This is a genomic window from Ruegeria sp. AB7 (genome assembly GCF_056542625.1).
The window spans coordinates 1009046-1066716 of the sequence record NZ_JBQGAC010000001.1 but is presented as its reverse complement, the minus strand read 5'-3'; the positions used below and the strand labels follow the sequence as shown (position 1 = coordinate 1066716).

The following is a 57671-nucleotide window of genomic DNA, read 5'->3' as shown; positions in this document are numbered from 1 at the left end:
CAATGCCGGCACGATCAAACGCAAACCCGCCGCCGAACACCCGGACGACTGGTGGGACGAAGTGATGGAGGTGAACCTGTCCTCGCAGTTCGTTCTGTCACGCGAGATCGGCAAGGATATGCTGGCGCGCGGCTCGGGGAAGATCATCTTCACTGCATCGCTGCTTACTTTTCAGGGCGGCATCACCGTTCCGGGCTATGCGGCCTCGAAAGGCGGGATTGGACAGCTGACCAAAGCCTTGGCCAACGAATGGGCCGGGCAGGGCGTAAACGTGAATGCGATCGCGCCTGGCTACATCGCGACCGACAACACCCAAGCCCTGCGGGATGATCCGGTCCGGTCGAAGTCGATCCTGGAACGAACACCCCAAGGCCGTTGGGGTACGCCTGTTGATTTTGCCGGACCGGTGGTCTTTCTGGCCTCTGCTGCGTCGGACTTCGTCAACGGTGAAATCCTTGTAGTCGACGGGGGCTGGATGGGGCGTTAGCACTGCCAACGCTCCATGTGATCCAAGGCATCACGTCCCGATGTAGTGCACCTTCAATCGGCGTGCCTTGGGTGCTTCCCGATGTTCGAACAGGTACAGGCTTTGTACGCGACCCAGCGGAAGCTGCCCCTGTTCGACCGGGATCGATACCTGAGTTTGCGTCAACAGCGCCCGCAGATGCGATGGAGCGTTGTCGTCCTCGGTCGGGCGGTGGTGATACTTGCCTGGTGACTTGGGCACGAGTTTCTCGAAGAACGTCTCGATATCCTTGAGCACTTCGGGATCGGCATTGGCCTGCACCAACAGCGCGGCACCGGTGTGGACGCACCAAAGGGTCAGCAGGCCCGAGACAAATTCGTGTTCGGACACCGCACGCTGAACGATCCTGCTGATGTCGATGAGGGATTTGCCCGGCGTTTCAATCGACAGCTCGAAAAACTCTTGCTTCATCCAGCAGGCCCTTTCCTTGATTTCACGCGAGCGCGCCCAGCTTTCTACATCTCACTTGGCATTCAGCAATGGGGGTCAAGCTTTTGATTTTGAACGCATATTGACAATATTTTTATGCAAACAGGCTTTTGAACTGGTCCACACACAGACGAAAACCATCTTCGAAATTCCCGTTGCCGGGGTGATAAACACTCTCGAAGGAAATGACGCCATCATAGGCGTCGGATCTGAGCGCGTCCGCGATGGGTTGGAACAAAGGCGCAAGCTGACCTTCCCCCATGCGGCGCACTTCCAGCGTTGCCCGTGGCGTGTCGACCTTCACGTCCTTGATGTGAATGTGACCCAGATAGCCGCCGCGCAGTTCTTCATAACCGTCCGGATATGCCAGTTCATGGCACCAGCAGTTGTTTCCGGGGTCCCACAGCACTTTCAAAGAGTCTTTCGCGTCCAACTCGTCAATCAGCTTGCGGGCTGTATAGTTGGAATTGACCAGCGTGCCGTTTCCGGTTTCCACGACAAGCGTCACGCCCTCAGCTCTTGCCAGTTCAACCGCCGGCGCGATCAGCGGCGGCATCGAGTCCCATACCCCATGCGCTACGTTCCACTTCTCGGCGCCGTTTTTTCCCCACAGTATCTGCTCTTTTCGTTGCGTCATGATCCGAACCAGCGGAGACCCAACAACATGCGCCATGTCGATTACGCGTTTCAAGGCGTCCATATGCCGAGTGTGGAGGTCGTCGCCGGGCCTATTGGCAGCTGTCATCCCCGCAAAGATATGGCGCGACAGACATGACACAGGCTTGCCCCGGTCGCGCAAAAGCGCGTCGATCTCGGCAATTTGCTGCGGGGAATGATCCCCGACCTCCGCATCGCCAACGAATTGAAGCTCTGCATAGTCCAGGCCGAACTCGTCCATCACGTCCACGGCATGCCGCAGATCGCGGGAAATGCCGTCGCAAATCACACCTAATTTCATGTCCAGTCCCCTCAGCGATGCAATTCTGCGCCAACGATCTCTTCGATGACGCGAGTACACACCCAGTTGTCGCCATTCGGGTATTTAGTTTTTCCTGCGTGAAAGATCTGCATTGCGGATGATGCTGTGTGCATTGGAACGCCCAACGCACCGGCCAGTGCCAGCGAGATCGTCAGGTCCTTGTGCATGGTTGCGATATGGCTGCCGGTGGCCTCGAACTTGCGATCAATGATGTTTTCAAGGGCGGAATTCACGACGCCGCACCCCGCGCTGGATGAGGAGAACACATCAAGCAATGCCTGACCGCTGACACCGGCTTTGGCCGCCAGGGCCGCAGCCTCGAATGTGGCGGAAAAGATCGATCCGATCAGGGATTGCAGACAGGCTTTCACGGTTTGCCCGTCGCCAGCGTTTTCTCCGACTCGATGAATTGTTGCAGACACTGCCTGCATGACTTCGGCGTTTCGGTCCAGCACATCCGCAGCACCGGCAGCCATCATCGTCAATGTGCCGTTCTGCGCGCCGGGAAACCCACCTGAGACCGGCGTGTCGATCAGATGTATGCCTGAGCCTTCCATATCCTGCCCGATGGCGCGGGCTTCGGCCGGGGTAATGGTCGCCGACAGGATGACCGTCCCGCCTTTGGCCATGTTCGCAACCAGCCCGTTTTCACCCAGAATGACATCGCGGGCCTGATCTCCGTTCATTACCATGACAAACACACTGGCGGCGTGTCGACCGACCTGTCCCACGCTGTCCTTGGGCTGGCCGCCCATGTCAGCAAATGCCGTCATGCGCGTCTCGCTCAGGTCGAAACCTGATGTTTCAAAGCCATTCTTGATCAGGTTCTTGGCAAGGCCGCTGCCCATGTCGCCAAGACCTATTACGCCTGCAGTTTTCATTTAGACTCCTCCCGATATTTCGCCATTGCCGTATGGCAGACGTTTCGAAAAATGATGCCCAATCGCATCGGTTTTCGCGGGAGTTTCACGCGTCTTGAACAGACGTCGGGCGAGTCCGGAAGACACCCCGCTGCCCGTTTACGTATAGCAATTAAACGAAGAATGCGGCGCTCAGGCAAGCATAGAAGTGTTGCGGGCGAAAAGAAACCGCCTGATCCGACGCGTTAGGAGAACGCCGCCATGATGCCGCGCAGTTCCGCAAGCCCGCGCATACGCCCGATCAACGGATAGCCGGGAGTACTGTGTCCACCCAGATCGCTCAGCAGTTCTTGTCCGTGGTCGGGTCGCATCGGAATTTGCCAGTCGCAACGCCCTTGGGATTTGCGGCGGCGCTGTTCGTTCATTAGTTCGCGAATGGTGCCGACCATGTCGGTGTCGCCCTCCAGATGCGGGGCCTCAAAGAAGTCCGGCTTCTGGCTGTCTGACCCGGCGATGCGTTGGGTATTCCGCAGATGGACAAAGTGAATTCGGTCGCCATGCCTGCGCACGAAGTCCGGCCCATCAAATTCGGGAGACACTCCCAGCGATCCGGTACACAACGTTGCGCCGTTCGCCAACAAATCAACCGCATCCAGAACGGCGCCGTAGTCATCGGTGCTGGACATGATCCGCGGCAGACCAAGCAACGAGAACGGCGGATCATCTGGATGACAGCACAAGCGTAGATCCAGTTCTTGGGCGACTGGTGCGACTTCTGACAGGAAGTCGATCAGGTTTGCGCGAAGCTGGTCACGGTCTATATGAGCATAGTTTCGCAACAAAGCGCGCACGTCCTGCACGCTCCACTGATCGTTGGCGCCGGGCAACCCCGCAGTGACATTATGCTGCAATTGGGCCATGGATTTATCCGACATGCGCAAGAAGCGATCCTTGGCCGTTTGCTGGACGTCGCTGGAATAGTCTTCGGACGCGCCCGGCCGCTTGAGAATATGTATGTCGAAAACAGCAAAATCGGTCAGGTCGAACAGCATGGCCGTTCCGCCGTGCGGCTGCGGGGCGCGAAGGGCGGTGCGCGTCCAATCCAGGATTGGCATGAAGTTGTAGCAAACGACTTTGATGCCACGGGCGGACAGGGCCCTGAGGCTGGACTTATACGCCTGCAGATGTTCAGCCATGTCTGCGGACTGTGTTTTGATCGCCTCGGAGACGGGCAGGCTTTCGACAACGTCCCAACTGTACCCGGCAGTAGCCAGAACTGCCTGCCGATCGGCGATGCTTGGTTCGTCCCAGGGCTGTCCCGGCGGGATGTCATGCAGCGCGGTGACGATGCCCTGAACCCCGACTTGATGGAGAGCGGCCAAGGCGATCGGATCTTCGGGTCCGAACCAACGCCAGCATTGTTTCATGGCAGCCATCCTTCATACAGCGGGTGATCGGGCCTGATGGGAAGGGCAACGCGCTGCCCCGTGCGCGCCGCGTGATAAATCGCCGTCACAAGGCCGATGGACGCTGCGCCGTCCTGCAGCGTAACGGCCGAATTTGCCTCGGACCGCAGCGCCCTGCCGACTTCGGTAAAGAACCCTTCGAAACCTATTGGCTCGTCAGTGGCGGCTGCAAGGGCCTCGTCGATAGCGGCTTGATTCACAGGGTCCCGCGCGACGAATGTCCAGGGCGTTTGACCTGGGGCATAGGGTTCGGTGCCAGAGGTGGCGGTCACCTTTTCAAAGACGAGCCGCAGGCGGGTTTCGTCCGTGGCGGCGCCCAAGGTGATATTGCTTGTGCACAAAGCGCCGGAAGTCATGCCAAAACAGATCGCGGCGCAGTCTTCGGTCTCGATCGGGTTGACCCGCGTTGTGGCCATTGCAGACACCCAGGCGATATCACCCGCAATATGAGTCAGCAGATCATGGTTGTGAATGGCATGGCCCAGCACTGCGCCGCCGCGTTCACCAGCCCATGTTCCCCGCCACGGCACTGCGTAATAGTCTGCCCCTCGGGACCAATGGGTCTCAAGCGCGGCAGTTTGGACCGCTCCGGTTAGGCCTGCGCGTTGCAGGTGGCGCAGCTGGGCCAGTGACGGCCCCCACCGGTATTGAAACACCGGAAACACCTGCTTGCCCGCGCTGCGTGTGGCTGCCGTGATCCGATCCACATCTTGCATCGAGGTCGCAAGAGGCTTTTCGCAGACAACGTGTTTTCCTGCGGCCAGTGCCGCAAGCGTGGTTGGTACATGCAGATGCGGCGGCAGGCAGATGTCGATGACATCAATCGCCGGATCATCCAGAGCGTCCTGAATGTTGGTTAGTGCTCGAAAATCCGAGTTCTGCCGTATCTGTTCGATCCGGTCCGTATTCTGGTCGACCACGGCAGCTACGCGGAAGGTGCGGTCAAGCCGTTCCAGAGCGTCCAGATGTTGAGCACCGATACCTGCGCCAAGGATCGCAACGTTGATCATCTGCGTTCCGCCACTTCCTGCGCGTGCAGTGCCAGTTCCATGACCGTAAAGCAGTGGGTCTGTGTCATCGCGGTTTCGGTCCGGTTGCGGATGTCATCGGCCAGGCGCGCGAAGTAGGGAAGGCCGGCGTCGGCTGCGTCGATCTTTTGGCAGGTTTCACCATTGACGAGGATCAGATGGTCTGTCCCTGAGGCGCCACCCACATCGACGTATTTCCGCAACTCGATATATCCTTCGGTTCCGAGGATCGTCAGACGACCATCCCCCCAGTTTGGCAAGGCATCCGGCGTGAACCAGTCAACCCGGATGTACCCGGTGCCATTCTCGCTTCGTAGATTGAGCTCTCCGAAATCCTGCAACCCGGGATCTTTGGGGTTTGCGTAGTTCGCCACATAAGCGTTCGTGATTTCTGCGGTTTTCGAACCTGTGTAATGCAAGAACTGATCGATTTGATGCGAAGCGATGTCGGTCAGAATGCCGCCATAGCGGTCACGCTGAAAAAACCAATCCGGCCGGGTTGCCCGGTTCAATCGGTGCGGGCCAAGCCCAATCGTCTGGATCACGCGCCCGATGGCACCGGACTCGACCAACTCGGTCGCCCGGGTGCTGACGGGCGTTTCAAATCGTTCGGAAAAATTCAGCGACCAGATTCGACCGGTGTCGGCGACCGCTCGCTTGATCTGGTCGAGTTGCTCGAACGTCGTGCAGCCCGGCTTGTCGCTCATGACATCCATGCCGTTTTGCATGGCGCGGATCGTCAACGCGGCCCTATCTGCCGGTATTGCCGAAATCAGCGCCAGATCCGCCCCACAGGTTAGGGCGTCTTCCAGTCGGGCCAGCCGCGGAATATCGGGAAACCTTTTGACGTAGCCCGGTAGCGTTTCCGGATCGCCTTGTGTCCAGTAGCCAACGCAGTCCACGCCGATTTTACGCATGTTTTCCGTCATGCCATAGATATGGCGGTGGTCCAGGCCAAGGGCGACGCAGGTCAGGCTCATGAGATGACTCGTGTTTTCTGGCCGGTTCGATTGGCGATCTGCATCGCGTCTATGACGGCGTGGGTCAAAAGGGCACTGCGTCCGGTGGCCATGGGCAGCGTGCCATCGGCAACAGCCTTGGCAAAATCCTCGATGACCGCCTGATGCCAAGCATGGGTGAACGCCATGGGATCGGCCCCTCCGCCTGTGGCGGACGTTTCGCCAACCGTGGATTTATGACCATCGAAAGTCGTTAAGGTCAGGACACCTGACTCCAGATGCGCTTTGGCGCGTGTGCCTTGGATGGTAATGGACTCAGCGGCCCCGGGATATTCGGCAGTAGTCGCCATCATAGTGCCCACGGCGCCTCTATCCGTTTCAAAGACTGCACCTGCCCAATCCTCAGCTTCGAGATCGTGTAACGGAGTTTTTCTCATCACGGCTTGAATGTCCGAGATCGGCCCCAGCAGCCACATCGCAAGATCAAGCGTGTGGATTGCCTGCGAGATCATGACACCGCCTCCGTCGCGCGCATAAGTGCCGCGACCCGGCTCGTCATAGTAGCTCTGATCGCGCCACCAGGGGACACGGATCTCCACCGTGGCGATCGCGCCCAGCTCACCCTGTTCAATGGCTGATTTCAGCGCCTGCGAGGCGGCGCGGGCGCGGTGCTGAAAGATTATGCCCAGCGGCACACCGGATACCTCGCACTGCTCGACGATGGCTGTCGCGGCGCCCAGCGTTCTCTCGATGGGCTTTTCCATCAGGATCGGTTTCGAAGCGCTCGAAAGAACCCGAACCAACTCTGAGCGCTGATCGGGCGGTGTTGCGATGATCGCAAAGTCGACGTTTGGGTCGTCTGCGATTTCCTCGATCGAGCCGAATGCGCGGGTGCCGTATCGCCGCGCGAACTCAGCTGCTTTTTCAGAGTTGCGCCCGAGGACGCCGGCAAGACTGAGGCCTTGATCCGATGCTTGAATGGCAGCGACATGCGTGCCCGAAACCATCCCCAAACCAATCAGCGCAATATTCATTCATTCCCCCGGATCACTCGGTCAGTCTGCGGGTTCGAACGGGAAAGATGCAACCATTAAAAACTGTGTTAACAATTGCGGGCAGCAGTATCGGAGGCAGAATTGACTGGCAATTTGAATGGCATGGCAGAAAACCTGTACTTGGGCATCAAGGACCTGCCAATCGTGTCTCCGCATGGTCACTGCGATCCGGGGTGGTTTGCAACCGATGAGCCGTTTCCCAACCCGGCAGAGCTGCTTGTGGTTCCCGACCATTACGTGTTCCGTATGCTCTATTCGCAGGGCATTCCCTTGTCCGAACTTGGCGTTGGGGAAGAGGGGCGAAAGAAGGATCCTCGCGCCGTTTTTCGCACCTTTGCCAAACACTGGCATCTGTTTCTGGGAACGCCATCCCGGATCTGGATGAGCTACGTGCTGCACGAAACGCTGGGCGTGTCTGAAGAGTTGTCTTTGCGCACGGCTGACCTGATTTATGATAAAATCTCAGAAAAGCTGGCGCGACCCGAATTTCGTCCGAGGGCTTTGTTCGACAGGTTTGGGATCGAGGTTCTGGCCACCACGGATTCCGCTCTCGATGGCCTCGTGGAGCATCAAGAGATCCGTGCAAGCGGTTGGGGCGGGCGGGTTGTTCCGACGTTCCGCCCAGACGGGGTTTTGGATGGGGCGGACCCGGAGTTCGTACAGAACCTGAACAAGTTGGCCGAGCTGACAGGCTGCGATCTGGACAGCTATGATGGCTACCTCAACGCGCTGCGAATGCGGCGGGCTTATTTCATCCAGCTGGGATGTACTGCCACCGACCACGGTATCGAACGCGTAAAGACCGAGTGGCTGGACGACCCGGAAGCGCTGTACCAGCGGCTGAGACGGCGGGAAGGTACCGAACAGGATGCTCGCCGGTTCTATGGGCATATGCTGATCGAAATGGCGCAGATGTCTGTCGATGATGGCCTGACAATGCAGATACATGCTGGCAGCAAGCGCAACACGAACCATGCGGTACTGCGGGACTTCGGACGGGACAAGGGGGCCGACATTCCAATCGCGATGGATTGGGCCACGGGCCTTGAGGCGCTATTGAACCGGGTCGGTAACTCGGCAGAACTGCGCATCATACTTTTCACATTGGACGAAAGCACCTATGCCCGTGAATTGGCCCCGATGGCGGGACATTGGCCGTGCCTTAGGATCGGGCCGCCTTGGTGGTTCCACGACAGCCCAGCCGGGATTGCGCGGTATTTCGATCAGGTCGTTGAAACGGCCGGATATTACAATCTGGCCGGATTCAATGACGACACGCGGGCTTTTCTGTCCATTCCTGCACGTCACGACCTGTGGCGACGGGGTGTGGCGTTTCATCTGGCGGAGCAGGTTGCGCGCGGCTATTTCGGTCGGGACAGTGCCGAGCATCTGGCGAGATTGCTGGCGGTCGATCTGGCGAAACAGGTTTACGGGTTGCAAAGCTAGATGGGTACAATTCTTCACTTCGGTCTTGGAAACTTCGCCCGGGCGCATTTGCTGGACTACACCGATCAAGCGGGCGGATGGGACGTTGTCGGCGTCAGCCTGCGTTCATCCTCGGTTCGGGATGGATTGGCCCGACAGGGTTTCGAGTACGATTTGTGCGTACAGGGGCAGGGAGTCCGGCGCATCAAAGCTCTGCGTGACGTTCTGGTCGCGCCCAAGGATCGCGCAGAGATATTCGATGTGATGGCGGATGCCGAGATCATTTCGGCAACCGTTACCGAGAAAGGTTATCACTTGGACGCCGCGGGCAAGCTGAACCTTCAGGATCCAGCGATTGCCGCCGATCTGGCAGGGCAAGGGCCTGCGACGCTGATCGGGTTTTTAGCTTATGGCCTTGCGGAACGGCGCAAGCCAGTAACGGTACTAAGTTGTGACAATCGCATGGAAAACGGCAAGACGCTCGAAACGGCAGTTGCCGATTTTGCGGAAGCAGCCGGTCTGGACGTGAATTGGGACTCTGTTCGCTTTCCCAACGCGATGGTCGACCGGATCACCCCGGCTACTACGGACGCCGTTCGCGCAATCAGCGGCGATCCTATGGCTGTTCCGACCGAGGCGTTCTCGGAGTGGGTGATCGAAGACAGTTTCTCCGGTCCACACCCGGATTGGCCGGGAGTGCAACTGGTCGATGACGTAGCCCCGCACGAGATGCGAAAGCTGCGCATGCTGAACGGTGCCCATTCCCTGTTGGCTTATGCCGGGTTGGAGCGGGGCCTGACCTACGTCCACGAAGCGGTTCAAGACCCGGTTTTGCGCCCGCTGGTTTCTGAGTTGATGAAGGATGCGGGCGCTACGCTGCCCGCTGCACTGCAAGCACAGGTTCCGGATTATGCCGAGGCTTTGTTGCGCCGCTTTGAAAACCCCGAGCTGGCGCATCGTCTGGACCAAATCGCGATGGATGGCAGCCAGAAGCTGCCGTATCGGTTTGTTCCCACACTCCGTGAGACCGGCTCTCAGGCGGTGATTGCAGGGATGCGGGCCTGGATCTCTTTTTGCATGTCCGAGATCGCAAAGGGCAGGGCGCTGAACGATCCTTGCGCGTCGGAAATTGCCAAGGCCGTCAAGCAGCCGGACCCGGTAGCGCTGCTTTTGGGTCTCGTTGGCGCTGAGGATCTCGCGCCACTTATCCGGGAATGATCGCGCCGCGGAACTGAACAACGGTGGAAGCCAAATTGTGTCCAGCCATCAGGGCGTCGGCCTGTGATTTCCCCATCAGCAAGGCCGCGAGGTACCCACCGTTGAAACTGTCGCCCGCCGCTGTCGTATCCAGCACGTTTTTGGCAGGTTCATAGGTTTGGTCAGTGTTCTGACCGATGGACAAAGGGCCATTCTCTCCGCGTTTCAACGCACCAACACCGTGATGATCGGCAAAGCGTGCAGCCACCTGGTCCGCGCCTTCCCCGAACAATGCCATCTCGTCGTCAATGGACGGCAGGGCAATGTCTGCACGTTGCCAAAGCCGTTGGTTAATCTGCCGAGCGTGTTGGACGCTGTCCCAAAGACGCGGACGAAAGTTGCTGTCATATACCAACCGGACGGAAGAGCCTTCGAGCCAGTCCAGAAGCGCAAGCCTGACTGCATGCGGAAGAATGGCCACGGAAATCCCTGACAAGTACAGCACGTCGTAACCGTTGAGCGGGCTGAAGTCGTGATCCGCAAAAAGCTGACGGGCGGCCGCCTCGCTGCGCCAATAGGTAAAGCTGCGTTCACCGTCCGCAGATGTCGTGATCGCGTATAGTCCCGGAGAGGCGTCCGGAATGATACGGATGCCGGATGTTCCGATGCCATGACTGGCGATGAAATCCACGATACGCCTTGAGAACGGATCGTCGCCTAGACATGTCACATACTCCACCTGCAGGTCAGGCGCGGCACGGTGCATGTAGATGGCCGTGTTCAGCGTATCCCCCGCGACGCCCACCTTTGCGCCGGTTTCCAGCATGGACAATTCGATCATTGCTTCGCCGATGCAGGCAATTCGCGTCATTTCTTTTCTCTTTTCCAGATGATGAGACCGGCAGCCATGATCAGCGCAGCCCCCGCCAACGTGAATGCGTCCGGTACTGTGTCAAAGAACAGATAACCCCAGATTGCCACGTAGATTAGGAACGAATAGGTGAATGGCATCAACTGGTTCGCCGTTCCAAACCGATGCGCGTTCGTCAGCAGCTGATGCCCGCACCAGCCAAACACACCAAGGCCGATCAGTACAATCAGGCTCCACGTGTTTTCTGGCTGGACCCAAAACCAGATGGCGAACGGCAACAGGACCACCGTACCGGTAAGCCCGAGGTAGAATTGCATAGTGTCAACGGCAACAACCCCGGACAGCCTGCGCGTCATGATCGAGTACAAGGCCAAAGCGGTGGCATTATATACGATCAGCAGCATGGTCGGATGAAAGGCCGAACCAAACGGCCGTACGACAACCAACACCCCCAGAAAGCCCAGGATGATAGCCGCCCAACGCCATGGGCCCACGCTTTCTTTCAATACAAAGACGGACAGAAAGCACACGATGACCGGGCTTGAGAACATGATTGCCGACACAACGGTCAGTGGCAAAAACCGTAGGGCATAAAAATTGAAAACGGTCGCCGAGATCAGCAGCAAGGCCCGGCTTATCACCTGCCATGGATGGTCAGTCTTGAACCGACCGGCCTCTATCCCGCCCTTGGCGATCACGCCCACTGAGATCACGAAGTGCCCCGCATAGCGCATGAACGCCAACTGAAATGCCGGCACTCCGGCCAACGCCAACCACTTGGCCCCAAGGTCAACCAACGAAAAGAACAGCCACGCCATCAACATCAGCACAATGCCAAGGCGCGGCAGGTCAGCGGTGGGGTTGGCGGAGACGGCCATCGATCAGGTGTTGAAACGCTTGACGTAGTAGTCAACCATCTGGCTTACCATGTCATCCGCCTGACCGTGGTCGCGGGCGTCATTCAGCGCCGAAAGCGCGCCCTGCGACATCACGCTGGTAACGCCTGCCTCGCGCGCCATTCGGTCATAATACCCGAGGTCTTTTGCCGCGTTCTTGATGGCAAAGGCCAGCTGATTTGGGTCGCTCTCAACGCCATAGGCTTTGACGAAATCCATCATTCCGGAATGCAGCGGCCCTGCGGCCATCACATCATACAGCTGCTTGCGGTCAACACCGGTGATGTCAGCCATGGCAAAGGCTTCGGCCATCGCGTTCGCAACGGTCATTCCGAAGAAGTTGTTGATCAGCTTGATCGTGTGCCCGGACCCAACGGGGCCAAGGTAAAAAACGTTTTCGCCCAAATCTTTCAGTGTCGGCTCGGCCTTGTCAAAGGCAGCCTTGTCGCCAGACGTCATAATGTTGAGCTTGCCTTCTAGCGCGTGTGAAGGTGTCCGGCCAAGCGGTGCATCAAGATAGCTTCCGTCGGCTGCGGCAACCTCCTCGGCCAAGGCGCGTGTGCTGCCAGGAAGCGAGGTGCCAAAGTCGATGACAATCGCGCCGGACTTCAATCCCGCAATCACTCCATCTGCACCGTGCATTCGGCTCTCGACCTGTTCGGAGGTGCCCATGCACAGCATCACGATGTCGCTGGCCTGAGCCAGTTCTTGGGCGTTTTGCATCTCGCGGGCGCCTCGGTCAATCGCGGCGTCCAGGTACGTGCGGTCGCGGTTTCCCAATACAGCGACCGAATACCCTTGGTCCAACAGTCGGCTCACCATGGCTCCGCCCATTAGTCCCAAGCCGATAAACCCGATTGATGGTTTGCTCATTGGTTTCCCTTTCCGTGAATGTGTCTGGTTCTTATTCTTGTGTTTGTTGCGGGCGGCTTTGCTTTTTTAATGCTCATATTGCCCGGTGGATAATCATTGGTTTTTGGGTGGTCCGGCATTTGACCGGGCCGCATGTCCATCAGGCCGGCGCCCGCGCTCGGGTCGTTCGCGCCTTTAGCCCCTGTTCAATCCGTGATGTGACCTCGAGCGTTCGGGCTGCTTCCTCGACGTCAATCAGTGGAGGAGCGCCATCGATCACGTCAAGGAAGTGATCCAGCTGCACCTCTAGCGGTGCGCGTTGTTGTTCCGGTCGTGTAAGTTGGTCTTTTTGGGCCGCAGTGCCCCAATCCTGTCCGCGCCACAGGGTCATGGAGGGAAAACTCACAGCGCCACTGGTTCCCGTGATCCAGATCATGTCCTGATGGGTCGTGCCGATGTTCGGGTTCTCGCCGGTTCCGGCCTCAAACCCCCAGGGGCTGGGTGCGGTATCGGCAAAGCTGATAGTGCCCGTCGCGCCGTTTTCGAATGCGATCGCGACAGCCCCGCTTTCTATCCTATCCGATCCGCGGATGGGCGCTCCGGGCAGGGCGACGACATCCGAGATTTCTCCGATCACAAAGCGCAGGACATCGATATCATGCACCAGATTGATCATGACTGGGCTGCCATCGGAAGTCCGCCAGTTCTGTTCAAAATAGCTGTCGGGTTTGCGCATGGCCCACAGCAACGAGACATTGATGACTTGTCCGATCGTACCTTGCGCGATCACCTCCTTCAGGTGTTGCAAGATTGTATGATACCGCCGATGGTGGCCTACAAGGCTGCGGACATTGGCCTGGCGAACGGCCGTCTTCAGGCGCAGGGCATCATCGACCGACGCGGCAACCGGCTTTTCGATCAGCATGTGCCAACCGCGGGATGCGGCCAGAATGCCATGTTCGGCATGCAGGCGGGTCGGAGTGGCGATGATGACGCCATCCACTGGGCCCTGCACCTCGTCCATACTAGCAAAACGCGGCGCGTCGATCTGGATCGAGCCATCTGGATCGGCCAACCCGACCAACTGGCAACCGGGATGCTCAATCACGGCGCGGACGTGGCGGATACCGATTAATCCGCCGCCGGCTACAAGGATCCGTTTCACATCACCGCTCCGATTTGCCAGGGAACAAATTCGTAGTCACCCAAGCCCTGCGCCTCGGACTTGGTCCGCGCGCCAGAGGCGACTTGGAGCAGCCGTCGGTATATTTCCTGTCCTTTTTCTTCGACGCTGGCGCCTTTGGTCAGAATGTCGCCCGCATCCACGTCCATGTCCTCGGGCATGCGTGCTGCCAATTCAGAGTTGGTAGCGATTTTCAGCGTGGGTGCCGGTTTGGACCCAAATGCAGAGCCGCGTCCCGTGGTGAAGCACACAAGGTTGCACCCAGCCGCGATCTGCCCGGTCACCGAGGCCGGGTCATATCCGGGGCTGTCCATGAAGGTGAAGCCTTTGGCGGTGATGGGTTCGGCGTATTTGAATACACCGGTCAAAGGGGTGGTGCCGCCCTTCGCCGCTGCCCCCAGCGACTTCTCTAGGATGGTCGTCAGACCCCCTTGCTTGTTGCCGGGGCTTGGGTTGTTGTCCATCGAACCGTGATTGCGAGCGGTGTAGTCCTGCCACCAATCGATCAGTCCGATCAGTTTTTCCCCAGTTGTGCGACTAAGGGCGCGGCGGGTCAAAAGGTGTTCGGCTCCGTAAATTTCGGGTGTTTCCGCAAGGACACCTGTGCCGCCTTGCGCAACCAACAGGTCGCAGGCATGTCCGAGCGCCGGGTTCGCGGTCACGCCGGACCAAGCGTCCGAGCCACCGCATTGCAGCGCAACCATCAGTTCGGACGCCGGGGCTTCGCTGCGCCTCGCCTCATTGGCAATGGGAAGCATCTGGTTGATCTTGGTGATGCCCATTTCCACGGTCCGACGCAATCCGGCGACGTTCTGGATGTTCATCGTTTGGAAGGTGGGACTTTGCTTCAGCCCATACGCGTCCAGCAGCCAGTCGATCTGGTTCATCTCGCAGCCCAGACCGACCATCAGAACGGCAGCGTGGTTGGGGTGTTTTGCAAACCCCCACATGACCCGTTGAAGGGCTTCGAAACCGTCGCCGGAATCGGCCATTCCGCAGCCTGTTCCATGGACAAAGGCCACCACGCCGTCGATGTTCGGAAACTTGGCCAGCTTGTCCGGCGTGAAGTGATTGGCGATCATGCGGGCGGCAGTCGCCGAACAGTTCACTGTGGTCAGAACCGCGATGTAATTGCGCGTGCCGACCCGACCGCTGTCCCGGTGGTAGCCCATGAATGTATCGACCGAGGTGGCAGGTTTGGTGGGCCTGTGATCCGTCGCAAACTCGTAGTCTACGCTGGTGTTCCGGAACTCGACATTGTGGGTGTGTACATGGTCGCCGGGTTCGATCGGTCGGGTGGCGTAACCGATGATCTGGGCGTACTTTCTGACCGGATCGCCGAGTGCAAGATTCCGCGTGGCGACCTTGTGCCCCGAGGGTATGCGCGCATTGGTCGTGACATCCTCGACCATACTGCCGGCCTCCAGGTGCCGAGTTGCAACCACCACGCTATCCGTTCGATCTAAACGTACAAAAGTCATAATCAGCTTTCCTGGCGGCAGCAGCTAGGCGCAGAACGGTGAGTCCGATGTCCACCGGTGAATATCTATATGCGGCTTGCCGGACAGTCTTGCTCGCGCCGCCTCCCAATTGGACTTGCAGACGCGCCAATCTCGCAGCTCGGTTTCGGGGCGCGAACTGGACCTCGCGATGAAGCTGGGGAAATGATCTCGACCGGTCGGCTGACCTGCCGCGCTAAAGCGGATGTCGAACGACCAGCGGAACCGGTCCGTTTTATTGATCAGCGAAGCGTGTGGTGTCAAAGGGTGAAACAGGATGATCCCGCCGGCCTTGACAGGAAGGGGCACGGCGCGGCCTTCATCAATGAACCCGTCGGCAATGCCTGTCTGCGTCCGGGCACAATGTGGCAGGATAGATTGGTCTTGTGCCATTGGCAGCACTTGCAGGCAGCCGTTTTCAACCGTTGCATCGTTGACGGCAATCCACACCGTGACCATGTCGGTCTGATCAGCATCCTCCAGCGCAACCGCTCGGTCCTGATGCCAGTCCGTTGCGGTGATGTGCGCGCGCACCTCGTCCTTGGACAGCTTCAGGGCAGGGGGCTTCAGCCGAACGTGCTGGATTGGATTGCTCACCAACTCTGGCCCGATCAGCTGCTCGACGATGTCAAGCATGGGACGGGCCGTCAGCAAGTCGAACACTGCGGGCCCAATATGGAACGGTGTGTCCGCCATGATCCGATCGCCGGGCAGCGAGATGTCCAGCGGCTGGAAATAGTCGCATCCGGCCTGATAGGCGGACAGAAGTTTGTCCCAGAAGGTCATTCCGGACGGCTCGTCCTTGACCAGTCCTTTTTTGTACCAACAGTCATAGAGCCGGTTCAGGACATCCGAGTATTCCGCTTGCACCCGACCCAGGACATCGCGGGGAATTACATCCTCAACCACGAGGTATCCATCGGTCTGGAACTTGCCAATCGCATCTTGTGTCAGCATGGGTGCAACCTCACAACAGCAGCGCGATGATACCCGGCCAGATCAGAAGAACGGAAAGCGCCAGCAACTGGATCCCGATGAATGGCAGGAAGCCGCGGAAGATATCCGTCAGGCTGATATGCGGCGGAGCCACTGACTTCAGGTAGAACGCGGCCGGGCCGAAAGGGGGCGAGAGGAAGCTGACCTGCATGTTCATACAGAACACGACGCCGAACCAGATGGCGACATGACTCGGCTCCAACTGGCCAAAGACTCCGATTTCCTCGATAGGAAGGCGCAGGACGATCGGCAGAAAGACCGGAATGATCAACAGTACGATGCCGACCCAATCCATGAATGCGCCCATGAACAGCAAGATCAGCATCATTACCAGAATGACCAACATGGTTGGCAGCTCCTGGCCGACGATCAGGTCGGCCACGTATTGGGGCCCTCCAGCAATGGTGTAGGCACCCGCCAGCGCGGCGGCCCCGATCGTAACCCAGATGATGGTGCCTGTGGATTTTAGTGTCCGCATCAAGCTGTCCCAAACCAGCTCGAACGATCCTTCGCCCCGCAGGATGGCGATGATCAGGACTGCGAAGGCGCCCATACCAGCAGCCTCGGTGATACCTGTGATCCCGCCATAGATCGAGCCGAGCACGACGCCGATTACAACCAGCGGCGCGACGAGACCCTTGCCCATTTCCCAACCGATTTTTGAGCGTTGTCTGCCAAAGACGAAGAAAATCAGCAGAAGGGCGACGATCGTGATGCCGGCAAACCAGGGCAGGTAGTCAGCTGTCCCCAATCGCGCTGGTTCGCCCTGGCTGGCAGCGTTTGAGCCTGAGAGCTCGAAAAACGCGGCTCGGATAAACAGAACGGTGGAAAATCCGGCGACGACGATGCTCATGAAGGCACCAAACAGTTTGCGTTTCTCGGCTGGTTCGGGGTCGTTCGGGTCCGGTTCCGGCAGCGGAGCGTGATGAGGATTCAACCGCGTGCGGATGATGATGTACAGGATGATCATCGAGGCCAGCATGAAGCCGGGAATGAAAGACGCGGTGAACAGCGACTTGATCGAGGTTTCGGTGATCAGCCCATAGATGATCAGAACGATCGAAGGAGGGATCATGGTGCCCAGAGACCCTGAGGCGCAGATGACGCCGATCGCGAGATTCTGATCGTAGCCCAGGCGCAGCATCTGGGGCAGGGCGATAAGGCCCAGCAGGACAACCTCACCGCCGATGATGCCGGACATGGCAGCCATGATCACCGCCATGATCGAGGTCACGATCGCGATGCCGCCGCGTGTTCTGGACAGCCAGACATTCAGCGACGAATACATGTCGCGCGCGATCCCGGACCTCTCTAGCAGCGACGCCATGAAGATAAACAATGGCACGGATATGAGCACGTAGTCCGTTAAGAGCCCGTATATCTTCTGCGCCAGGATATAGAGCGGCCCAGTCCCTGGCCGACCGGTGAGAATCCCGTCGCCGAATGAAAACGGGTTTAAAAGCAGTGTCGGTTCGAACTTGAGCACAAGAACCAGAACCGCAAGCGAAGCCGAGGCCAGACCCAAGGGCATCCCGATCGCCAGAAGCACAATCAGGGCGACCATCAGGATGAGTGAGATTGTTCCAATGTCCATCAGTCTTGTCCCACCGCCCGTTTGATCATTTCAATTTCGTCTTCGTCCGGTTCATCTGTGTGGATTTCCGGTTCTTTGTTCCAATCCGCGACCAAGTTCAAAATTGCTTGCATTGCGACCAGCGTAATCACGATCAGCACCATCGGCTGCAACGTCGCCGGGATCGGAGGATTGAAGGCAGAGCCATAAAGCTCCCATTTGTAGAGCTTATTGACGAACACCTGTTTGTAGCTGCCGTAGACAAGAAAGAAGGCAAATAGCACGATCAGTATAGTCGAAACCGTATCAAAAACGCGCTGAAGCCAACGTGGAACTGCATCGTACAGCAGGAATATTCGAATGTGACTGCGTTGCTGCATGGCGTAGTAGCCAGACATCAAAAACACAAAGCTGGCGAACCAGAGTGTCATTTCGTTCGCCCACTCGGTCGGCTTCTCCAGGATATAACGCATGAAGACTTCGTAGAGCATCACGACAGTCATGATTGCGATCATCATCATCGTCACTCGACCTATGAACAGGGCGAAACGGTCCATAACCGTCGAGCCTTCGAACTCCATCGTCGCCGGGCGCACGGTCTTGGTACCAATCACTGCAAGAAACGGTAGAAGGACGAGCGCGGCCATGTCGATGATGTCGACATACCCCCCGAATACGCCAGACAATTCGGGCGTAACGTCGCTGCGCAGATATATTTCAGTTACCTGACTTTTGAGGGATTCAGAGGTGTAAGGCAGCCAGTCCAATAGGAATGCGGGAAGATGCCAAACAAGCCAGCTGGCTGTTGCGACGAAGGCCAACGGTATGAGCCATTCAATTAGTCCGCCTGAGTTCTTGTGCATCGCGTAACCCTCGTCCTTATCCTTCGATCCTGTAGTGATCGATAAAGTCTCGGTCCGGCTCGACACCCAATCCGGGGCCAGTCGGTATCATGACTCGGCCGTTGTTGGCCTTGACCTGATTTTGAATTTCCAGCGGTTCGGTCAGCAGATCGTCCCGAAACTTGTTGTCCGTTGTGTCGAACTCCAGCATCGGCTCCCATGGATGCAAGCCGCCTGGAATTGCGGGCATGGCCGCTAGTAAATGCAGATTAGTTGCGACGGCGATGGCGCTACCCCAGACGTGATTTACGACCGGAGTGAAATGTGCGTGGCATAGAGACAGTACCCTGAGATACTCTGAAACACCGCCCAAAGCACAAACCTCTGGCTGCGCGATATCGATGCCACGGTTTTCAAGAAGATTGCGCCATGCCCAGCGATTGAAGACCGCCTCTCCGCCTGAGATGTTTACTTTAAGCGAAGTGCGCAGTTCGCGGTATCCGTCAATGTCTTCTGGCGCGACCGGTTCTTCGAACCAATATGCGTCCAGTTCTTCCAGCGCCCGACCGACAAAGAACGCGTCTGAAGTCGTATAGGCATGGTTTGCATCAACCATAAAAGGAAAGTCCTCACCAACTCCGCGTCTAACTGCTTCGCACAGTTTCACATCAGGCTTCGGGCCAAAGCCCGTTTTCATTTTGGTGGCGGTAAATCCCATTGCCTTGATCTTTGCGGCTTCATCCTCAAAACGGCTTGCAAGATTAGAAATCGGTTCATCCCGGAGCATCATGCCGTAGCCGTAGCAAGGAATGCTTGCGCGATGTGCCCCGCCGACAAGCTTATGGAGGGGGAGGCCAGAGATTTTGCCGGAGATGTCCCAAAGTGCGATGTCCACCCCGGACAAAGCCTGTATTGGCATTCCGCTTTGGCCATGGTCTCGCAAAAGATTGTACACCTTGTGCCAGATCACGTCTTTGTCCAAAGGGTCCATGCCAAGGACCATTGGTTGGATTACCTTTTCCACGATGGTTTTGTTCGCAATGGCTACGTTTCCGGGACCAAAGCACTCCCCCCAACCGGTTACCCCTTCATCTGTCTGAATCTCGACCAGATGGGTTGTACGCTTGTCATAATACTGTTGCGAGTAGCCCAGAACTTCCGGCATGTCGTACTGCAGTACATGACTTATTATTCTGGTGATTTTCATGAAGTTCTGGATCCCGGCGCCGATCCGGAGAGGCCGCAAGTGCGGCCTTTCCGTGTGTCGTAGTTCGATCGAAGCCTGATTATTGCATTGCGCCCAGGTCACGCAGGAAGTTGATGTGGCTTTCCAAAAGCGCCTGTGCTTCAGGTGTCGTTGCGAACTCTGTCCAACCGACCTGAACGGCCGCGCGATACGCTGCCAGGTCTTCAGGCGACCATTCGTACAACTGAACGCCTTTTGCCTTCAGGTCTTTTGCAGTCTGAGCGTTCTGCACTTCATTGATTGTGGCATTGTGCAATGCCAGGCTATCCATTGCGACTTCCATGATCTTCTTGTGATGCGCGGGCATCGCTTCCCAGACGTCTTTGCGACAAGCTAGGTGATCTGCAGGCATCGAGTGGAAACCGGGATAGTTTGTGTGACCTGCGATCTCGTACAGACCGAGGCCTACGTTGTTCGTCAGGTTCGCAGCATCCGCACCATCAATGATACCGGTTTCCAAAGCCGTGAAGATTTCGTTGAAGTCCATCACGATCGGAGAAGCGCCAAGTTCCGCGAACACCTTGGTTGCAAGGCCTGGAGGCGAGCGGAACTTCCAATCTTTGAAGTCTTCCACTTTTGCAATCGGCTTGGTCGAAGACAACGACTCTGGCCCGGGAATCCACCATCCGATGAATTCCATGTCGTAGCCGTTGTATAGATCATTTACAGCTTCTCTTCCGCCGCCATGAAGAAGCCAAGCCATTTGCTGATATGGGTTCTGATATCCGCCGAGCAGGTCGCCCGCAAACTGGAAGGCCGGGTTTTTACCGGTCTGATAGCCGCCGCCCGTCATGTCGCAATCTAGAATTCCGGTAGCTGCGGCATCGAAGGTTTCAACTGATTTGACCACCGAAGAGGAATAGAACATTTCAACTTCGATTTCGCCGTTCGACATTTCCTGAATGTCTTCAACGAATTTTGCAGCCATCTGGCCTGACAGAGTTTCGGGCGAAAAATGGGTTTGAATTCTAAGCTTCGTTGTTTCAGCCATCGCGAAACCGGCTGCCATTGTCGTGGCTACGGCCGCCAGGGCCGCTGTCTTGACTATTTTCATATTGTCCTCCCAGACGTTGAGCGTGCGCGGTGTGGAAGATCTTGCCGCCTCCTTTGCTGTCGCGCAGGTAAACGTTAAGCCGAAGAATCGAATGCAACAAGAAAAAATTGAAATTTCTAAAAATTTCGAGATTCTTGCGATAATTCGAAAATAAGGTTAGGACGCTACTTGGACAAAACTTGAAGGTGCATACTGGAATGAACGACGAAATAGATATTTATCAAGATCTTAAGATGCGCCTGATCTCTAATGGATTCGAGCATGGAGCGAAGGTGCGGGCTGAAGAACTTCGTAAAGTGTATGACTGTTCTGCGAGCGCCGTTCGTGAAGTCCTTTTTCGTTTGGCGGCTGTTGGTTTGGTGGACTTTCAGGAACAAAAAGGTTTCCGCGTGCCAATGCGTTCGCCGCAGAAGCTTATCGAATTGACGCACGTCCGTGTTCTGTTGGAGGCCGAAGGCACCGCAATGTCGATCCGTAATGGCGGGGTGGATTGGGAAGCAAGATTGACGGCCGCACATCACAAACTCAGCCATATCGAAAAACGCATTCACGCCACAGACGACCCGAGCGGCCTTATCGAGATATGGTTTGCCTCGGAAAAGGAGTTTCACCAAACACTTATTTCTGCCTGTGGCTCGGAAACTTTAAAACAAATGCATAGCCGAGTTTACGCGCAGTTCAGGCAGCAGTTGATGGTTGCAGACCGGAACTTTGAATTCATTTCTCAGAACATAAGACACCATGCCGATATACTTGAAGCAGCATTGTCAGGGGATGAGCAGTTAACACGAGAGAAAATTCACGATCATCTGGAACGCCACCTAACTGGAAAGACGATGGGCGACTAAAGCCGAAAATCGTCTTCCAAATACACGCGAATGATTTCGTCGAAGCTTGATTCCGCCTCGAACCCCAACTCCAGAGCGCGATCTGTCTGAAAGTCTCGCGGCCAATTCTTGACTATTCGTTCGATTGTCTCGTCGGGTTCTTGCCTGATTAGGCCAACCGCTTCTTGGCCGGCCACTTTGCGCAGAGCTTCGATTTGTTCGGCGACGGTGCAACTTACGCCAGGCATGTTCAATGCGCGTCTGTCATTCAAAAGCTGCGTGTCCATTGTTGCTGCGTGGGTCAAAAAAGTCGCAGCGGCGCGGGGGCTGGCGTGCCAGTGGCGAACGGTTTCGGCAACTGGCAAGACAGCCTCATCCCCATTCAATGGCTCTCGGATTATACCTGAAAAGAAGGACGAAGCGGCAGCGTTGGCTTTGCCCGGGCGCACACACAAAGTGGGCAAGCGCAAGGAAATACCGTCGATATATCCTTTCCTGCTGAAATCCGTGATCATCAATTCAGCCGCCGCTTTCTGCGCTCCGTAACTTGTCAAAGGTGCCGAGAGGAACTCATCGCTTATCTTTTCGGGGAATGGTGACCCGAAAACTGCTATGGACGAGGCAAAAACCAGACGAGGTGTGTACTCGTTTCCTGATGCCTCGTGTTCATCCTTAAGTGCATTCAGCAGTGCCCACGTTGCCATAAGGTTTACATCCCAACCCAACGCAAAGTCTGTTTCAGCTTGGCCTGAAACGATAGCTGCAAGATGAAAAATGACGTCTGGCCGTTGCGTAGCAAAAGACTTAGCTATGCCTGACGCAGTCAAGTTCCCCACAATTTGATTACCTGCCGCACTGTCGGGCTGGAACGAGAGATCAAACAGTGAGACTTGGGCATCGGCTCCAAAGGTTTCTTGGGTCGACACGCGATGGGCCAGTTTCTGGCCCAGCATTCCTCCGCCGCCTATAATCAGGATCCGCGTCACAGCATTCCGTTCCGTTTTTTGAGTTCTAGATACAAAGCCGAATGATCCAGTTCGGCCCCATCCATTTCGTCTATCAGATATTCGAAACGGTCGCGCACAGATCGGGTGCTAGGTAGCTCAACGCCAAGGCTTCCCGCTTCCTCTAGCGTGTTGTCCAAATCCTTTAGTTGAAACTTAGACAAACCCCCAGGTGTAAAATTTCCATCAGACATGCGTTCGCCATGTTGTTGCAAGATAATACTATCCGCAAAGCCCCCCTTCAGTGCGGCCCTCAACGCGGTGGGGTCCGCACCGCCTTGCTGAGCGAGTAGAGTCGCTTCGGCGACAGCCGATATTGTTACAGCGACAATTGTTTGATTGGCCAATTTGCACAATTGACCAGAACCACTTGGGCCAACATGTACAGGCCGGCCCATTGCTGTCAGAACCGGTCGCACGCGCTCCATAACGTCCTGATCGCCACCGACCATGATCGCAAGGGTGCCAGCTTCGGCACCTTTGGTGCCACCGGAAACCGGGGCGTCCAGATGCAGCACCCCCATCGAGGAAAGCTGCGCGGATTGCTCTCTTGCGTGTTCGGGTTTGGCGCTCGACATATCAATCCAGATCATCCCCGGTTTGAGTTGCTCGCGGAAAGCCTCGTCAGCAAGTAGCGCGCCGGTCGCGTATCCATCCGAGAGCATGGTTATTATTACGTCTGCACCCGAAACCGCCAGCGGGGCAGTTTCCACCAATGTCGCGCCTTCTGCTGTCAACGGTTTTGCCTTTTTCAAGCTGCGGTTCCATACAGTGAGCGGAAACTCGGCGCGCAAAATATTCCGCGCCATAGGAGCTCCCATCAGGCCGGTTCCCAACAGAGCCACTTTGAACTGCTTGCTCATCATCTACTGTCCTTCCGAAGGTGCGCCACGCATGGTTATGGCCAAACCAAAATCTCTGTCATACGCTAACGGCTCTGTGCCCACATGCCAGAAGTCGTTGCAAATCCGCCAAGGTTTCTTTGCTTCTCGGTTGATCTGTGGGACGACGTAACACTTGTCCAGTCGCCACTTTTGAGGTCGGAATATTTATATGTCAGAAAGACTTAAGGGAAAAAGCGTCCTGGTCACAGCCGCCGCACAGGGGATCGGACTTGCAAGCGCAATTGCAATGGCAAGAGAGGGTGCAAAAGTCTATGCGACGGATATTAGCCCCAAAAAACTAAATTTGATTCGCGGTCAGAATCTCGAAAATCTCGAAATTTTCGAGATGGATGTGACGAATAATGACAGCATTCATCATGGGGTCGCGCGAGCGAAGCCGGACGTTTTGTTCAACTGCGCAGGGTTCGTGCATCACGGAACTATTCTGGATGCAACCGATGAAGAGTGGGATTTTGCCATGGACCTTAATGTGCGCTCAATGGTGCGCACGACAAAGGCTGTATTGCCGGGAATGCTAGAGCGCGGAGGAGGCTCGATAATCAATATGTCTTCCGCGCTGGGTTCCATAATCGGTGCGCCAAATCGTTTTGTATATGGAACGACAAAAGCCGCTGTTGTCGGGCTGACGAAATCGGTGGCCGTGGACTTCATAACAAAAGGAATCCGGTGCAATTGCATTTGTCCGGGAACAGTCGACAGTCCCAGTTGGCGTGACCGCGTAGATGCGTTGGGCGAGCAACTGGGCAGCAGAGAAGAGGCCCTTGCACAATTTGTGGCGCGTCAGCCTATGGGGCGTGTAGCGAAAGCAGAAGAGATTGCTGCATTGGTCGTCTATCTGGCGAGCGATGAAAGTGCATTCACCACAGGACACACGCACATAATTGACGGGGGTTGGTCAGGCCAATGACAAAAGTATCAAAAAACGATTTGCGATCTCGCAAGTGGTTCATGAATTCTGAGAACCTTGAGATGACGGCATTGTATCTGGAAAGATACCTGAATTACGGATTGACCCGTGAGGAACTGCAATCAGGCAAACCGATCATTGGCATTGCTCAGACCGGCAGTGATTTGAGCCCCTGTAATCGGCATCATATCGAATTGTCCAAACGTGTTCGCGATGGAATCATCGCCGCCGGGGGAACGTGCATCGAAATACCGGTCCACCCGATACAAGAGACAGGTAAACGGCCAACGGCGTCACTCGACCGCAACCTGGCTTATCTGTCCTTGGTTGAGAGTCTATTCGGGTATCCGATTGACGGCGTTGTTCTGAACATTGGTTGCGACAAGACCACGCCCGCGCTTCTTATGGCCGCTGCGACCGTCAACATCCCAGCGATCGCCCTGTCGGTCGGTCCCATGCTCAACGGCTGGTGGAAAGGTGAGCGCGCCGGATCGGGAACGGTTATTTGGAAAGCGCGCGAAGACCTTGCGGCTGACGAAATCGACACCGATGAGTTCATGGAAATCGCAGCCGCCGCAGCACCTTCGGTGGGTTATTGCAATACGATGGGAACAGCAACGACCATGAATTCGCTTGCTGAGGCCTTGGGTATGCAATTGCCCGGATCAGCAGCCATTCCAGCCCCGTATAGAGAGCGCGGTCAAATCAGTTATGAAACGGGTAAACGCATTGTGGACATGGTCTGGGAGGATCTACGCCCCAGCGATGTGATGACACGTCAGGCTTTTGAGAATGCGATTGTTATCAACTCTGCGATTGGTGGATCGACGAATGCGCCGATCCACCTGAATGCAATCGCTCGGCATCTTGGTGTTCCGTTGACCAACGATGACTGGCAGAAACTTGGCCACGACGTTCCACTGTTGGTTAACATGCAGCCTGCGGGTGAGTATCTGGGCGAAGATTACCAACAGGCCGGAGGTGTACCCGCCGTTGTCGGAGAGCTTCTTCATGCTGGATTGCTGCCGCATCCCGATGCGATAACGGTGAACGGCAAGACAATGGGCGACAATTGCTCGGCACGCCGGTCTCAGAATAGCGACGTAATCAAGCCCGTCAGTAACCCGGTTAAGCAACAGGCGGGGTTCATCAATCTCTCAGGCAACCTGTTCGAGAGTGCGATTATGAAAACATCTGTGATCTCAAAGGCATTTCGAGAGACCTACCTGTCGAACCCGGATGATCCTGATGCATTTGAGGGCAGGGCGGTTGTGTTTGATGGGCCTGAGGACTTTCACCATCGGATCGATGATCCTGCAGAAAACATCGACGCAAACTGTATACTGATTATGCGCGGAGCGGGACCAAAAGGATACCCTGGTGCTGCAGAGGTCGTGAACATGCGGCCGCCCGCATATTTGTTGAAACAGGGCATCGAAGCCCTTCCTTGCATCGGTGATGGACGGCAATCCGGTACATCAGGAAGTCCGTCTATCCTGAATGCCTCACCCGAAGCTGCAGAGGGTGGTGGGTTGGCCTTGGTGCGAAATGGTGACCGACTGCGCATCGATCTTGGCAAAGGCACTGCAGATATGCTGGTTTCGCTTGAAGAACTGCATGAACGCGCCCGCGATCTGGAGGCAAAGGGTGGTTATTCAACCCCGCCCAACCAATCCCCCTGGCAGGAATTATTCCGCGAAAAAGTAGATCGGTTGGATCGCGGTATGACGCTAAAGGGTGCAGAAAACTACCGCGATATCGCGCGAGGCTTCATGCCACGCGATAACCACTAAAAGGAACAGAAATGAAACTTGTTCGTTACGGAGCCAAGGGCTCGGAAAAGCCAGCCCTGGTCGACTCTGAGGGTCAATTGCGGGATCTGTCCGCTCATATCAATGATATCACGGGGGATATGTTGGATGACGGAACGCTTGATAACCTGCGGTCATTGGATCCGAACAACCTGCCAATTGTAGAGGGTGACCCTCGTATCGCTCCGTGTGTCGGTGACATCGGCAAATTTCTTTGCATCGGTTTGAACTACTCGGACCATGCTGCAGAAACCGGCGCAGATATTCCCGAGCATCCGATACTTTTTTTCAAGGCGAACTCGGCTGTCATTGGTGCTTATGACGATGTTGTTATGCCGCGGGGGTCTACACATACCGACTGGGAATGCGAACTGGGGGTCGTCATTGGTAAGACAGCCAAATATGTTTCCAAGGCCGACGCACTCGAATATGTTGCGGGCTATTGCATTGTAAACGACGTGTCGGAAAGGCATTTTCAAACGCAACTGACAGGTCAATGGACCAAAGGAAAATCCTGCGACACATATGGCCCTACCGGCCCGTGGTTAGTGACCCGGGATGAGGTGCCGGATCCCCAGAATCTTGGTATGTCACTGGATGTAAACGGTCAGCGCATGCAAACCGGGAATACCGCCACGATGATCTTTTCCGTTGCCGAGATCATTGAGCATCTAAGCCAACTTTTTACACTGCACCCCGGTGACGTCATTTCAACCGGAACACCGCCCGGTGTTGGAATGGGGATCAAACCGGAACCAGTTTATCTGAAAAAGGGCGACGTCATGGAGCTTCGTATCGATGGGCTTGGTGTTCAGCGGCAAAAGGTCGGCCAAGATGACTGACTTGTTGCAAATCGGAGGGATCACTGAACGGATGCGAGAACGCCTGTCTTCAGTGTTCAATATTCATCAATTGGACGATTTCAACGCGGAAAGTATTACGCATATCGTAACGAACGGGCATGATGGCGTTCCGCATGACCTAATGATTTCACTCAGTAATCTGAAGATGATTAGCGTCTATGGAGTCGGTTACGACGCCGTCGACGCTAATGCTGCGGCTGAGCGTGGGATTGTTGTGACGCACACGCCCAATGTGTTGAACAAAGAAGTCGCAACCACCGCCGTTCTGCTGTTGCTGTCATGTTATCGAGAACTCATACGTGACGATAATTACGTTCGGTCCGGACGGTGGGAAGTTGAAGGTAATGCCCCTTTGACGCGGTCAGCGGACAATCAAAAAATAGGCATTCTTGGTCTTGGTCGCATTGGTCAGGCGATTGTTGATAAGTTGGAGCCGTGGGCACCCGAAATCTCATATCACACCCGCAATCAAAAGGATGTCCCGTACCGATATTTCGACAATTTGGTTGAAATGGCAGAGCATGTGGACGTCCTCATATGCATCACGCCCGGCGGCCCGTCGACCAATAGGCTGGTCAACGCTGAGGTGTTGCGCGCGTTGGGGGCAGACGGCACTCTGATAAACGTTAGTCGAGGTTCGGTTGTCGACGAAACTGCCTTAATTACTGCATTGCAAAATGGTGAGCTCGGGTGGGCAGGGCTTGATGTCTTCGAGGACGAACCGCGCGTTCCAGAAGCATTGCGCGAGTTGTCCAATGTCGTTCTGCTCCCTCACGCTGGTAGCGCGACTTTTGAGACGCGTGCAGCAATGGGTGACCTGACTGTCGACAATCTGCTGCAACACCATAAGGACGGATCGGTGATCACAGCTGTGCCGGAATGCAGAGATCTGTAATAGGCCAATCTGAAAAGTGTTTGAGTTTGCTGTCGCGGTTTTCTTTCTGCTGATTACGCCGGGCCCGGGTGTTCTAACAACCGCGGGTATTGGATCAGCATTTGGTTTTCGAGCTGGACTCGCCTTTGTGGCTGGTCTGATGCTGGGCGGGTTCATCAACATGATGTTAGTTGTCTCTGGAGTCGCTGCGGTTGCTTTGGCTGTACCGGTGCTTAGAACTTTGTTGCTAGTCGCCTCTGTTGGGTATTTGGTATTTCTCGCCTGGCGTATTGCCAGCGCCGGCTCAAAGGTCGGATTTTCCCCTGCGGTTTCGCCGCTTGGTTTTGCGAACGGTCTGACGCTTCAGTTCATTAATCCCAAGGCTTACGTGGTCGGCACAGCATTGTTTTCAGGGTTTGCCTTTTTGCCCGATGCGCCCGTTTGGGAGGTCGTCATAAAAATCGTAGTATTCAATATGATTTGGGTGCCAGTGCACATGATCTGGCTGGGTGCTGGCGCAAAGCTGGGTAGCCTTGATTTAAGCGAGAGATCGCATCAAAGGATCAATATTGCGATGGCCGCTTCATTAATGGTGGTTGTGGTGATTGCCTTGGGGTCGGCGCTATGAACGATATCTAAGTCGGTCTTACTTAGCAGGCGATTGGAAGCTGCAGATCAAAGTGACGCCGTTATTCCACCATCGACATAGAGAGTATGACCATTGACGAAACTGGATGCAGGGGAAGCAAGGAAAATGGCGGCGCCGACAAGTTCTTCTACACTGCCCCAGCGACCGGCCGGGGTACGTTTCTCAAGCCATGAGCTAAACTCTGGGTCGGCAACCAAGGCGGCGTTCAAAGGCGTATCGAAATATCCAGGCGCAATGGCATTGCAGTTTAGACCATACTTAGCCCAATCAGTTGCCATTCCCTTTGTAAGATTGGTCACGGCGCCTTTTGTCGCTGTGTAAGGCGCAATACCCGGTCTTGCTAATGCGGATTGAACCGACGCGATGTTAATTATCTTACCAGACTTTCTTTCAATCATGTGCCGTGCCACAGCCTGACCGACGTGAAAGACGGACGCTACATTTGTCTGTAGCAGGCGCTCGAAGGCATCAGCGGGGAAATCCTGTAACTCCGTCCTGTGTTGCATTCCGGCGTTGTTTATCAGGATGTCTATCGGGCCGACCTTTGCTTCAAAGTCGTCGACGGCAGATCGGACACCTTCATGATCGGTTGCATCGAACGAAAGTTCGTGTACCGAGGCACCTGTTTCGCTCAGCTCGGATGCTGCTGACGCTAGTTTAGTGGCATCGCGCCCGTTCAAAACGACCTGCGCACCGGCGGCAGCCAAACCACAAGCCAACGCAAATCCGATGCCTTGGCTAGAGCCTGTTACGAGCGCGCGTGTTCCCTCTAGGCTAAACATTTCAAGCGTCATGCAAAAATCCCTTGGTTGTCAGCACCGACTATCCGTATCTTTTGGCAATCTGTATAGGGAGTCCGTGCAATGTCTTCGGCCAGTGTTGCTGTTGTTATCCATGCCGCAAAAGATTTGAGGTTGGAAAACCGGGATGTTCACGACGTGGGGCCAGACGAAGTCTTGATTGCCATGCGCGCGGGCGGGATTTGCGGCTCTGACCTGCATTATTATAACCACGGTGGTTTCGGCGCGATCAAGTTGCGTCAACCGATGGTGCTTGGACACGAAGTCGCCGGGGAAATAGTGAGAGTTGGGTCAAGTGTGCAGGGGTTGTATTTAGGTCAACTGGTTGCAGTTTCTCCATCCCGACCTTGCCAAGCCTGCATTTATTGTCTGAACGGGCAGCAAAACCACTGTCTTGATATGAAGTTCTATGGCAGCGCGATGCCGTTCCCGCATATCCAAGGCGCTTTTCAAAGCAAACTCGTAGCGAAAGCCAGTCAATGCGTTCCGGCAGATGGGTTAAGTCCTGCGCAGGCCGCTATGGCCGAACCTTTGGCGGTCTGTTTGCACGCGATTAAACAAGCCGGGAGCCTCTTAGGTAAAACGGTTCTTATCACGGGATGCGGTCCAATCGGCTGCCTAACGATCTTGGCGGCGCGTCGTTCTGGGGCTGCCAGAATATTGGCGACGGATATCTCGGACCAGCCCCTCGCTCTGGCGCGTGAATGCGGGGCAGACGATGTCATCAACACCTACGCCGATCCGCAAAAACTGGAGCAGTTTGAAAACGGCAAGGGCCAGGTTGATGTACAACTGGAGTGTTCCGGGGCTCAATCGGCTCTGGCTTCTGGCGTCGCATGCTTGCGCCCGGGTGGAACATTGGTTCAGCTTGGTCTAGGCGGAGACATGACAGTGCCGATGCAGGCGTTGACTGCAAAAGAGATATTGCTTCGCGGGTCTTTCCGTTTCCATTCCGAGTTCTCAGTCGCGGTCGAGATGATGCGAAGCGGACTAATTAACGTCGACCAGTTGGTAACGCATTCCTTCGAAGTTGGCGAGGCTGTCACTGCCTTTGAGGTCGCGTCTGATCGAACCCAATCAATGAAGGTGCAGTTAACTTTTCCGGATAATGACAATGGATAAACGAACGCGTGATATTGCAAAGACTTATGAAAGAGATGGTTTCGTAGCTCCGCTGGATATCCTGACAGCTTCTGAGGTCCAAACGCTGCGCGATGATTTTGAGAAAGCTGAGCGCATTCTCAGAGACGACCCAGATAAACTCAAGCTTCTATATTCTTATCCGGACAGGCTGATACCATCATTCGATGCACTACTTCGCCATCCGAAGCTGATTGAGGCTGCTTCAACGGTGTTAGGGCCGGACCTCATGGTTTGGAGCGGTGCACTTTTCGTAAAAGAAGCGCGATCATCGAAGATAGTCTCGTGGCACCAAGACTTGACCTATTGGGGATTGGATGATGCTGAAGAGGTTACCTGTTGGGTTGCGATTTCAGAAGCGTCTGAGCAAAGCGGGTGTATGAAGTTTGTTCCTGGCAGCCACAAAAGCCGTATCGTGCCTCACGTGGACACCTTCAGCGAAAACAATCTTTTGTCACGCGGGCAGGAAATCGCAGTCGATGTGAACGAAAAAGATGCAGTTGCTGCCGAATTGCGTGCGGGGCAGGCATCCATGCATCACGGGCATCTCTTTCACGCATCCGGGCCCAATAACACAGACGATAGACGCATTGGTGCGGCGTTGCGTTTCATAAAGCCTTCAATGAAACAGCAGAATGGCGTGAAAACTTTGGTTGCGCTAGTCGCAGGGCGAGATGATTTTGGGCATTTCTTACTTGCGTCCTCCCCTCAGGGCTTTTTGCATGAGAACGATTTCGTTTTGTGTCAAAGGGATGCAGACCGCAAGAAACAAATACTCTTCGCCGGAGTGAAGTGACGCCCTTGGCATGCCAGGAACCATTGCTACATCGACCCGGAAGCAGACCTGAATCGCGAAAACTGGTGGACTTACAAGGGTTACCATCGTCGCTCAGCTTTTCTTCCATCGGGCAAAAAGCTGAGGAGGTAGTCTACGGCAAGCTCGAAATTAGACTATTCATCGCTAGCTCATAAGGCATTCTGTTTGGTCTTGTCAGAAGAAGTTTGATTAAGCGGGGTAGGGGTGTTGCGTAGCTTTTGCGCATGACCAGACCTGCCTCTTCAAGTACTTCAAAACCAGCCCAGAGATCATCCGCCTTGCGGTGATGCTATACATCCGTTTCCCGTTCTCGCTTCGGAATGTCGAAGATCTGCTGCACGAGCGAGGCATCGACGTGAGCCACGAAACTGTCCGATATGGGTGGAACAGGTTCGGTCCGATCTTCGCCTCTGAGATCAGACAAAAGCGGGTGCAACAACTGCGTGAATTCTCGAATTGGAGGTGGCAGGTGGACGAGGTTTTCGTGAAGGTGATTGGCAAGAAACATTACCTCTGGCGGGCCGTAGATCATGAGGGCGAAGTGCTGGAAGCCGTTGTCACCAAACGTCGAAACAAAGCTGCAGCATTGAAATTTCTAAAGAAATTGATGAATCGACACGGCCAAGCGGGAGCCGTCGTCACGGATCGCTTCGCCGGATACAGAGTCGCGGTCAGAGAGCTGGGCACGCTCGAAAAACAACCGACGGGTAGATGGCTCAACAACCGGGTCGAGAACTCGCACCTGCCGTATCAACAACGCGAGCGCGCGATGCAGGGTTTAAGGCGCATTCGAAGTTTACAGAATTTCGCTTCCGACCATTCCTCCGTATACAACCACTTTAACCAGGAAAGATCCCTCACCAGCCGAGACTCCTTCAAGCTGACGCGAACCGCCGCTCTTGACGAGTGGCGTCAACTTTGTTCCGGATAGGTTCACGATTTTGAGTCAAATTGAGACTGGTTCGAATTTGTCTGACAGCACCAATGGAGTTTGAAGCCTAGGACCCACCCAGTGTTTCGTTGTAAGATGATACTCGGATATTCGCGCTATTATTTGTCGTGCGGTTATCCACGCTTGGATTGCCAGAATCCACTCATCTGACGAATGACGGGCTTCATGATCCGCGCCGCCAGTTGTGGAAATGGGGCAACTCTCTGAGATTGGTTGTTCAATACAAGCCAGAATTGTACGCGCAAAAGCGGATGAACCTAACTATACCACGCAGTTAACTGCGAGGTGTTTGGCGAAGTAATTTGGGAACCACTTCCTCAACGAACAGGGCGACGATTGGCTTCATGTTTGCGATGCGCAGGAACAAGACGGCTGCGCTTGTTGTGATGTGCGCTACTGATCAGAGATACGGATTTCGCCGTTTGGTCGATAAATCTGCAGTGGTGCGGGGTTATCTCACTGAGAAGCCAACTTGCCTGAAACTTTTGTTGACAATATCTATCCGGCTATTAATTTTAGCAACTAAAATAAAGGTAGGTGAGTTCAAAGATGTATCTTGGATTGGACTTGGGAACATCCGGTCTCAGAGGGATTCTTGTCGACGACGCAGGTTCCGTCGCAGGTAGCGCTGAGTCCATTATCCTTACGTCTTCCTCAAAACCCGGATGGTCCGAACAGTCCCCTTTGGATTGGGTGGAAGCTTGCAAAGAAGTCGTCAGTCAGCTTCGGGCTGCACACGGAAACGCGTTTTCTGCGCTGCGCGGCATTGGTTTGAGCGGGCACATGCACGGTGCGACCCTTTTGGATGCCAATGGTAACGTGTTGCGACCGTGCATTCTGTGGAACGACACGCGGGCATCTAAAGAGGCAGAAATTCTTGATCAACTGCCGGGTATGCGTTCGAGTTCAGGCAATATCGTTTTTCCGGGGTTCACGGCCCCCAAGTTGGAATGGGTCCGCGCAAATGAGCCTGACCTGTTTGCTAAAACTGCCAAGGTCCTACTACCGAAAGACTACCTGCGGCTCTGGCTGACCGGAGACTACGTCAGCGATATGTCTGACAGTGCCGGAACTTCATGGCTGGACGTTGGTGCGCGGCGATGGTCGGAAACCGCACTGGAACAGAGTCACATGAACATCGAACAAATGCCTCGACTGGTCGAAGGCAGTGATCCGGGCGGGGAGTTGCGGTCCGAGTTGGAGCAAGAGTGGGGAGTGTCTGGACCGGTCGTGATTGCAGGGGGAGCAGGGGACAATGCCGCTGCCGCCTGTGGGATAGGCAGTACAAGCGATGGAACTGGCTTCTTGTCCCTCGGAACCTCAGGTGTGTTGCTGGTGTCCAGAGACATCTATGCTCCAGCGCCAGAAACGGCGATACATTCTTTTTGTCATTCTGTCCCTGACAGGTGGATTCAGATGGGTGTTATCCTTTCTGCGACAAACAGTTTGAACTGGCTTTCCCGCAATCTGGGCCAGTCCGTTGGGGACATGATCGCCTCGCTGCCTGCCGATCTGGATAGCCCATCAGAGATCACGTTTCTGCCTTATCTTTCAGGTGAGCGGACGCCTCACAATGACAGTGCAATCCGTGGTGCGTTCCTGGGTGTGGATATCTCCTCGGAGACCACTGATTTGACGCGGGCTGTCATGGAAGGCGTCGCCTTTGCAATGCGGGACTGTTTGGAGGCCCTCAAGAGTACCGGAACAAAGCCAACCAGCCTTTTGGCCGTTGGCGGCGGTGCGCGATCTCGGTATTGGTTGAAAAACCTGGCCACCGTGCTCAATACGCCCCTTGCCTTGCCCCGGGGCAGTGAATTTGGTGCCGCCATCGGCGCCGCCCGCCTGGCAATGTGCGCCTTCAATGGCGCAAACCCGGACTCTGTGATGATGTCGCCCAAAATCGACACGGTGATCGAGCCTCGTGGGGATCTGATCGATGCATTCGAAAATGAATACCAACGTTACCGGCAATATTATTCGGCCTTAGCACCTTTTGCGAAACGATGAACAAAAGGCGGGACATACCTCCTCAAATCGAACGAGCCGTCCTGAATGATGGCGACATGCGCGTGTCGCTACTCAGCTACGGGGCGACAACTCAAGGTTGGTGGTACAAGGGGATGCCAATGATCCTTGGATACGAGAACCCGCGGGACTACGTGACCGATAATAATTATCTGGGCGCAATCGTTGGGCGTGTCGCCAACCGGATCGGAGCAGCGCGTTTTGACATGGAAAATGTTCGGTATGAACTGGACGCAAACGAGGGTCGGAATTCCTTGCACGGTGGGCGGGCAGGCCTATCGTATCAGAATTGGGCTCTTGAGCAGATGACAGCAAACGAGGCCATATTGCGCCTCACTTCCCCGGAGGGTGCCAGCGGTTATCCGGGAACCGTCAGATTTGAAGTGCGAGTAAGGCTGGACTATCCGCGTCTGGTTTATTCGATTTCAGCACAGCCGGATCGGCCGACACCCGTAAGTATAGCGCAACATAATTACTATAGCCTGGGTTGCGTAACGGGCATTTCAGAACATTGTCTGCGGCTGACTTCAAACCGTTATCTTGAAGTTGACAATCAGGGTATTCCCTCGGGCAAGATTGTGGACGCAAGAGATAGTGGTTTGGATTTTTCCGCGCCGAAAGCGATCAGTGCCGTTTTGACGGATTTGGACAACTACTTCGTTTTCAACAGCGCACGAGAGAAGGGGCTTCCGGTCGCCGACCTTACTGCACCCACGGGTTTGAAGCTATCTGTATGGTCAGACCAGGCAGGGGTGCAAATTTACTCCGGGGCTCACCTCACGGAACCCTTTCACAAGAGCGCTGGCGTGTGCATCGAGCCATCGGGTTATCCCAACGCGCCCAACATCCCCGAGTTCCCGTCGATCATATGCGCTCCTGAAGCCCCTTACGAGCAGACATTGATTCTGCAGATTTCAGAGGGTGTGACATGAGGCTTGTTACACCGATTGTTGCTTTTAGCGTGGTAATTGCGTCCACTACGGTGGCAGCGGCTCAGAACCTTGGGCCAATCCCAGAATTTGTTGAACCTGGCGTGAAAGAGGTCCAACTTGGGCGACTGCTTTTCTACGACCCGATCTTGTCCGGGAACAGGAATATCAGCTGCGCGACTTGTCATCACCCCAAACTCGGCACGTCCGATGGGCTCTCGCTTGGGATCGGTGAAGGTGGTGCGGGTCTGGGGGCAAAGCGGAGATTCGATGCGAAAAACCCGCCGGAGCAACGAATCCCGCGCAATTCGCCGGGTCTTTGGAATCTTGGCGCAACCGAGTTCACAGTCTTCTTTCATGATGGGCGCCTTGAAACTGATCCGACACGCGCGAACGGTATCAGGACGCCGCTGGGCACTCATATGAGGTCAGGTTTCAAATCCGCTCTGGCAGCTCAGGCAATGTTTCCGGTGCTGTCTCCTGATGAGATGGCAGGCCACTATTCCGAGAATGACGTCAGCCAGGCTGTACGCCTCGGGTTGCTTACTCAGGAAGGCGGGGCGTGGGATTTGATAGCGGCTCGCGTCGCGGCCATCCCGGAATACGAACAGCGTTTTTCTCAGGTTGCACCAGGAGATACGATCACCTTTTCCGCTATTGCGAATGTAATAGCTGATTTCATTGCCTTCGAATGGCGCGCTGTCAATAGCCCGTTTGACCTTGCGATGCGGGGGGAATCTGAGTTGCCGGAAGATGCTCAGCGCGGCATGCAGTTGTTCTACGGGAAAGCAGGGTGCAGCATCTGTCATTCGGGCTGGTTCCAAACAGACCACAAATTTCACTCCATAGCGATGCCGCAGATAGGACCCGGAAAAGCGGCGCGGTTCGAAAGCCATGTCCGGGATGATGGGCGCCTACGCGTGACTGGTGACGCAGAGGATGCGTTTGCGTTTCGCACGCCCTCGTTGCGTAATGTAACGCTGACGGCCCCGTACGGGCATAACGGTGCCTATGCGCAGCTTGAAGATATCGTGCGCCATCATCTCGACCCAGAGGATTCCCTGCGTTCGTACTCCTTGGAAATGGCTGTGCTTCCTGACTTTCCGGGTGCAAAGGATCAGCTGCCATTGTCGAACCCGGAGAATTTGGATGCGATTGCCAGAAGCAGCGACCTGTCGAGGATAAGTCTGACGGATCAGGAGATCAGCGCGCTACTGAGCTTTCTGGCCAGTCTGGAAGATCCCGCGGAACGTCTTGGTGTTCCAGAACAGGTTCCAAGTGGACTGCCGGTTGACCAATGATCATCGCTCAATTTGAATGATCTGATTTGATTGGATTTCCTGCCATCCTCCTTCTTCGCCATCAGGCCAAATAACCCGAACTTCGATTGCCTTCGCATCCCCCAGTCCAAAATGATGAAGCCCTGCGATACCGCTGATGTGCCCTCCACCGATTGTGATTTCCCGGGTTACCACACCTGACTCGGTCCTGGCCTCGATAAAGCCGCCGACCGCGAAGCGGTTTGGTTTATCTTGGGAAATGTCCAGCATCACCCAATTCCCGGTGTGGGGCTGGTTTTGATAGACCTCAAGTTCCGAGCCCCGGTTAATCACCACCAGATCAAGCCAGCCGTCATTGTTGAAGTCAGCCAAAGCGGCGCCGCGCGACTTGGCCATAGAGGCAACGCCAGCCTCGACTGAAGCTTCTTGAAATTGACCATTCTCCAGTTGTAACAGTAGGTTGTTGGGGTCATTCAATGCTGCATCTGGCATCTGCTCGACATTTCCCTTGGCGACAAAGATATCGTCTAGACCGTCGTTGTTAACGTCGCCAAATTGCGCATGCCATCCAGTTGATGGGCGACCGTCGTCTCCAATATGTGGCCTGTGAGCGGTTGTGCCTTTGCTGTAAGTGGCGTCTCGCCAGGTTGGGCCGCCAGCTTCGGGGTCAAAAACTTGAAATTTTTGGTCACCCATAGAAGTCAGGTAAACTTCGGGGAAGCCATCGCCTGTTAGATCTCGTGAAGCGATGCCCATGCCCCAGAGCGAATATGCCAACCATCCGTCTTCTTTCGAATAGGGGCGTGGAGTTTTTTCCATTGCCCACAATTGCTCGTGGCCGCCACGTACATAGTAATGGCGATCGTTACTGACCCGCAGATCCGCTTGCCCGGTGCGGGACCAGTCAGAAAAGAGAATGGACAGCGCGCAATAGCCTGGTTCGAGATGTTCCGGTGGCTGGTAACTGCCGCCACTGGGCCGGTATAGGACCGTGGGTCCGCAAGTCTCAAACGGGCCGTCGGGATTGTGACGGTCAACATAAGTTCCGAAGGCCAATGTTGGCAGAGTCTGATTAGCTTCCCAGGTGGCAGAGAACCCGGTTGTCCAATGATCCTCTGATCGGAAGCCAAGGGAGCTGAAGGGGCGGAACTTGCAATCAGGCTCACCTTTTATAAGCAGATCGGGGCCGACGCGCAAAACAGCCAGATCCATAACGCCATCACTGTCGACATCCAGCGGGTAAGCCCCAGTTACGTCGACCATGGAAAGCAGCTCGGGGGTATCAGCACGAAATGAAACGCTTTCGTGCGATGTGTTTCTAAACAGTTTGGATGTGTTGGTGCCACCCGCTGCAAAGAGTTCAGGCAACCCATCACCGTCACAATCGAAAACGGCGACCCCGCCGCCAACAAAGTGCTCCCAGCCGCCGTCATAAATATGAGCGCCGATGTCAATCTTTTGGAATTGCGGAGCTTGAGATTCTGCGCTGGCCGCAGATGCAAAAGCGAATAGGATACAAAGCTCAGGGCGCATTTGTCGACAGCTCCTTTACCTTGAGGATCGAGACCTGCTCAATCCCGTACGCCGCAGCTCCCTTAGCCCACATAAGGTCGCCCCAATGATGGGCTGTGATTTCCGGCAAGGGGGTATCGACATTCACGACGCCACTGCGAATTCGGGTCATCACCTCGTCCGAATTCAGGTGTTCTAAGTCCATCTGAGCTCCGGACAAAATAATGCGTTCGGGATCAAACAGATTGATCAGATTGGATATTCCCAGACCAAACATCTGGCCCGCGCGGGCCAGAACGGATTTCGCCCTTTCGTCTCCGGATCGAGCATTTTCGTGGATCTCTTTAATGGTTTCCGTTCCAATGCGTTGATCGGCGACGGTTGCTTCCCGGATCAGTGCATAGTCCCCGACATAGGCCTCAAGGCAACCCCGCTGGCCGCACTGGCAAAGCGCGCCGTCTAGTTGGACTTTTGTGTGGCCAAATTCCGCTCCGCAGCCTCTTTCCCCGCGATATAGCTTACCGTCCAGGACAATTCCAAGCCCAACGCCGTGTTCGATCGTGACGACAAGAAAGTTCTTAAAACCCTTGCCTAACCCAAAGAGTTGTTCCGCCTTTGCTACCAGGTTGGCGTCGTTTTCTATAAAGGCGGGGCAGGGCAGCTCTGTTTCCAGAAATTGGCTAAAATCGACGTTTCTATCGGTAAGTGAAGAGGACCAGTGTACAAAGTTCCTTTCTGCGTCCACGAGACCGGCAACCCCAATTGACACTCCGGATAAGGTGTCGAGGGTCTCGTTGATCTGAGCGCAGGCCTCATCCAAGGCCTTGCGAATAGTTGCCACTAATGCGCCTGGCGTCATCCGGACGTCGTCCAACGGATGTTTGTATGACGTGACCTCGTTGCCTTTGAAATCTACAAGGATGACCGAGATCATGTGGCGCGCCACTTTGAGGCCCGCAACAAGGTAAGAGCGGCCATCCAGCTGAAGTAAAACTCTGGGCCGACCCCTTTTGGCGGATTTGGATTGCGGTTCGGATTCGATCTCTTTGATCAGCCCCGCAGATATGAGGTCGGCTGTGGCTGCAGTAACCGTCGCAGGGCTGGTCTGCAAAGCGCTGGCGATATCTATCCTGGAGATCGAGCCTCTTGTCCGAATGTGTTCCAACACCCGCAGGCGCGTAATGTTCCGCTGGTCCGTGGCATTTTGAGAAGCTTTGCTTTTCAGCATCTTGGCCTCACGAATCTGGTTCTTACCTCAATCTATTTGGATTTCGCCTGTCCTAACAGACTAAATATTTTACCGGCTGAAATAAATATGGTATTCAAATTTGTGAGAGCCGCGAATCGAAGTGCGATGGCTCGGCAAATGGGAGGAAATCATGAAGAGAATTCTCAGCTTTTCGGCTGTGGCCACTTTGTTGGCTTCGACCGCATTCGCAGAGCCAGTGGTCGGTGTAAGCTGGTCAAACTTTCAGGAGGAGCGTTGGAAAACAGACGAAGCGGCCATCAAGTCGGCACTTGAAGCAGGCGGTGCCGAGTACATTTCGGCAGACGCGCAATCGTCCTCCGCAAAGCAGCTATCGGACATCGAAAGCCTGATCGCCCAGGGTGTGGACGCGCTTATCATCCTTGCGCAGGACGCGCAGGCCATTGGTCCCGCGGTTCAGGCCGCGGCGGACGAAGGTATTCCTGTGATTGCCTATGACCGTCTGATCGAGGACGACCGAGCATTTTATTTGACCTTCGACAACGTGGAAGTCGGCAGAATGCAGGCTCGGGCTGTCTTTGAGGCCATGCCCAAGGGCAACTACGTGATGATCAAAGGCTCTCCTACTGATCCGAACGCAGATTTCCTGCGGGGTGGTCAGCAAGAGATCATCGGAGCAGCCGTCGACAGCGGTGACATTGTAATTGTTGGTGAAGCCTACACGGATGGTTGGTTGCCCGCGAACGCGCAGCGGAACATGGAACAAATCCTGACCGCGAACGAGAACAACGTGGATGCAGTCGTTGCGTCGAATGACGGTACTGCAGGCGGTGTTGTTGCGGCCCTAACAGCACAGGGTATGGAAGGCATTCCGGTGTCAGGTCAGGATGGCGACCACGCAGCGTTGAACCGCGTTGCGCTGGGCACTCAAACCGTTTCGGTATGGAAGGACGCTCGTGAACTCGGAAAGGCCGCTGGCGAAATCGCAGTCGCACTGAGCGGAGGGACAAGCCCTGCTGATGTCGAAGGTGCAATTAGTTGGACATCACCGGGTGGCACCGAGATGAACTCGGTCTTCCTCGCACCCGTTCCGATCACCAAGGACAACCTATCCGTTGTTGTGGACGCTGGATGGATCCCATTGGAAGATCTGTGTCAGGGCGTTGAAAACGGACCTGCTCCCTGCAACTAAACTTCAAAGTCCCTGGCCCCGTCTGGGCCGGGGACTATTGCTGAATATGAAAGATCGGAAATGACCGAAACTTCGTCTCAGCCGGTACCTGAAAAAGCGAAACCCAGCCTGTTCCAGCAACTGGAACTGGATATGCGGCTTTTGGGAATGATCGGCGCGTTTGTCATCCTGTGCATCGGGTTCAACATCTTCACAGATGGAAGGTTCCTGACGCCGCGCAATCTATTCAACCTGTCCATCCAGACAGTTTCGGTCGCCATTATGGCATGTGGGATGGTGTTCATTATCGTCACGCGACACATCGACTTGTCGGTAGGAGCGCTGCTGGCAACTACCTCGGCTGTGATGGCAATGACGCAAACTGAGCTTTTGCCGCAGGTGCTTGGGATGGGTTTGAACAATCCTGCAACCTGGGCGATCACCATTGTCGTCGGGTTGGTTGTCGGCACGCTGATTGGTGCGTTTCATGGCTGGATGGTTGGTTATCTGACGATACCAGCCTTCATCGTTACGCTTGGTGGATTTCTGGTTTGGCGAAACGTGGCGTGGTATTTGACCAGCGGCCAGACGATTGGTCCTCTGGATAGTACATTCCTGATGTTTGGCGGAACCAACGGAACATTGGGAACGACGACAAGCTGGCTGTTCGGCTTGTTTGCTACCGCAATCGCGATCTGGGCGTTGTGGAGTGGCCGCCGTGCAAAAGCGGCACATGGTTTCCCTGTCAAACCTGTCTGGGCCGAGGCCACTCTGGCCGGGATAATCGCAATCGCCATCCTTGGGTACGTTTACATCGTAAACAGCTACGCCATACCGACACGCCGGCTGCAACGTATGTTCGAAGCGCGCGGAGAGACAATGCCAGAGGGGCTGGTCGTCGGATACGGCATACCGATTTCTGTCCTCATTCTAATAATAGTAGCGGTTACCCTGACGATCGTGGCACGAAAAACCCGGTTTGGTCGTTACATCTTTGCCACTGGCGGCAACCCGGATGCGGCAGAGCTTTCGGGTATCAACACTCGGCTGCTGACCGTGAAAATCTTTGCTTTGATGGGTTTCTTGTGCGCCGTGTCCGCGGTGGTCGCCTCGGCCCGCTTGGCAAACCACTCGAACGACATTGGCACGCTGGACGAACTTCGGGTCATCGCCGCTGCAGTGATCGGAGGAACCGCATTGTCGGGCGGCATCGGCACCATCTATGGCGCGATCCTGGGTGCATTGATCATGCAGGCGCTGCAATCGGGCATGGCAATGGTTGGCGTTGACGCGCCGTTTCAGAACATCGTCGTCGGCAGCGTCCTCGTGTTGGCCGTCTATATCGACATCGTTTACCGCAAGCGACTGGGGGCAAAGTGATGCAAGCTCAGGATACGCAGAAAAAACCTTCTGGCACTGGGCGCGGTTCAGGCGCGCCGCCATTGGTCGAGATGCGCGACATCTCGATTTCCTTCGGTGGGATCAAGGCCGTCGACCATGTGTCGGTCGATCTCTATCCGGGTGAAGTCGTTGGCCTGCTTGGCCACAACGGGGCCGGAAAGTCCACGTTGATCAAGGTATTGTCCGGCGCCTATCAGATGGACCACGGCGAGATTCTGATCGATGGCAAGCCGGTCGAGATTGGCAATCCCCGTGACGCCCGGGCGAACAATATCGAAACGATATATCAGACGCTCGCCTTGGCCGACAATCTGGACGCGACCTCGAACCTTTTTCTTGGGCGCGAGATGACGACGCCGTTTGGGTTGGTCAACGACGCAGCCATGGAGGCCGAGTGCCGAAAGATCATGGCGCAGCTCAACCCAAACTTTCAGAAGTTCAATGACCCGGTCTCCGCCTTATCGGGTGGGCAAAGACAGTCAGTGGCGATCGCGCGCGCGGTCTATTTCAACGCCCGTATCCTGATCATGGATGAACCCACAGCAGCGCTTGGGCCGCATGAAACTCAGATGGTGGCGGATCTGATCCACCAGCTAAAGGCGCAAGGCATCGGGATATTTCTGATCGATCACGACGTGCATGCCGTCATGGAACTGTGCGACCGCGCATCGGTCATGAAGAACGGAAAACTGGTTGGGACGGTCGATATCTCAGACGTGACTGACGACGATCTTTTGTCGATGATCATTCTCGGCAAGCAGCCAGCACAAAAAGCAGAGTAGGGGGCAGAAATGCCAAGTGGATTTTTTGAAGGGATCGAGAAGGTCCAGTTTGAAGGCGTGGATAGCAAGAACTCGTTGGCCTTTCGTCACTACGACCCGGATGAAATCATCATGGGCAAGCGTATGGAGGACCATCTGCGGTTTGCTGTGGCCTGGTGGCATTCATTCGCGTGGGAGGGCGGAGACCCCTTTGGTGGACCTACGTTCGAACGCCCATGGTATCCTCAGGACGATATGGGCCGGGCCCGTCAGAAGGCAGATATTGCATTCGAATTGTTTGAGCTTTTGGGGCAGCCATTCTTTTGCTGGCACGACGCTGACATCCGGCCCGAACAGGGAAATTTTGCCGATAACCTGCGCACATTAGAAGATATCACCGATTATATCGGTGAAAAGATGCAGGTGTCTGGCACCAAGCTGCTTTGGGGCACGGCCAATATGTTCAGCCATCGTCGCTGGATGTCTGGTGCCAGTACCAATCCTGATCCCGACGTTTTTGCGTTTGCAGCTGCGACAGTGAAATCCTGCATGGATGCGACCCACAAGCTCGGCGGAGAAAACTACGTTCTATGGGGTGGCCGAGAAGGCTATGAAACCCTGTTGAACACGGATTTGAAAACCGAGTTGGACCACATGGGCCGTTTCTTGAACATGGTCGTTGAATACAAACACAAGATTGGGTTCAAAGGAACTATTCTCGTGGAGCCCAAGCCTCAGGAGCCGTCCAAACACCAATACGACTACGACGCCGCGACTTGTATTGGGTTTCTCAGGAAGTACGGGTTGGAGGACGAGGTCAAGTTGAACCTCGAGCAGGGGCATGCGATCCTGGCCGGACACAGTTTCGAGCATGAAATTGCGGTCGCCGCTGCCGAAGGGATGCTTGGCTCGATCGACATGAACCGAAACGATTACCAATCCGGATGGGATACGGACCAGTTCCCGAATAACACGCCAGAGGTTGCTTTGGCATATTACTACATCCTGAAAGCTGGTGGCTTTACAACTGGGGGCACAAATTTTGACGCCAAAATTCGTCGGCAATCGCTTGATGCAAAAGATCTTGTTGCAGCCCATGTCGGCGGAATGGACATTTGTGCACGGGGCTTGAAAGCTGCGGCTGCTATGGTTGAAGACGGTGGCTTGGAGGACGCGCTGACGGAACGGTATTCCGGTTGGAACACTCCGGAAGCAGTTTCTATGTTGGGTAGCAGTCTGGAAGAGATTTCTGCCCGGGTTCTGCAGGAAAATACCAACCCGAAACCACAATCTGGGCGTCAGGAGATTCTGGAGAATTATGTGAACAGGTTTGTGTGACCAAGGAAAACTGCAATCGGGGAACTGTCAAAAGAATCTTGTCAGAAGAACTTTGCTTGGGCGGGGTAGGGGTGTTGCGTAGCTTTTGCCCATGACCAGACCTGCATCTTTCAAATACTATAACAACCGGTTCTGAGATCATCCGCTTGACCGAGATGCTGTACATCCGATTCCCGCTCTCGCTTCGGAATGCCGTAGATCTGTTGCACGAGCGAGGCATCGACCTGAGTCAAGAAACCGACTGCTACTGTTGGGACAGGTTCGGTCCGATGTTTGCCTCTGAGATCCGAAGAATGCGGATGCAACAACTGCGCGCACTCTCGATATGGAAGTGGCACGCCGACGAGATTTTGTGAAGGTGAATGGCAAGAGACATTGCCTCTGGCGGGTTGTTGATCACGAAGGCGAGGTGCTGGAATCCGTTGTCACCAAACGCCCAAACGAGTAGCCGCTTATTTCGGGATCAAGATCAGTGGTTTTGGGACTGGGTAAACAGCCTACTGTATTCGCTGCAGTGATCAGTCACCATTTAGTGCGAACAAAGGATTACAGCGGGCATTGACGCTTAGCTATCGTCGGACAAGCGCCAGATGTCTTGCTCTCCAAACCCACGGATTGTTCGCGCACCGACATTCTCAAGGTCAAACTGATCTTTGAGGACCTGCGCGACTTCGTCCTGGACTGAAATCTGCATCGGGTCAGAGAATTCCTGAAGTCTGGAGGCCAGATTCACAGCCGGACCAAAGATATCGTACACATACTTCTGGATGCCAACGACCGACCCGACTACCGATCCCGTGGCCAGTCCAATTCTGCACCGCCACTGATGCGGATGGCTCAGGTTTCGGCGGGTCAAATAGCGTACGAAACGAATGGCTGTGTTTGCGATTGCCTTGGCGTGATCCGGTGTCGGATCGGGCAGGCCTGCGACGGTGATATATGCGTCTCCAATCGTCTTGATCCGTTCGCAACCGAATTGCTCACCTATGCGATCGAACGCGCTGTAGATATCATTCAGTTCGGTGACCGTGACGCTCGGGTCCTGCGAGGCGACCATATCCGTGAACCCCACGAAATCGAGCATCAGGACGGAGACGGGATCATAGAGTTGTGGCGTGACCACGCCGAAAGTCTTGTACTCTTCGTAGACCGACCGGGGCATCAGATTTAGCAGCAGTTTTTCAACCTGCTCCTTTTCCCGCTTCAACTCGCGGGTGTTCCGTTCCACCATCATCGAATAGGAGTCGATCATGGACTCCAGCTCTTTGATGCGGGTGATGTTCTGACATACCAGAACCAGCACATCGTCATGCGCGACCGTGAAATCGAGTGCGATCACCAGTGTGCGGCGTTTCTTTTTGAACGTGATTTCTGATGTATGTCGCCCGGTGCCGGACAGGCTTGTTTGCACTGTGTCGATTTCCAGATCAGGAAAGAGCTGCTGCAATTGGTCTGAAGGGCCATCGGCACTGAACCACTCGTCAAACGTATCATTGCGGAACCCAAACTTCAGCGATTGACGGTCCAGTAGGGCAACGCCCACACCAATCGCGCGAAGGAGCTGTTCATTGATGGCTTCGATGGTCATGATTTATCCAACAATCAAGGGGCGACGTTTACTGAATTCCGCGACAACGATATCGATATCCTCGGCATCCACGCCGTGTCTTTGCAAAGCATCACGGAGCACGACCTCCAACTCGTCGAAATGGTCATCCGTAATTGCGAGATGAGAGTGTAACTGGCGCAGTTGATTGTCGGTGTAGGAGGCCGGACCACCAAGGAGCGACGCTATGAACTTGGTCTGATGGTCGACCATGCGGCTCATATCCACGTTGTCGAAGAAGGGTCCAACCTCGTCATTGTCCAGCAGGATGTCATAGAACGAGAACACGATCTTGCTGATCTGTGAAAACCCACCGTATTTTTCATAAAGTGTGCGCTCGGCCATAACAAAATCCCCCTTAAACAAACTAATACCAAGAAAATGGTGGATCGACTACACCGGGTGATCTTCATCGTTCTTTGACGGTTGGGTCAAAGAACGATGAGCCAGTGATTCACGATCTCAGCCGCGCTGCATGACAATTTCAGCGTACTCGGATGAGATGCAAAGTGTGTCATTGCCTGAGATATCGAACTTTTCGATCAGGGCCATGATATCGCGCTGCAGCGCCTCTTGTCCCGATGCGTCCAGTGCATCGAAGGCCTTTTGCATCGGGCCATAGAACGTCCGAAAATACTCTAGGAAGTGTTCGGCTGAACGGTAGCGGAACATGAAGTTCTTGCGTCGGAACGAAACGATGGTGCTGTGCGATCCGAAGGCTTCTTCAATCCAGTCCCGGCTGCCCCACAAAGCCGGAGAGCTTACGCCAGCAGGCGGAGGCACATGTTTACCGATCGTTTTGAACAGAAGGCCGATGAAGCTGTCCGGCGTCCAGTTGGCCAGACCAATCTTGCCGCCGCGTTTGACGACCCGTTGCAGCTCTGCTGCTGATTGTTGTTGGTTCGGTGTGAACATCACGCCGAACGTCGAAACCACCGCGTCGCAGGATTGATCATCGAAAGGCAGGTTTTCGGCGTCGGCAACCTTGTAGGTCACGAACAGACCTTCCGCTTTGGCGCGCTGGCTGCTGGCGTCCAGCAGGGCTTCTACATAGTCGGTCGATGTAACATCACAAAAGCGCCGGGCGAAGGCCAGGGTGGCATTACCATTCCCGGCGGCGACATCCAGTACCTTGGAACCGGGCATCAGATCCATGCTTTCAGCCAGTTCCTCGCCCGTGATTTGCAGCGTGACACCCACTTTGCTGTAGTCGCCGGAGCCCCAGGCGACGTTTTGCTTTGCTTTGATTGCCGCAAAGTCTGTGGTGGCGTTGATCGATGTTTGAATACCCATGATATTGCTCCTTTTGATGTAGCAGTGGTTTGATGAAGGCCGCATTGCTAAATGCGGCCCCGGTCAGGCAGCTTGACGTTCTGGCCAGCTGACAGTTTCAACGGGCCGCTCCACATTGGCCACGTGTTCGAAAATCCTTGAGTTGATCCATTCGGGCTGGAAGACCGGCGCCATATGGCCCAGCTCGGGCAGCAACGCGATCCGCGCATTGGGCAAAGCCTTCGCGATCTCGACCGAGACGTTCTGCGCAATCTCAGGTGACTCCAAACCAGTCATTACCAACGTCGGTATTTCAAGCTTGGACAGGTCCTTCAGTTGCCAGGTTTCAGCAAAACCATTTGCAAAATCAGACATGACTGATGGGATCATCCCAATGAACCGATCCCGGGCCTGCGCGGGCAGCGAGTTCCAAAACCCCTTCTCGTTCCAGAAATCCAAAAAGTGATGCATACCAGCAGCGGCATCGCCATCCGCTGCTGCGGCGCTCACCACACCCGCGAGAAGCTGGATTTGCCCGAACAGTTTCTTGCTGACCTCATTGCCAGCCTTCAGAAAATGAAAGGCTGCAGGCTCATATACTGTCAGGCTTTTGACAAGATCAGGACGCATCAACGCGATCTTGATGGCAATACCTCCGCCGTTGGAATGTCCAACAAGATGAACGGGGCGTCCCAGCGCTTCGATTTCCCGGATGATCGGAATGGCAGAAAACGCCGCGCCGTTTTGAGAGTTATCTCCAGTCAACGGGCTACGACCGTAACCAGGAAGATCAACGGCGTGAACACTAAAGCGACCTTCCAGATCCGCCGCCAGTTGGTTCCATTGCCCACTATTGGACGCCGAAGAATGCAACGCAAAAATAGGTGCGTTAATCATTTCAGTAGTTCTAAAAGAAATAGTCATCGTTCTTACCCAATCGCACTTAAGATGGGCAATAACTGACCTTTCTATGTTTCATTGTGATGTCTGGAAGCGGTGCCAAGTGTTTCAGTTGTTGCTCTGTGAAGCAGGTCACACAACTTGCTATCGGGCTCAAAAACAAACAGGTTTTTCGGCCGGTGTTTGACTGAGTTGGCACCCATTGAAACAATTGAAACACGCGATGCTGATTTTGAAATGGCATTGAAACAATGGTATCCTAAAAATTCAGGATGACGATGGGCATGGCGAACGAATTTGAAGAAATCGAGAAGGCGCGGGACCTTCTTCGTGATGCGATCGAATCTCTCAAAGAAGGGTTCGCCCTCTATGATGATGATCGCCGCCTTGTCCTGTTCAATCAACGATATGCCGAGATGAACAAGGGGGTTGCCGACCTGCTGCAACCCGGACTGGACTGGGAAATCCTGATGCGTGAGACGGCGCGCCGGGGAATTTACGCCGAGGCCATCGGCAATGAACAGCAGTGGGTTTCGGACCGGTTGGCTAATGGGGTCGAGTTCATCCAAGACTTTGAGCTGATGGAAACGGATGGGCGTACCTATCTGGTTTCTGTTCATCCCACCAAGTTCGGCGGATTTGTCGTCACGCGTGAGGATATCACCGAACGCAAACAAGCCGAGGTCGAAGAGCGCGACGGCGATCTATTGATCCGAAAGGTGTTGGATGCCAGTTCGGCAATCGTAACCATGGCGCGGATTGGTGATGGTCAGATCTTGTATCGCACGCCTGCTGCGCTGCAGATGTTCGGACCTTCCAAATCTGCAAAACAGCATTATCAAAAGCCGGAAGAGCGCGCGGATTTTGTAACCCAGCTTTTGGCCGATGGTCGTGTCGATGACTACAAGCTCGACTTGATTAATGCGGCTGGCAAAACCTTCCCTGCGTCGATTTCGTCTCAATTGATCGATTACAAAGGCGAAGAAGTCATCGTGACCAGCGTGATCGATCTAACCGTCCAGAAAGAGGCTGATGCCCTGATCCGTCAGGTCATGGAGGCGTATCCAGCAGCCATCAACATGACGCATGCCGACACCGGCGAGGTGCTGTTTGCTACGCCCGAGATAAAGGCGCTGTTTGGTGAAGCAGAAAGTTCGAAATCCTACTATGCGGACCCGAATGAGCGCGAACGGTACCTGAAAGACCTCCGGCAAGCGGGGGCGCTTAAGGATCGGCGTATGGAGTTCGTCGATGCAAGCGGGCGAAAGTTCTGGGGGGCGGATTCTTCACGGCTGATCGAGTTCAATGGTGAAGAAGTAATCGTTTCCAATACCCGCGATCTGACCGATGAATTGGCCATTGAGGCCGAGCTTGAAAAGCAACGAGAGCTGCTGTTCCAGAACGAAAAGATGTCTGCGCTAGGCGAACTACTCGCCGGTGTGGCGCATGAGCTTAACAATCCATTGTCGGTTGTTGTGGGTCATTCGTTGATGTTGAAGGAAGAAATTTCTGACCCCGATCTCGGTGTCAGGATTGAAAAAATCGGCAATGCCGCAGAACGCTGCGCGAAGATTGTTAAAACCTTTCTGGCGATGGCGCGTCAGCAGCCCAGCAAGATCGAGCAGGTTGATGTTCCCAGCATGATCGAAACAGCTGCGGATGTCGCCGGGTACGGTAGCTCATCAGGTGAAATTCGCATTGAGCAAAGTGTGCCAGCAGACCTGCCTGCAGTTGCCGGGGATGCGGACCAGCTTACGCAAGTCGTCTTGAATCTTATCATCAATGCCGAGCAGGCCATGACCGCATCCGGCATCGGCGACCAGATCATGCTGTCTGCCGAGGTCAAGCCTGACACCGGAATGGTTGAGATCACGGTTCAGGACAATGGCCCCGGTATCCCCAAAGCCATACGCGCACGTATCTTCGAGCCGTTCTTCACCACAAAAGAAGTGGGTGACGGCACCGGGATTGGGCTTGCTTTCTGTCACCGGATCATTCTGTCCCATGGCGGTCAGATCAGGCTTGATCAGGCCGCAGTGTCCGGCACCTGCTTCCGGATAACTCTGCCCGTCGCAAAGATGCAAAATGATGTGGCTGAAGAAAAACCCGAACCCGCCGCGAATTTTGCCAAGCACCGTGCATTGGTCGTGGATGATGAGGTCGAAGTGGGTGAGATCAATGCCGAGATACTGCGGAAGGATGGCTTTCACGTTGATTTCGTTACCTCAGGGGAAGAGGCGCTCAGGCAACTGCAGTCCGCCAACTACGATGTATTCCTAAGTGATATGAACATGCCCGGTGTTGACGGACGCAAGATTTATGAGGCGCTGGTGGCGCGTTTTCCGAAAATGCTGACCCGGACAGCATACATCACCGGGGACACCATGGGTGAAAGCTCATTGGGACTGCTGAAGGAATCCGGTCTGCCCTATCTGGAAAAACCCGTCTCGCCTTCGGAACTGAGAATACTTGTCGGAAAGCTGCTCGCCGATCAGAAGGATCAAACGGATGAATGACCAGAAAACCCATATCCTGGTTTGCGATGACGAGATCGACGTGCGCGAGATGCTTCAGGAATATCTGAGCAAACGCGGGTACGAGGTTTCTGCAGCCGCTGGCGGAGAAGAGCTCCGGTCTGTCATCTCCTCTCGTGCTGTTGATGTCATGATCATGGATATCAATATGCCAAAGGAAGACGGTCTTTCGATCCTCAGATCGCTTCGTCCTGAAAACACGACGCCCGTGATCATGTTGACTGCAGCAGGCGATGTAGTGGACCGGATCATCGGGCTTGAGATGGGGGCAGATGACTATCTTGGAAAGCCGGTTGATCTTCGGGAACTGGAAGCGCGGATCAAGGCCCTATTACGCCGAGGGGCCATAAACGAAAGTCTGCCCGCAGATGCCTCCGAAGGCAATTTGGCCCTTTTTGGCGACTACACGCTGGATAAAGAGGCAGCCAAACTTCTTGCGCCGGATGGATCCGAGGTCCCGCTAACGGCGATGGAGTATAGTCTGCTCAAGGTGTTTGCTGAAAACAAAGGGCGTGTTTTGAACCGTGATCAGTTGCTAGAACAAGCGCATGACCGGTCCTGGGATCCGTTCGATCGCAGCATTGATATCAGAATATCCAGACTGCGCCGGAAGCTTGAAACCAACCCGGAAAAGCCGGAAATCATCAGAACCGTGCGGGGTATAGGTTATGTTTATGATCCCAAATAGGGTTTGCCGTTCCGGACAAGCAAATTTCGAGTAGCACCGTGGAAACCAAGCTCGTCACGACCATAATTGCTGACATTTCTGACAGCACTCCGTTCTACGAAGAAATGGGGGACGATCAGGCGCAGCAGTTGATTCAGTTTGAAATCGATCGATTGCGTGAGGTTCTACTTGGGTTTGGCGGAGTTCCTGTGGGGCAAAAAGGCGATGATGTCTTGTCCTATTTCAAGGAACCCGAGGCCGCCGTAAACGCGGTTGTAGAGATGATTCAGAAACCGCCCGGAACATTACTGTCGGTCCACGCGGGTGTTCATCAAGGTCCCGTTGTTATTGGCGATAATGGGATATTTGGCGAAACAGTAAATCTGACCGCACGTTTGGCGGCCGCGGCCAATCCGGGTGAAGCTTGTGTCAGCGAAAGCGTCGCCAAGGATCTAAGCCCCGAAAGTCTCCAGATGCTCACCCCAATCGGATCGCTTCGCCTGAAAGGTGTGAGTGACCCGGTCAAAGCCTATTCAATCGTGGCCTCAACGGACGGGTTAAGCACCGTGATGCATCTGCCGACGCAGACGGCCAGCGGATCTGAGGGCATGCAGCAGAATGAAAGCTTTGCGCTCATTCTTTATCACGACGATCATACCTGGCGGTGTCGGGAAGGCGGGGAGCTAACGATCGGCAGATCCAGTCAATGCGATGTCATCCTGCCTGAGCCGTGGGTTTCGCGACTGCATGCGGTACTCAGCATGAAAGGCGGGAAGCTGATGCTGGCGGATCGCAGTTCGTCGGGAACTTACGTACAATTCGAGAATGCGCGTGAAATCCAGCTTAAGCGCGAGAACATAATGCTGGCCGATAGCGGGCTGATATCGCCTGCACTATCAATTTTGCACTCCGATGCGCGCCCATTAGAGTTTGAGGTCGTCCGCCGATAAACGACGTGGCACGCCTGAATTCTGGCTTCTGTGGTGAAAGTCTCAGAAAGAAACTCGCGATTGTGCTAGAATCGGCACCAATTGCGTATTTCAACCAAGATTGGGAGGGAATGATGTCATTGAATACTTCAGGAAACCAGCTTCGTCAGGGCGCTCTGATCCTGGGTGCAGCTACACTCTTGTTTGGTGCTGATGCAACTGCCCAGTCAGCGATGCCCAATGCCTGCCCTGTGGATGGATGTGAGGTGCAGATTGTATCGGTCGCCAAAGAGGGTGACGAACTGCTTGTAAACTATGACGCGAATTTCACTCCGGACGTATCGAAGAACCATTTCCATACATGGTGGGGCGAAAGCTATTCCGTTGAGCAAGTCGGCAGAAATGCCCAAAGCGAATTCAATGCCGTTCAGGGCAGGTGGCATCGGCACGATGATTACCCAAGCTATGTGACGAAGGAGGCGGCCTCGACATCGGCGCGAGAGGGAGGGACGACACTGTGCGTTACTGCTGCCGATAGGGACCACAACATATTGGATGCGACCAAGTATCATTGCGTGGATGTGCAAGAGCACCTCTGAAGCGCCAAGAATATCATGACTTTTCCCGCGTTCATCGGCCGTTACGCTGTTGACCGTGAAATCGCGAGCGGTGGGTTCGCGGCGGTTGTCCTTGCGCGGGATGACGAGTTGGAGGTTCCGGTAACCCTCAAGATTCTGCACGCCAACCTTGCGACCAATGACAAAGTCATCACCCATTTTCTCGAAGAAGCCCGTCTGTTGCGGCGCATTCGATCTCCGCGTGTTGTCTCCGTGCATGACGTGGGGCGTTTGGAGGACGGGCGGCCCTATTTTGTCATGGACTACGCGGATCGCGGCACATTGGCCGACCGACTAAAGCGTCTAAGCCCCGCTGCTTTGGCCAAACGCGAAGGTGTGGAAATACTGATTGATGCAATGGCAGATGGCTTGTCTGCGGTTCACGACGCGAATGTCGTGCATCGGGACGTCAAACCCGCAAATGTCCTTCTGCAACGAGTGAAGCGGTCCAAAGACGATAACAGCACGACGGTTTCTGATGCTTTGGTCGGCCTAGACGAGAGGGTTTTTCTGGCGGATCTCGGTATTGCGAAGGATTTAGCGATCGGTGTGACCGGCGCGACCATGATGGCTGGGACACCGCTCTACCAAGCGCCAGAACAAGCTGAGCACGGGCAACCCGTGACGCCGATGACCGACATCTATTCGGCCAGCGCGCTGATGTGGCATGTCCTGACGGGAAAGGCGCCGCCGCCATTCCATCGCGTTACCGAGTATCTTTCCAGCCTGCCGGAAATGTGGCGCGATTGCATTGAGCACGGGATGGCAATGGACCCGCAGGCGCGTTTTCTGGATATGGTGTCCTGGCGCAGTGCAATGAATGATGCGTTGGATCGTGACCGGCGAGAGGCCGCATCCGAAGCGGTGACGCAGATATCGGAAAGTAGGGTGGAATGCCCCTACAAAGGGCTCGCCGCGTTCCAGCCAGAGGATTCCGACTATTTCTTTGGACGCGAGGATCTTGTTGAGGAACTTGTGACCCGGCTTCAACAGAGCCGGATATTGGTTCTGGGTGGCTCATCCGGCAGTGGTAAATCATCCGTTCTGCGAGCAGGGCTGCTGCCAGCGATCGCTGCCAACGCGATATCCGGTAGCGAAAACTGGCGCGTTTGTGTTTTTACCCCCGGGCGCGATCCAATGACCGATTTGTACTTTCAACTCATCGGCGACAATTCTCACCTTACGGCTCAGATCTCGCTCAACGACTTCATCGCCTATCCGAGTGCGGCGCGCCGATTGGCCACCGCGAATGAAGGAGAGTTGTTGATCTGCATTGATCAGTTCGAAGAATTGTTCACGCTGGTCAAGCATGAACGCAGAAGCAAGTTCATCGAAGCTTTGTCAGCCATGACGGACCCTGCAGATAGCCGCGTTCGTATCGTGCTGACAATCCGTGCGGACTTTTATGCATCCTGTGCAGAGATACCATGGCTTGCGGATCGAATCTCGGAAAACCAGTTTTTGGTCGGGCCGATGACACGGCCCGAGCTGCGCCGCGCAATCAGCGAACCGGCACATGCAGCTGGTTTGCACATGGACAGGTCCCTTATTGATGCGATCGTTGATGAGGCCGGGCGCGAAGCGGGTTCGCTCCCGCTGGTGGCGCATTCTCTGTATGAAACATGGAGCCGACGTAAAGGTGCGGTCATGTCTCTGGACGGCTACCGTCAGTCCGGTGGTGTCACAGGGGCAATCAGCCAGACAGCAGAGACACTTTTTACAGACGTTTTTGACAAAGTTCAGCAAGAAGCAACCCGGCGGCTATTCTTGCGTCTGGTTACGCCCGGCGAGGGGACACCGGACACACGGCGGTTGTTGCCGATCGATGAGATCGAGCGCGACTCGGACCCGGACACAACGCGGCGGGTCGTTGAAGCTTTGACAGATGCGCGGTTGCTGACGCTGGATGACAAAAATGTTCAGATTGCGCATGAGGCGCTGCTGCGTACATGGCCGCGACTTAATTCATGGATCGAAGAAAGCCGCGATGATCTGCGCATGCGTCAGCGTATTCAGCATGACGCTGCAGAGTGGGATGTTGAAAATCGCGAGCCCGATTTACTTTATCGCGGCACAAGGTTGTTGTCGGCTGAAGAATGGTCGGTGAAGAACCAGAATATCCTCGGTGCGTTAGAGCGGGAATTTCTGGGCGCTGCACGAGATGCGCGTGACCAAGCGCAGGCTGCATCCAAAATGCGCCGGCGTCGGCGTCGACGTATCAATCAAGTTGCCGTTGCTGCCCTTGCCTTGCTGGCCATTGGCGCAACGGTTTCGTCTTTCTTGGCTATCCGCGCGTCCAACCTTGCCGAAAGCAACAGACAGATGGCCGTTGCCGCAACAGCTGAAGCCAATGAAAGGTTCGCAAGGGCGCTAGGCGCTGCGGCGAACGGGTTATCGGATACAGATCCCTTGCTAGCCCTGTCACTCAGCGCCGAAGCGATTGTCCGAGCCGAAACTGCTGGTTCGACATCAGAAGCGAGGGCAGCGATGCTGATGGCTCGGCAAAATCTGGGTGAGGGTGGGCTTGTCCCATTGGGCAGCCCGTTTACGGTTGGTGACGCACAGACGATGGCTATTGATGCATCTGGTACGCGTGTTGCAGTTGGATTGCGTGATGGGCGCATCGTGGTTCATAGGGCTGAATCCGGCGGAGCGGTTATTGCTGAACTGGTGGGGCATTCCGGCGGGATAAGGGATGTTGCATTCTCTCCCGATGGAGAGTTGCTGGTTTCAGCGGCAACGGATGGGGATGTCCGCCTTTGGAATGTTGGTTCGGCCAGATACGGCCCGATCACGACACTGTTCTCTGGCAATGACGTCGCATTTGGCGTGGCCTTTGATTCCACCGGCAAGCGTATCGCGTCGGCGACCGGTGACGGGACCGTTCGCCGCTGGAACGTTTCCAATGGAATGCAAATTGGAGAGCCATTGGCGAAAATGCCGCTGGGCTTCAAAAAGGTCGCGTTTTCGCCCGTTTCAGAAGGACTTGTTGCCGGAAATGTCGATGGTGGCATATTCGGCTGGGTCGACGCAAAGGCTACGCCTGCATTTCCGCCGATACCGGGCGGTCCGCTGGGGCCTGACCCCGATCACCTGTCCTTCAGCCGCGACGGGAGAACATTCGCGGTATCCCATACGAACGGGAAGGTCACGACGATTGGTTTTCCGGATGGTTCTCCAATTGTTGATCGTTTTTCAGATAGTACCGACATCGTAGCAGCAGCATTTACCGCGCCGGACAATCTGCTGGTAGGGGCAGGGGCAGACGGAACGCTGCGATTGGAAAATTCAAACATGGAACGTGTTGGCGATGTGGTGCAAGCGCACAGTCAGAGGGTTGTGGACCTTGAAGTTGCCCAAAATGCCCCGTTGCTGGCGACTTTGGGCCGGGATCAGCAGGTACGTCTCTGGCGGATTGGGACCGACCCCGGCGGCAAAGACACGCTTGTTTTGCAGAACGGGGCAAAGGCGCTGGGCGTCGCTTATACGCCGGATGCAAAGTCTATAGCCATCGGTGACAGTGAGGGGAACATCTGGGTCTGGAAGATGGGGGCTTCCATGAAACCCATGCAGCTGAAGGGGCATGAAAGCCAGGTGTGGGCGATCTCTTTCTCGCTGGATGGCAAAACCATGGTGACTGGTGATCGCGAAGGCGGCTTGAAAATCTGGGACATGGCTGCGATGCGGCTGAAAAATCAACTCGATCTGGGGCAGACTCCCGTCTGGTCGATCATGCCGGGGTCAGGTCCCAAGGTCTTTGTGGCGACAGGAGATGGAGTGCTGCAAATCGATATCTCAGAGGCTGATTTGGTCAAGAGCTTTGCGCCAGCTGACATTCAGGCAAATCGTGTCGCCGTCTCTGAAGATGGCGGCATGCTGGCAGCGGCCTCGGTGGATGGTAAGGTCTATATTTGGTCGATTGGCGACGGTCAGTTGATCAGAGTGATTGAAGCTGATGACAACACGCTTTGGAGTGTTGCTTTCAGTCGTGATGGCACACAGGCTGCAACTGCTTCCAGCGATGAGGTAGTCAAGGTGTGGGATGTTGAAACCGGCGAAGAGCTTGCCGCTTATGGTGGCCATAAGGGTGGGGCGACGGATGTTGCCTTTTTGGCGGATGAGGCAACCTTGGTGGCGATCGACCGATCTGGGGAACTGCATTGGTGGGATACCGCGACGCACCGTCGGCTCATGCCTGTCGAAAAGATCCATGCAGGCCCGACCTGGCGTATCGCGCTGGCACCAGACGGAAATTCTTTTGCGACAACCAGCGAAGCTGGTGATGTTCGGGTTTGGGACAGGTTGAGCTTAGAGGTCGCATGTGCGTTGGGCAGTCCAACCTTCGATGAAGGGCGCAGGGTTCAGTATTTGGGAAGCGATGAGCCAACAACGACCTGTGATGCCTTCGCGAATTGATCACATGGCGAGTATTGAAAAGCACGGGCGGGCGCTTGGATTTGAAGCGGAACTAAGCAGGCGTGATCAGATTATGGTCGGTTCACAACGAAATCCGGCATGATCTGCGCCTGTGTGATTGCGTCATCGACGTCATGCCCTGCGAAAAAACCGTACCCCGAAATCAGGGCCGAGGCGATTCCGGCAGCATGGGCCCCCAATATGTCGGTATGCAAGCTGTCACCAACCATAAGCACGCGAGTTTTATCGACCCGGCCAAGTCGCTTAAAAGCAAAGTCAAAAATATTCTCAAATGGTTTGCCGAAGAATTCGGGTACAACGCCGGTTCGGTCGGCAAGACGGTGCGCGAACAGACCGGGTTCGTTTGAAAATCCGTGCTCGCGTGGTGCGACTAAGTCCGGATTTCCAACCAATACCGGACGCGGGCGTTTTAGCAGGGCTGCTTCCAAATGGGCCTGACGTGCCTCGGACCAGACGGCTGAGCCGATCATCAGAAACCCCTCAGCCGAGTCATAGGGCTCGGGATCGTCATCGAGATAAGTCAGGTTCAAATCTTCCAGGTCGCGAAGGCCGGTGCTGGGTGTTGCCATCAAACCCCAATGCAGCGCGCGTTGACCGCCC

General features: G+C 55.1%; 50 protein-coding genes and 2 pseudogenes (2 of these 52 running past the window's edge). 25 read left to right on the top strand and 27 right to left on the bottom strand.

Going from position 1 to position 57671, the window contains the following annotated elements:
• On the top strand, positions 1 to 487 hold the 3' portion of the coding sequence (locus ACR0EN_RS05355) for an SDR family oxidoreductase (RefSeq protein ID WP_170466258.1). The gene continues 284 nt to the left of window position 1, outside the view; 487 of the gene's 771 nt are visible here — the last part of the coding sequence; its start codon lies off the left edge, out of view; its stop codon occupies positions 485 to 487.
• Positions 488 to 517: 30 nt separating this feature from the next.
• On the opposite strand, the gene ACR0EN_RS05350 is transcribed toward ACR0EN_RS05355, so the two are convergent.
• The 7 genes from ACR0EN_RS05350 to ACR0EN_RS05320 all read right to left on the bottom strand — a co-directional run bounded on the left by ACR0EN_RS05350 (position 518) and on the right by ACR0EN_RS05320 (position 7281).
• Entirely contained in the window at positions 518 to 937 is a 420-nt protein-coding gene (locus tag ACR0EN_RS05350; RefSeq protein ID WP_170646485.1) for a secondary thiamine-phosphate synthase enzyme YjbQ, read from the bottom strand.
• A gap of 112 nt (positions 938 to 1049) precedes the next feature.
• Complete coding sequence (locus tag ACR0EN_RS05345; protein WP_480585548.1) at positions 1050 to 1913, bottom strand: sugar phosphate isomerase/epimerase family protein; 864 nt, start codon at positions 1911 to 1913, stop codon at positions 1050 to 1052.
• Positions 1914 to 1924: 11 nt separating this feature from the next.
• Positions 1925 to 2815 carry an NAD(P)-dependent oxidoreductase gene (locus tag ACR0EN_RS05340; RefSeq protein ID WP_170511757.1) on the bottom strand — a complete coding sequence of 297 codons (891 nt, stop codon included), beginning with the start codon at positions 2813 to 2815 and terminating at the stop codon, positions 1925 to 1927.
• A gap of 224 nt (positions 2816 to 3039) precedes the next feature.
• Positions 3040 to 4221 (bottom strand): mannonate dehydratase, encoded by a 1182-nt coding sequence (gene uxuA / locus ACR0EN_RS05335; RefSeq protein WP_480585546.1) that lies wholly within the window; start codon positions 4219 to 4221, stop codon positions 3040 to 3042.
• Positions 4218 to 5270, bottom strand: a complete 1053-nt coding sequence (locus ACR0EN_RS05330) for a Gfo/Idh/MocA family protein (protein WP_480585543.1) — start codon at positions 5268 to 5270, stop codon at positions 4218 to 4220. Before ACR0EN_RS05330 ends, uxuA begins: the two co-directional genes overlap by 4 nt.
• Entirely contained in the window at positions 5267 to 6268 is a 1002-nt protein-coding gene (locus ACR0EN_RS05325) for a Gfo/Idh/MocA family protein (RefSeq protein WP_480585541.1), read from the bottom strand. The genes ACR0EN_RS05330 and ACR0EN_RS05325 overlap by 4 nt, the downstream gene beginning before the upstream one ends.
• Positions 6265 to 7281, bottom strand: a complete 1017-nt coding sequence (locus ACR0EN_RS05320; RefSeq protein WP_480585538.1) for a Gfo/Idh/MocA family protein — start codon at positions 7279 to 7281, stop codon at positions 6265 to 6267. The genes ACR0EN_RS05325 and ACR0EN_RS05320 overlap by 4 nt, the downstream gene beginning before the upstream one ends.
• Positions 7282 to 7404: 123 nt before the next feature.
• Between ACR0EN_RS05320 and uxaC the strand changes: the two genes are divergently transcribed.
• A complete protein-coding gene (uxaC, locus tag ACR0EN_RS05315; RefSeq protein WP_480585696.1) occupies positions 7405 to 8748 on the top strand; it encodes a glucuronate isomerase in 1344 nt (447 codons plus the stop codon).
• Positions 8749 to 9945, top strand: coding sequence for a mannitol dehydrogenase family protein (locus tag ACR0EN_RS05310; RefSeq protein ID WP_480585535.1), 1197 nt, complete (start codon positions 8749 to 8751; stop codon positions 9943 to 9945). It begins immediately after the preceding gene.
• Here ACR0EN_RS05310 and ACR0EN_RS05305 read toward each other — a convergent pair.
• The 10 genes and pseudogenes from ACR0EN_RS05305 to ACR0EN_RS05260 form a co-directional block, all read right to left on the bottom strand.
• Positions 9932 to 10795, bottom strand: a complete 864-nt coding sequence (locus ACR0EN_RS05305) for a sugar kinase (RefSeq protein WP_480585532.1) — start codon at positions 10793 to 10795, stop codon at positions 9932 to 9934. The two genes, ACR0EN_RS05310 and ACR0EN_RS05305, sit on opposite strands and share 14 nt — an antisense overlap.
• A complete protein-coding gene (locus tag ACR0EN_RS05300) occupies positions 10792 to 11673 on the bottom strand; it encodes a DMT family transporter (protein ID WP_170396161.1) in 882 nt (293 codons plus the stop codon). The genes ACR0EN_RS05305 and ACR0EN_RS05300 overlap by 4 nt, the downstream gene beginning before the upstream one ends.
• A gap of 3 nt (positions 11674 to 11676) precedes the next feature.
• A pseudogene (locus ACR0EN_RS05295) lies at positions 11677 to 12597 on the bottom strand (NAD(P)-dependent oxidoreductase); the annotation flags it as partial.
• A gap of 106 nt (positions 12598 to 12703) precedes the next feature.
• The gene (locus ACR0EN_RS05290; protein WP_170817990.1) at positions 12704 to 13708 is read right to left on the bottom strand and encodes a Gfo/Idh/MocA family protein; all 1005 of its coding nucleotides are present in this window, start codon (positions 13706 to 13708) and stop codon (positions 12704 to 12706) included.
• Positions 13705 to 15207 (bottom strand): altronate dehydratase family protein, encoded by a 1503-nt coding sequence (locus ACR0EN_RS05285; protein ID WP_170817989.1) that lies wholly within the window; start codon positions 15205 to 15207, stop codon positions 13705 to 13707. The genes ACR0EN_RS05290 and ACR0EN_RS05285 overlap by 4 nt, the downstream gene beginning before the upstream one ends.
• A 24-nt stretch (positions 15208 to 15231) precedes the next feature.
• The gene (locus ACR0EN_RS05280) at positions 15232 to 16182 is read right to left on the bottom strand and encodes a phytanoyl-CoA dioxygenase family protein (RefSeq protein WP_480585529.1); all 951 of its coding nucleotides are present in this window, start codon (positions 16180 to 16182) and stop codon (positions 15232 to 15234) included.
• Positions 16183 to 16192: 10 nt separating this feature from the next.
• Positions 16193 to 17815, bottom strand: coding sequence for a TRAP transporter large permease subunit (locus ACR0EN_RS05275; protein ID WP_170396171.1), 1623 nt, complete (start codon positions 17813 to 17815; stop codon positions 16193 to 16195).
• A complete protein-coding gene (locus tag ACR0EN_RS05270; RefSeq protein ID WP_480503398.1) occupies positions 17815 to 18657 on the bottom strand; it encodes a TRAP transporter small permease subunit in 843 nt (280 codons plus the stop codon). The genes ACR0EN_RS05275 and ACR0EN_RS05270 overlap by 1 nt, the downstream gene beginning before the upstream one ends.
• Positions 18658 to 18673: 16 nt before the next feature.
• Complete coding sequence (locus ACR0EN_RS05265; RefSeq protein ID WP_480585526.1) at positions 18674 to 19843, bottom strand: mandelate racemase/muconate lactonizing enzyme family protein; 1170 nt, start codon at positions 19841 to 19843, stop codon at positions 18674 to 18676.
• Positions 19844 to 19922: 79 nt separating this feature from the next.
• The gene (locus ACR0EN_RS05260; RefSeq protein WP_170396175.1) at positions 19923 to 20936 is read right to left on the bottom strand and encodes a TRAP transporter substrate-binding protein; all 1014 of its coding nucleotides are present in this window, start codon (positions 20934 to 20936) and stop codon (positions 19923 to 19925) included.
• A gap of 197 nt (positions 20937 to 21133) precedes the next feature.
• On the opposite strand from ACR0EN_RS05260, the gene ACR0EN_RS05255 reads away from it, so the two are divergent.
• Complete coding sequence (locus tag ACR0EN_RS05255; protein ID WP_170817986.1) at positions 21134 to 21784, top strand: GntR family transcriptional regulator; 651 nt, start codon at positions 21134 to 21136, stop codon at positions 21782 to 21784.
• Here the strand turns inward: ACR0EN_RS05255 and denD are convergent.
• Positions 21781 to 22749, bottom strand: a complete 969-nt coding sequence (gene denD / locus ACR0EN_RS05250; protein ID WP_170817985.1) for a D-erythronate dehydrogenase — start codon at positions 22747 to 22749, stop codon at positions 21781 to 21783. The genes ACR0EN_RS05255 and denD overlap by 4 nt on opposite strands.
• Entirely contained in the window at positions 22746 to 23630 is an 885-nt protein-coding gene (locus ACR0EN_RS05245) for an NAD(P)-dependent oxidoreductase (RefSeq protein WP_170597855.1), read from the bottom strand. Before ACR0EN_RS05245 ends, denD begins: the two co-directional genes overlap by 4 nt.
• A gap of 190 nt (positions 23631 to 23820) precedes the next feature.
• Here ACR0EN_RS05245 and ACR0EN_RS05240 point away from each other — a divergent pair, with 190 nt between their 5' ends.
• From ACR0EN_RS05240 to ACR0EN_RS05220, 5 genes are read left to right on the top strand one after another with little or no spacing between them, the layout of a single operon-like run.
• On the top strand, positions 23821 to 24579 hold the full coding sequence (locus tag ACR0EN_RS05240; RefSeq protein WP_170396183.1) for an SDR family oxidoreductase: 759 nt from the start codon (positions 23821 to 23823) through the stop codon (positions 24577 to 24579).
• Positions 24576 to 26372: an IlvD/Edd family dehydratase gene (locus ACR0EN_RS05235; protein WP_480585522.1), complete on the top strand. Its 1797-nt coding sequence runs from the start codon at positions 24576 to 24578 to the stop codon at positions 26370 to 26372. Before ACR0EN_RS05240 ends, ACR0EN_RS05235 begins: the two co-directional genes overlap by 4 nt.
• An 11-nt stretch (positions 26373 to 26383) precedes the next feature.
• The gene (locus tag ACR0EN_RS05230) at positions 26384 to 27232 is read left to right on the top strand and encodes a fumarylacetoacetate hydrolase family protein (RefSeq protein ID WP_170423956.1); all 849 of its coding nucleotides are present in this window, start codon (positions 26384 to 26386) and stop codon (positions 27230 to 27232) included.
• Positions 27225 to 28148: a 2-hydroxyacid dehydrogenase gene (locus tag ACR0EN_RS05225; RefSeq protein WP_480585519.1), complete on the top strand. Its 924-nt coding sequence runs from the start codon at positions 27225 to 27227 to the stop codon at positions 28146 to 28148. The genes ACR0EN_RS05230 and ACR0EN_RS05225 overlap by 8 nt, the downstream gene beginning before the upstream one ends.
• 16 nt (positions 28149 to 28164) lie before the next feature.
• Positions 28165 to 28755 (top strand): LysE family transporter, encoded by a 591-nt coding sequence (locus ACR0EN_RS05220; RefSeq protein WP_170817981.1) that lies wholly within the window; start codon positions 28165 to 28167, stop codon positions 28753 to 28755.
• Between the two features lie 47 nt (positions 28756 to 28802).
• Here ACR0EN_RS05220 and ACR0EN_RS05215 read toward each other — a convergent pair whose 3' ends face one another.
• The gene (locus ACR0EN_RS05215; RefSeq protein WP_170817980.1) at positions 28803 to 29570 is read right to left on the bottom strand and encodes an SDR family oxidoreductase; all 768 of its coding nucleotides are present in this window, start codon (positions 29568 to 29570) and stop codon (positions 28803 to 28805) included.
• 69 nt (positions 29571 to 29639) lie between these two features.
• Here ACR0EN_RS05215 and ACR0EN_RS05210 point away from each other — a divergent pair, with 69 nt between their 5' ends.
• The 6 genes from ACR0EN_RS05210 to ACR0EN_RS05185 all read left to right on the top strand — a co-directional run bounded on the left by ACR0EN_RS05210 (position 29640) and on the right by ACR0EN_RS05185 (position 36740).
• Positions 29640 to 30698, top strand: a complete 1059-nt coding sequence (locus ACR0EN_RS05210; RefSeq protein ID WP_170817979.1) for an L-idonate 5-dehydrogenase — start codon at positions 29640 to 29642, stop codon at positions 30696 to 30698.
• Positions 30691 to 31512: a phytanoyl-CoA dioxygenase family protein gene (locus ACR0EN_RS05205; RefSeq protein WP_480585516.1), complete on the top strand. Its 822-nt coding sequence runs from the start codon at positions 30691 to 30693 to the stop codon at positions 31510 to 31512. Before ACR0EN_RS05210 ends, ACR0EN_RS05205 begins: the two co-directional genes overlap by 8 nt.
• 307 nt (positions 31513 to 31819) lie before the next feature.
• A complete protein-coding gene (locus ACR0EN_RS05200; protein ID WP_480503436.1) occupies positions 31820 to 32464 on the top strand; it encodes an IS6 family transposase in 645 nt (214 codons plus the stop codon).
• Positions 32465 to 33034: 570 nt separating this feature from the next.
• Positions 33035 to 34492, top strand: a complete 1458-nt coding sequence (gene xylB / locus ACR0EN_RS05195; RefSeq protein WP_170817977.1) for a xylulokinase — start codon at positions 33035 to 33037, stop codon at positions 34490 to 34492.
• Positions 34489 to 35442 carry an aldose epimerase family protein gene (locus tag ACR0EN_RS05190; RefSeq protein WP_170817976.1) on the top strand — a complete coding sequence of 318 codons (954 nt, stop codon included), beginning with the start codon at positions 34489 to 34491 and terminating at the stop codon, positions 35440 to 35442. Before xylB ends, ACR0EN_RS05190 begins: the two co-directional genes overlap by 4 nt.
• Complete coding sequence (locus ACR0EN_RS05185; protein WP_170626593.1) at positions 35439 to 36740, top strand: cytochrome c peroxidase; 1302 nt, start codon at positions 35439 to 35441, stop codon at positions 36738 to 36740. Before ACR0EN_RS05190 ends, ACR0EN_RS05185 begins: the two co-directional genes overlap by 4 nt.
• Here ACR0EN_RS05185 and ACR0EN_RS05180 read toward each other — a convergent pair whose 3' ends face one another.
• Positions 36741 to 38252, bottom strand: a complete 1512-nt coding sequence (locus tag ACR0EN_RS05180; RefSeq protein ID WP_170817975.1) for a CRTAC1 family protein — start codon at positions 38250 to 38252, stop codon at positions 36741 to 36743.
• Entirely contained in the window at positions 38242 to 39459 is a 1218-nt protein-coding gene (locus ACR0EN_RS05175; protein ID WP_170817974.1) for an ROK family transcriptional regulator, read from the bottom strand. The genes ACR0EN_RS05180 and ACR0EN_RS05175 overlap by 11 nt, the downstream gene beginning before the upstream one ends.
• A 151-nt stretch (positions 39460 to 39610) precedes the next feature.
• Here ACR0EN_RS05175 and xylF point away from each other — a divergent pair, with 151 nt between their 5' ends.
• From xylF to ACR0EN_RS05150, 5 genes and pseudogenes are all read left to right on the top strand, one after another.
• Positions 39611 to 40630 carry a D-xylose ABC transporter substrate-binding protein gene (gene xylF, locus ACR0EN_RS05170; RefSeq protein ID WP_170626596.1) on the top strand — a complete coding sequence of 340 codons (1020 nt, stop codon included), beginning with the start codon at positions 39611 to 39613 and terminating at the stop codon, positions 40628 to 40630.
• A 60-nt stretch (positions 40631 to 40690) separates the two neighbouring features.
• Positions 40691 to 41989 carry a sugar ABC transporter permease gene (locus ACR0EN_RS05165; protein WP_170817973.1) on the top strand — a complete coding sequence of 433 codons (1299 nt, stop codon included), beginning with the start codon at positions 40691 to 40693 and terminating at the stop codon, positions 41987 to 41989.
• A complete protein-coding gene (locus ACR0EN_RS05160; RefSeq protein WP_170403439.1) occupies positions 41989 to 42792 on the top strand; it encodes an ATP-binding cassette domain-containing protein in 804 nt (267 codons plus the stop codon). The genes ACR0EN_RS05165 and ACR0EN_RS05160 overlap by 1 nt, the downstream gene beginning before the upstream one ends.
• 9 nt (positions 42793 to 42801) lie before the next feature.
• Positions 42802 to 44109 (top strand): xylose isomerase, encoded by a 1308-nt coding sequence (gene xylA / locus ACR0EN_RS05155; protein WP_170817971.1) that lies wholly within the window; start codon positions 42802 to 42804, stop codon positions 44107 to 44109.
• Positions 44110 to 44200: 91 nt separating this feature from the next.
• Positions 44201 to 44551, top strand: a pseudogene (locus tag ACR0EN_RS05150) (DDE-type integrase/transposase/recombinase); the annotation flags it as partial.
• A 123-nt stretch (positions 44552 to 44674) separates the two neighbouring features.
• Here ACR0EN_RS05150 and ACR0EN_RS05145 read toward each other — a convergent pair.
• From ACR0EN_RS05145 to ACR0EN_RS05130, 4 genes are all read right to left on the bottom strand, one after another.
• The gene (locus tag ACR0EN_RS05145; RefSeq protein ID WP_480585510.1) at positions 44675 to 45697 is read right to left on the bottom strand and encodes an adenylate/guanylate cyclase domain-containing protein; all 1023 of its coding nucleotides are present in this window, start codon (positions 45695 to 45697) and stop codon (positions 44675 to 44677) included.
• Positions 45698 to 45700: 3 nt separating this feature from the next.
• A complete protein-coding gene (locus tag ACR0EN_RS05140) occupies positions 45701 to 46060 on the bottom strand; it encodes a group I truncated hemoglobin (RefSeq protein ID WP_170403431.1) in 360 nt (119 codons plus the stop codon).
• Positions 46061 to 46177: 117 nt separating this feature from the next.
• On the bottom strand, positions 46178 to 47008 hold the full coding sequence (locus tag ACR0EN_RS05135) for a class I SAM-dependent methyltransferase (protein WP_480585507.1): 831 nt from the start codon (positions 47006 to 47008) through the stop codon (positions 46178 to 46180).
• A gap of 63 nt (positions 47009 to 47071) precedes the next feature.
• Complete coding sequence (locus ACR0EN_RS05130) at positions 47072 to 47884, bottom strand: alpha/beta fold hydrolase (protein ID WP_480585504.1); 813 nt, start codon at positions 47882 to 47884, stop codon at positions 47072 to 47074.
• A gap of 287 nt (positions 47885 to 48171) precedes the next feature.
• On the opposite strand from ACR0EN_RS05130, the gene ACR0EN_RS05125 reads away from it, so the two are divergent.
• From ACR0EN_RS05125 to ACR0EN_RS05105, 5 genes are all read left to right on the top strand, one after another.
• The gene (locus ACR0EN_RS05125; protein WP_480585501.1) at positions 48172 to 50403 is read left to right on the top strand and encodes an ATP-binding protein; all 2232 of its coding nucleotides are present in this window, start codon (positions 48172 to 48174) and stop codon (positions 50401 to 50403) included.
• Positions 50396 to 51109 carry a response regulator gene (locus ACR0EN_RS05120; protein WP_170396223.1) on the top strand — a complete coding sequence of 238 codons (714 nt, stop codon included), beginning with the start codon at positions 50396 to 50398 and terminating at the stop codon, positions 51107 to 51109. The genes ACR0EN_RS05125 and ACR0EN_RS05120 overlap by 8 nt, the downstream gene beginning before the upstream one ends.
• A gap of 38 nt (positions 51110 to 51147) precedes the next feature.
• Positions 51148 to 52038, top strand: a complete 891-nt coding sequence (locus ACR0EN_RS05115; protein WP_170612495.1) for an adenylate/guanylate cyclase domain-containing protein — start codon at positions 51148 to 51150, stop codon at positions 52036 to 52038.
• 113 nt (positions 52039 to 52151) lie between these two features.
• Positions 52152 to 52616 (top strand): hypothetical protein, encoded by a 465-nt coding sequence (locus ACR0EN_RS05110; protein WP_170396227.1) that lies wholly within the window; start codon positions 52152 to 52154, stop codon positions 52614 to 52616.
• Between the two features lie 15 nt (positions 52617 to 52631).
• The gene (locus ACR0EN_RS05105) at positions 52632 to 57050 is read left to right on the top strand and encodes a WD40 repeat domain-containing serine/threonine protein kinase (RefSeq protein WP_480585497.1); all 4419 of its coding nucleotides are present in this window, start codon (positions 52632 to 52634) and stop codon (positions 57048 to 57050) included.
• A 71-nt stretch (positions 57051 to 57121) separates the two neighbouring features.
• On the opposite strand, the gene ACR0EN_RS05100 is transcribed toward ACR0EN_RS05105, so the two are convergent.
• On the bottom strand, positions 57122 to 57671 hold the 3' portion of the coding sequence (locus ACR0EN_RS05100; protein WP_480585494.1) for an HAD-IIA family hydrolase. Its footprint extends 389 nt past the window's final position; 550 of the gene's 939 nt are visible here — the last part of the coding sequence; the start codon falls outside the window, past its right edge — the gene reads right to left on this strand; the stop codon is at positions 57122 to 57124.

What these genes read in the sequence shown, in the direction of transcription:
- ACR0EN_RS05350 (WP_170646485.1), bottom strand. Translation starts at nt 937, where the DNA reads ATGAAGCAAGAGTTTTTCGAGCTGTCGATTGAAACGCCGGGCAAATCC.
- ACR0EN_RS05345 (WP_480585548.1), bottom strand. Translation starts at nt 1,913, where the DNA reads ATGAAATTAGGTGTGATTTGCGACGGCATTTCCCGCGATCTGCGGCAT.
- ACR0EN_RS05340 (WP_170511757.1), bottom strand. Translation starts at nt 2,815, where the DNA reads ATGAAAACTGCAGGCGTAATAGGTCTTGGCGACATGGGCAGCGGCCTT.
- uxuA (WP_480585546.1), bottom strand. Translation starts at nt 4,221, where the DNA reads ATGAAACAATGCTGGCGTTGGTTCGGACCCGAAGATCCGATCGCCTTG.
- ACR0EN_RS05330 (WP_480585543.1), bottom strand. Translation starts at nt 5,270, where the DNA reads ATGATCAACGTTGCGATCCTTGGCGCAGGTATCGGTGCTCAACATCTG.
- ACR0EN_RS05325 (WP_480585541.1), bottom strand. Translation starts at nt 6,268, where the DNA reads ATGAGCCTGACCTGCGTCGCCCTTGGCCTGGACCACCGCCATATCTAT.
- ACR0EN_RS05320 (WP_480585538.1), bottom strand. Translation starts at nt 7,281, where the DNA reads ATGAATATTGCGCTGATTGGTTTGGGGATGGTTTCGGGCACGCATGTC.
- uxaC (WP_480585696.1), top strand. Translation starts at nt 7,405, where the DNA reads ATGGCAGAAAACCTGTACTTGGGCATCAAGGACCTGCCAATCGTGTCT.
- ACR0EN_RS05310 (WP_480585535.1), top strand. Translation starts at nt 8,749, where the DNA reads ATGGGTACAATTCTTCACTTCGGTCTTGGAAACTTCGCCCGGGCGCAT.
- ACR0EN_RS05305 (WP_480585532.1), bottom strand. Translation starts at nt 10,795, where the DNA reads ATGACGCGAATTGCCTGCATCGGCGAAGCAATGATCGAATTGTCCATG.
- ACR0EN_RS05300 (WP_170396161.1), bottom strand. Translation starts at nt 11,673, where the DNA reads ATGGCCGTCTCCGCCAACCCCACCGCTGACCTGCCGCGCCTTGGCATT.
- ACR0EN_RS05285 (WP_170817989.1), bottom strand. Translation starts at nt 15,207, where the DNA reads ATGACTTTTGTACGTTTAGATCGAACGGATAGCGTGGTGGTTGCAACT.
- ACR0EN_RS05280 (WP_480585529.1), bottom strand. Translation starts at nt 16,182, where the DNA reads ATGCTGACACAAGATGCGATTGGCAAGTTCCAGACCGATGGATACCTC.
- ACR0EN_RS05275 (WP_170396171.1), bottom strand. Translation starts at nt 17,815, where the DNA reads ATGGACATTGGAACAATCTCACTCATCCTGATGGTCGCCCTGATTGTG.
- ACR0EN_RS05270 (WP_480503398.1), bottom strand. Translation starts at nt 18,657, where the DNA reads ATGCACAAGAACTCAGGCGGACTAATTGAATGGCTCATACCGTTGGCC.
- ACR0EN_RS05265 (WP_480585526.1), bottom strand. Translation starts at nt 19,843, where the DNA reads ATGAAAATCACCAGAATAATAAGTCATGTACTGCAGTACGACATGCCG.
- ACR0EN_RS05260 (WP_170396175.1), bottom strand. Translation starts at nt 20,936, where the DNA reads ATGAAAATAGTCAAGACAGCGGCCCTGGCGGCCGTAGCCACGACAATG.
- ACR0EN_RS05255 (WP_170817986.1), top strand. Translation starts at nt 21,134, where the DNA reads ATGAACGACGAAATAGATATTTATCAAGATCTTAAGATGCGCCTGATC.
- ACR0EN_RS05245 (WP_170597855.1), bottom strand. Translation starts at nt 23,630, where the DNA reads ATGAGCAAGCAGTTCAAAGTGGCTCTGTTGGGAACCGGCCTGATGGGA.
- ACR0EN_RS05240 (WP_170396183.1), top strand. Translation starts at nt 23,821, where the DNA reads ATGTCAGAAAGACTTAAGGGAAAAAGCGTCCTGGTCACAGCCGCCGCA.
- ACR0EN_RS05235 (WP_480585522.1), top strand. Translation starts at nt 24,576, where the DNA reads ATGACAAAAGTATCAAAAAACGATTTGCGATCTCGCAAGTGGTTCATG.
- ACR0EN_RS05230 (WP_170423956.1), top strand. Translation starts at nt 26,384, where the DNA reads ATGAAACTTGTTCGTTACGGAGCCAAGGGCTCGGAAAAGCCAGCCCTG.
- ACR0EN_RS05225 (WP_480585519.1), top strand. Translation starts at nt 27,225, where the DNA reads ATGACTGACTTGTTGCAAATCGGAGGGATCACTGAACGGATGCGAGAA.
- ACR0EN_RS05215 (WP_170817980.1), bottom strand. Translation starts at nt 29,570, where the DNA reads ATGACGCTTGAAATGTTTAGCCTAGAGGGAACACGCGCGCTCGTAACA.
- ACR0EN_RS05210 (WP_170817979.1), top strand. Translation starts at nt 29,640, where the DNA reads ATGTCTTCGGCCAGTGTTGCTGTTGTTATCCATGCCGCAAAAGATTTG.
- ACR0EN_RS05205 (WP_480585516.1), top strand. Translation starts at nt 30,691, where the DNA reads ATGGATAAACGAACGCGTGATATTGCAAAGACTTATGAAAGAGATGGT.
- ACR0EN_RS05200 (WP_480503436.1), top strand. Translation starts at nt 31,820, where the DNA reads ATGCTATACATCCGTTTCCCGTTCTCGCTTCGGAATGTCGAAGATCTG.
- xylB (WP_170817977.1), top strand. Translation starts at nt 33,035, where the DNA reads ATGTATCTTGGATTGGACTTGGGAACATCCGGTCTCAGAGGGATTCTT.
- ACR0EN_RS05190 (WP_170817976.1), top strand. Translation starts at nt 34,489, where the DNA reads ATGAACAAAAGGCGGGACATACCTCCTCAAATCGAACGAGCCGTCCTG.
- ACR0EN_RS05185 (WP_170626593.1), top strand. Translation starts at nt 35,439, where the DNA reads ATGAGGCTTGTTACACCGATTGTTGCTTTTAGCGTGGTAATTGCGTCC.
- ACR0EN_RS05180 (WP_170817975.1), bottom strand. Translation starts at nt 38,252, where the DNA reads ATGCGCCCTGAGCTTTGTATCCTATTCGCTTTTGCATCTGCGGCCAGC.
- ACR0EN_RS05175 (WP_170817974.1), bottom strand. Translation starts at nt 39,459, where the DNA reads ATGCTGAAAAGCAAAGCTTCTCAAAATGCCACGGACCAGCGGAACATT.
- xylF (WP_170626596.1), top strand. Translation starts at nt 39,611, where the DNA reads ATGAAGAGAATTCTCAGCTTTTCGGCTGTGGCCACTTTGTTGGCTTCG.
- ACR0EN_RS05165 (WP_170817973.1), top strand. Translation starts at nt 40,691, where the DNA reads ATGACCGAAACTTCGTCTCAGCCGGTACCTGAAAAAGCGAAACCCAGC.
- ACR0EN_RS05160 (WP_170403439.1), top strand. Translation starts at nt 41,989, where the DNA reads ATGCAAGCTCAGGATACGCAGAAAAAACCTTCTGGCACTGGGCGCGGT.
- xylA (WP_170817971.1), top strand. Translation starts at nt 42,802, where the DNA reads ATGCCAAGTGGATTTTTTGAAGGGATCGAGAAGGTCCAGTTTGAAGGC.
- ACR0EN_RS05145 (WP_480585510.1), bottom strand. Translation starts at nt 45,697, where the DNA reads ATGACCATCGAAGCCATCAATGAACAGCTCCTTCGCGCGATTGGTGTG.
- ACR0EN_RS05140 (WP_170403431.1), bottom strand. Translation starts at nt 46,060, where the DNA reads ATGGCCGAGCGCACACTTTATGAAAAATACGGTGGGTTTTCACAGATC.
- ACR0EN_RS05135 (WP_480585507.1), bottom strand. Translation starts at nt 47,008, where the DNA reads ATGGGTATTCAAACATCGATCAACGCCACCACAGACTTTGCGGCAATC.
- ACR0EN_RS05130 (WP_480585504.1), bottom strand. Translation starts at nt 47,884, where the DNA reads ATGATTAACGCACCTATTTTTGCGTTGCATTCTTCGGCGTCCAATAGT.
- ACR0EN_RS05125 (WP_480585501.1), top strand. Translation starts at nt 48,172, where the DNA reads ATGGCGAACGAATTTGAAGAAATCGAGAAGGCGCGGGACCTTCTTCGT.
- ACR0EN_RS05120 (WP_170396223.1), top strand. Translation starts at nt 50,396, where the DNA reads ATGAATGACCAGAAAACCCATATCCTGGTTTGCGATGACGAGATCGAC.
- ACR0EN_RS05110 (WP_170396227.1), top strand. Translation starts at nt 52,152, where the DNA reads ATGTCATTGAATACTTCAGGAAACCAGCTTCGTCAGGGCGCTCTGATC.
- ACR0EN_RS05105 (WP_480585497.1), top strand. Translation starts at nt 52,632, where the DNA reads ATGACTTTTCCCGCGTTCATCGGCCGTTACGCTGTTGACCGTGAAATC.